58 protein-coding genes and 1 tRNA gene (1 of these 59 running past the window's edge) are annotated in these 57,671 nt (G+C 38.3%); 19 read left to right on the top strand and 40 right to left on the bottom strand.

Features of this window, described 5'->3' with window-relative positions; translation table 11 throughout:
- The 11 genes from pepB to trmJ all read right to left on the bottom strand — a co-directional run.
- A protein-coding gene (gene pepB / locus BTO22_RS02430) for an aminopeptidase PepB (protein WP_105054130.1) crosses the window boundary here: on the bottom strand, window positions 1-16 show its beginning. Its footprint begins 1,271 nt before the window's first position; 16 of the gene's 1,287 nt are visible here — the first part of the coding sequence; its start codon is at window positions 14-16; its stop codon lies beyond the left edge, outside the window.
- A gap of 62 nt (window positions 17-78) precedes the next feature.
- Complete coding sequence (locus BTO22_RS02425; protein WP_105054129.1) at window positions 79-261, bottom strand: hypothetical protein; 183 nt, start codon at window positions 259-261, stop codon at window positions 79-81.
- Window positions 248-442: a Fe-S cluster assembly protein IscX gene (iscX, locus tag BTO22_RS02420; protein ID WP_181044603.1), complete on the bottom strand. Its 195-nt coding sequence runs from the start codon at window positions 440-442 to the stop codon at window positions 248-250. The genes BTO22_RS02425 and iscX overlap by 14 nt, the downstream gene beginning before the upstream one ends.
- A gap of 130 nt (window positions 443-572) precedes the next feature.
- Window positions 573-911 carry an ISC system 2Fe-2S type ferredoxin gene (gene fdx / locus BTO22_RS02415; RefSeq protein ID WP_105054127.1) on the bottom strand — a complete coding sequence of 113 codons (339 nt, stop codon included), beginning with the start codon at window positions 909-911 and terminating at the stop codon, window positions 573-575.
- A gap of 2 nt (window positions 912-913) precedes the next feature.
- The gene (hscA, locus tag BTO22_RS02410; protein ID WP_105054126.1) at window positions 914-2,767 is read right to left on the bottom strand and encodes a Fe-S protein assembly chaperone HscA; all 1,854 of its coding nucleotides are present in this window, start codon (window positions 2,765-2,767) and stop codon (window positions 914-916) included.
- A gap of 35 nt (window positions 2,768-2,802) precedes the next feature.
- Window positions 2,803-3,318 carry a co-chaperone HscB gene (gene hscB / locus BTO22_RS02405; RefSeq protein WP_060993657.1) on the bottom strand — a complete coding sequence of 172 codons (516 nt, stop codon included), beginning with the start codon at window positions 3,316-3,318 and terminating at the stop codon, window positions 2,803-2,805.
- A gap of 15 nt (window positions 3,319-3,333) precedes the next feature.
- Window positions 3,334-3,657 carry an iron-sulfur cluster assembly protein IscA gene (gene iscA / locus BTO22_RS02400; protein ID WP_045101378.1) on the bottom strand — a complete coding sequence of 108 codons (324 nt, stop codon included), beginning with the start codon at window positions 3,655-3,657 and terminating at the stop codon, window positions 3,334-3,336.
- A gap of 128 nt (window positions 3,658-3,785) precedes the next feature.
- Window positions 3,786-4,163, bottom strand: a complete 378-nt coding sequence (iscU, locus tag BTO22_RS02395; RefSeq protein WP_045101377.1) for a Fe-S cluster assembly scaffold IscU — start codon at window positions 4,161-4,163, stop codon at window positions 3,786-3,788.
- A 32-nt stretch (window positions 4,164-4,195) separates the two neighbouring features.
- Window positions 4,196-5,410 (bottom strand): IscS subfamily cysteine desulfurase, encoded by a 1,215-nt coding sequence (locus tag BTO22_RS02390; RefSeq protein WP_105054125.1) that lies wholly within the window; start codon window positions 5,408-5,410, stop codon window positions 4,196-4,198.
- Window positions 5,411-5,441: 31 nt separating this feature from the next.
- A complete protein-coding gene (gene iscR, locus BTO22_RS02385) occupies window positions 5,442-5,948 on the bottom strand; it encodes a Fe-S cluster assembly transcriptional regulator IscR (RefSeq protein WP_060993659.1) in 507 nt (168 codons plus the stop codon).
- A gap of 110 nt (window positions 5,949-6,058) precedes the next feature.
- Window positions 6,059-6,781, bottom strand: a complete 723-nt coding sequence (gene trmJ, locus BTO22_RS02380) for a tRNA (cytosine(32)/uridine(32)-2'-O)-methyltransferase TrmJ (RefSeq protein WP_060993660.1) — start codon at window positions 6,779-6,781, stop codon at window positions 6,059-6,061.
- A 209-nt stretch (window positions 6,782-6,990) separates the two neighbouring features.
- Between trmJ and suhB the strand changes: the two genes are divergently transcribed.
- On the top strand, window positions 6,991-7,794 hold the full coding sequence (suhB, locus tag BTO22_RS02375; RefSeq protein ID WP_060993661.1) for an inositol-1-monophosphatase: 804 nt from the start codon (window positions 6,991-6,993) through the stop codon (window positions 7,792-7,794).
- A 98-nt stretch (window positions 7,795-7,892) separates the two neighbouring features.
- On the opposite strand, the gene truC is transcribed toward suhB, so the two are convergent.
- Both truC and BTO22_RS02365 read right to left on the bottom strand, forming a co-directional pair.
- The gene (truC, locus tag BTO22_RS02370) at window positions 7,893-8,678 is read right to left on the bottom strand and encodes a tRNA pseudouridine(65) synthase TruC (protein ID WP_060993662.1); all 786 of its coding nucleotides are present in this window, start codon (window positions 8,676-8,678) and stop codon (window positions 7,893-7,895) included.
- A 1-nt stretch (window position 8,679) separates the two neighbouring features.
- A complete protein-coding gene (locus tag BTO22_RS02365) occupies window positions 8,680-8,994 on the bottom strand; it encodes a YqcC family protein (protein ID WP_060993707.1) in 315 nt (104 codons plus the stop codon).
- A 102-nt stretch (window positions 8,995-9,096) separates the two neighbouring features.
- Here BTO22_RS02365 and BTO22_RS02360 point away from each other — a divergent pair, with 102 nt between their 5' ends.
- Window positions 9,097-10,134, top strand: coding sequence for a DUF3549 family protein (locus BTO22_RS02360; RefSeq protein WP_105054124.1), 1,038 nt, complete (start codon window positions 9,097-9,099; stop codon window positions 10,132-10,134).
- A 4-nt stretch (window positions 10,135-10,138) separates the two neighbouring features.
- Window positions 10,139-10,447: a DUF3301 domain-containing protein gene (locus BTO22_RS02355; protein WP_060993664.1), complete on the top strand. Its 309-nt coding sequence runs from the start codon at window positions 10,139-10,141 to the stop codon at window positions 10,445-10,447.
- Window positions 10,448-10,540: 93 nt separating this feature from the next.
- Here BTO22_RS02355 and BTO22_RS02350 read toward each other — a convergent pair whose 3' ends face one another.
- The 7 genes from BTO22_RS02350 to BTO22_RS02320 all read right to left on the bottom strand — a co-directional run bounded on the left by BTO22_RS02350 (window position 10,541) and on the right by BTO22_RS02320 (window position 17,663).
- Window positions 10,541-11,818, bottom strand: coding sequence for a carbohydrate porin (locus BTO22_RS02350; protein ID WP_105054123.1), 1,278 nt, complete (start codon window positions 11,816-11,818; stop codon window positions 10,541-10,543).
- 265 nt (window positions 11,819-12,083) lie between these two features.
- Window positions 12,084-13,091, bottom strand: coding sequence for a LacI family DNA-binding transcriptional regulator (locus tag BTO22_RS02345; RefSeq protein ID WP_060993666.1), 1,008 nt, complete (start codon window positions 13,089-13,091; stop codon window positions 12,084-12,086).
- A gap of 69 nt (window positions 13,092-13,160) precedes the next feature.
- Entirely contained in the window at window positions 13,161-13,484 is a 324-nt protein-coding gene (locus tag BTO22_RS02340) for a PTS lactose/cellobiose transporter subunit IIA (protein WP_105054122.1), read from the bottom strand.
- Between the two features lie 10 nt (window positions 13,485-13,494).
- On the bottom strand, window positions 13,495-14,430 hold the full coding sequence (locus BTO22_RS02335) for an ROK family protein (protein ID WP_105054121.1): 936 nt from the start codon (window positions 14,428-14,430) through the stop codon (window positions 13,495-13,497).
- A gap of 29 nt (window positions 14,431-14,459) precedes the next feature.
- Complete coding sequence (locus BTO22_RS02330) at window positions 14,460-15,869, bottom strand: glycoside hydrolase family 1 protein (RefSeq protein ID WP_105054120.1); 1,410 nt, start codon at window positions 15,867-15,869, stop codon at window positions 14,460-14,462.
- 97 nt (window positions 15,870-15,966) lie between these two features.
- Entirely contained in the window at window positions 15,967-16,272 is a 306-nt protein-coding gene (locus tag BTO22_RS02325) for a PTS sugar transporter subunit IIB (RefSeq protein ID WP_105054119.1), read from the bottom strand.
- Between the two features lie 32 nt (window positions 16,273-16,304).
- Window positions 16,305-17,663, bottom strand: coding sequence for a PTS sugar transporter subunit IIC (locus BTO22_RS02320; protein ID WP_105054118.1), 1,359 nt, complete (start codon window positions 17,661-17,663; stop codon window positions 16,305-16,307).
- Between the two features lie 1,096 nt (window positions 17,664-18,759).
- Between BTO22_RS02320 and BTO22_RS02315 the strand changes: the two genes are divergently transcribed.
- Both BTO22_RS02315 and BTO22_RS02310 read left to right on the top strand, forming a co-directional pair.
- Complete coding sequence (locus tag BTO22_RS02315) at window positions 18,760-19,029, top strand: hypothetical protein (protein WP_105054117.1); 270 nt, start codon at window positions 18,760-18,762, stop codon at window positions 19,027-19,029.
- Window positions 19,029-19,478 (top strand): YaiI/YqxD family protein, encoded by a 450-nt coding sequence (locus BTO22_RS02310; protein WP_061005246.1) that lies wholly within the window; start codon window positions 19,029-19,031, stop codon window positions 19,476-19,478. Before BTO22_RS02315 ends, BTO22_RS02310 begins: the two co-directional genes overlap by 1 nt.
- A gap of 68 nt (window positions 19,479-19,546) precedes the next feature.
- On the opposite strand, the gene BTO22_RS02305 is transcribed toward BTO22_RS02310, so the two are convergent.
- Both BTO22_RS02305 and syd read right to left on the bottom strand, forming a co-directional pair.
- Complete coding sequence (locus BTO22_RS02305) at window positions 19,547-20,320, bottom strand: Zn-ribbon-containing protein (RefSeq protein WP_105054116.1); 774 nt, start codon at window positions 20,318-20,320, stop codon at window positions 19,547-19,549.
- 104 nt (window positions 20,321-20,424) lie between these two features.
- Window positions 20,425-20,973: a SecY-interacting protein gene (gene syd, locus BTO22_RS02300; protein ID WP_105054115.1), complete on the bottom strand. Its 549-nt coding sequence runs from the start codon at window positions 20,971-20,973 to the stop codon at window positions 20,425-20,427.
- 108 nt (window positions 20,974-21,081) lie between these two features.
- Between syd and queF the strand changes: the two genes are divergently transcribed.
- The 5 genes from queF (at window position 21,082) to xni (ending at window position 28,384) form a co-directional block, all read left to right on the top strand.
- On the top strand, window positions 21,082-21,927 hold the full coding sequence (gene queF, locus BTO22_RS02295) for an NADPH-dependent 7-cyano-7-deazaguanine reductase QueF (RefSeq protein WP_105054114.1): 846 nt from the start codon (window positions 21,082-21,084) through the stop codon (window positions 21,925-21,927).
- 119 nt (window positions 21,928-22,046) lie between these two features.
- Window positions 22,047-24,266 carry a tetratricopeptide repeat protein gene (locus BTO22_RS02290; protein ID WP_105054113.1) on the top strand — a complete coding sequence of 740 codons (2,220 nt, stop codon included), beginning with the start codon at window positions 22,047-22,049 and terminating at the stop codon, window positions 24,264-24,266.
- Between the two features lie 176 nt (window positions 24,267-24,442).
- Window positions 24,443-26,005 (top strand): GGDEF domain-containing protein, encoded by a 1,563-nt coding sequence (locus BTO22_RS02285; protein ID WP_105054112.1) that lies wholly within the window; start codon window positions 24,443-24,445, stop codon window positions 26,003-26,005.
- 140 nt (window positions 26,006-26,145) lie between these two features.
- Window positions 26,146-27,504: a nucleotide 5'-monophosphate nucleosidase PpnN gene (gene ppnN, locus BTO22_RS02280; protein WP_105054111.1), complete on the top strand. Its 1,359-nt coding sequence runs from the start codon at window positions 26,146-26,148 to the stop codon at window positions 27,502-27,504.
- A gap of 91 nt (window positions 27,505-27,595) precedes the next feature.
- Window positions 27,596-28,384 carry a flap endonuclease Xni gene (gene xni / locus BTO22_RS02275; RefSeq protein WP_105054110.1) on the top strand — a complete coding sequence of 263 codons (789 nt, stop codon included), beginning with the start codon at window positions 27,596-27,598 and terminating at the stop codon, window positions 28,382-28,384.
- A 109-nt stretch (window positions 28,385-28,493) separates the two neighbouring features.
- Here xni and rlmM read toward each other — a convergent pair whose 3' ends face one another.
- From rlmM to BTO22_RS02260, 3 genes are read right to left on the bottom strand one after another with little or no spacing between them, the layout of a single operon-like run.
- Window positions 28,494-29,585 carry a 23S rRNA (cytidine(2498)-2'-O)-methyltransferase RlmM gene (rlmM, locus tag BTO22_RS02270; RefSeq protein ID WP_105054109.1) on the bottom strand — a complete coding sequence of 364 codons (1,092 nt, stop codon included), beginning with the start codon at window positions 29,583-29,585 and terminating at the stop codon, window positions 28,494-28,496.
- Complete coding sequence (locus BTO22_RS02265) at window positions 29,582-29,968, bottom strand: DUF423 domain-containing protein (RefSeq protein ID WP_105055542.1); 387 nt, start codon at window positions 29,966-29,968, stop codon at window positions 29,582-29,584. Before BTO22_RS02265 ends, rlmM begins: the two co-directional genes overlap by 4 nt.
- Window positions 29,961-30,869 (bottom strand): transcriptional regulator GcvA, encoded by a 909-nt coding sequence (locus tag BTO22_RS02260; RefSeq protein ID WP_105054108.1) that lies wholly within the window; start codon window positions 30,867-30,869, stop codon window positions 29,961-29,963. The genes BTO22_RS02265 and BTO22_RS02260 overlap by 8 nt, the downstream gene beginning before the upstream one ends.
- Before the next feature lie 371 nt (window positions 30,870-31,240).
- Here BTO22_RS02260 and BTO22_RS02255 point away from each other — a divergent pair, with 371 nt between their 5' ends.
- Both BTO22_RS02255 and csdE read left to right on the top strand, forming a co-directional pair.
- Window positions 31,241-32,458, top strand: a complete 1,218-nt coding sequence (locus BTO22_RS02255) for an aminotransferase class V-fold PLP-dependent enzyme (protein WP_181044538.1) — start codon at window positions 31,241-31,243, stop codon at window positions 32,456-32,458.
- Between the two features lie 24 nt (window positions 32,459-32,482).
- Window positions 32,483-32,920 carry a cysteine desulfurase sulfur acceptor subunit CsdE gene (csdE, locus tag BTO22_RS02250; protein WP_105054107.1) on the top strand — a complete coding sequence of 146 codons (438 nt, stop codon included), beginning with the start codon at window positions 32,483-32,485 and terminating at the stop codon, window positions 32,918-32,920.
- Between the two features lie 94 nt (window positions 32,921-33,014).
- On the opposite strand, the gene tcdA is transcribed toward csdE, so the two are convergent.
- From tcdA to BTO22_RS02235, 3 genes are all read right to left on the bottom strand, one after another.
- The gene (tcdA, locus tag BTO22_RS02245) at window positions 33,015-33,830 is read right to left on the bottom strand and encodes a tRNA cyclic N6-threonylcarbamoyladenosine(37) synthase TcdA (RefSeq protein WP_105054106.1); all 816 of its coding nucleotides are present in this window, start codon (window positions 33,828-33,830) and stop codon (window positions 33,015-33,017) included.
- Between the two features lie 94 nt (window positions 33,831-33,924).
- On the bottom strand, window positions 33,925-35,025 hold the full coding sequence (mltA, locus tag BTO22_RS02240) for a murein transglycosylase A (protein WP_060993686.1): 1,101 nt from the start codon (window positions 35,023-35,025) through the stop codon (window positions 33,925-33,927).
- A gap of 174 nt (window positions 35,026-35,199) precedes the next feature.
- Window positions 35,200-35,583, bottom strand: a complete 384-nt coding sequence (locus BTO22_RS02235; RefSeq protein WP_060993687.1) for a DUF2850 domain-containing protein — start codon at window positions 35,581-35,583, stop codon at window positions 35,200-35,202.
- Window positions 35,584-35,735: 152 nt separating this feature from the next.
- Between BTO22_RS02235 and argA the strand changes: the two genes are divergently transcribed.
- Window positions 35,736-37,076, top strand: coding sequence for an amino-acid N-acetyltransferase (argA, locus tag BTO22_RS02230; protein WP_105054105.1), 1,341 nt, complete (start codon window positions 35,736-35,738; stop codon window positions 37,074-37,076).
- Between the two features lie 59 nt (window positions 37,077-37,135).
- Here argA and BTO22_RS02225 read toward each other — a convergent pair whose 3' ends face one another.
- The 5 genes from BTO22_RS02225 to BTO22_RS02205 all read right to left on the bottom strand — a co-directional run bounded on the left by BTO22_RS02225 (window position 37,136) and on the right by BTO22_RS02205 (window position 48,155).
- Entirely contained in the window at window positions 37,136-37,468 is a 333-nt protein-coding gene (locus BTO22_RS02225) for a DMT family transporter (RefSeq protein WP_172794780.1), read from the bottom strand.
- Window positions 37,469-37,694: 226 nt separating this feature from the next.
- Window positions 37,695-39,713 carry an exodeoxyribonuclease V subunit alpha gene (gene recD, locus BTO22_RS02220; protein ID WP_105054104.1) on the bottom strand — a complete coding sequence of 673 codons (2,019 nt, stop codon included), beginning with the start codon at window positions 39,711-39,713 and terminating at the stop codon, window positions 37,695-37,697.
- Entirely contained in the window at window positions 39,706-43,332 is a 3,627-nt protein-coding gene (recB, locus tag BTO22_RS02215; protein ID WP_105054103.1) for an exodeoxyribonuclease V subunit beta, read from the bottom strand. The genes recD and recB overlap by 8 nt, the downstream gene beginning before the upstream one ends.
- A gap of 331 nt (window positions 43,333-43,663) precedes the next feature.
- Window positions 43,664-47,083 carry an exodeoxyribonuclease V subunit gamma gene (gene recC, locus BTO22_RS02210; RefSeq protein ID WP_105054102.1) on the bottom strand — a complete coding sequence of 1,140 codons (3,420 nt, stop codon included), beginning with the start codon at window positions 47,081-47,083 and terminating at the stop codon, window positions 43,664-43,666.
- 82 nt (window positions 47,084-47,165) lie between these two features.
- The gene (locus tag BTO22_RS02205) at window positions 47,166-48,155 is read right to left on the bottom strand and encodes a TDT family transporter (RefSeq protein WP_105054101.1); all 990 of its coding nucleotides are present in this window, start codon (window positions 48,153-48,155) and stop codon (window positions 47,166-47,168) included.
- Between the two features lie 133 nt (window positions 48,156-48,288).
- Here BTO22_RS02205 and BTO22_RS02200 point away from each other — a divergent pair, with 133 nt between their 5' ends.
- Window positions 48,289-49,167 (top strand): LysR substrate-binding domain-containing protein, encoded by an 879-nt coding sequence (locus BTO22_RS02200; protein WP_105054100.1) that lies wholly within the window; start codon window positions 48,289-48,291, stop codon window positions 49,165-49,167.
- Between the two features lie 31 nt (window positions 49,168-49,198).
- On the opposite strand, the gene BTO22_RS02195 is transcribed toward BTO22_RS02200, so the two are convergent.
- On the bottom strand, window positions 49,199-49,834 hold the full coding sequence (locus BTO22_RS02195; RefSeq protein WP_105054099.1) for an alternative oxidase: 636 nt from the start codon (window positions 49,832-49,834) through the stop codon (window positions 49,199-49,201).
- Between the two features lie 192 nt (window positions 49,835-50,026).
- Between BTO22_RS02195 and BTO22_RS02190 the strand changes: the two genes are divergently transcribed.
- The 3 genes from BTO22_RS02190 to BTO22_RS02180 all read left to right on the top strand — a co-directional run bounded on the left by BTO22_RS02190 (window position 50,027) and on the right by BTO22_RS02180 (window position 51,869).
- On the top strand, window positions 50,027-50,317 hold the full coding sequence (locus BTO22_RS02190) for a YebG family protein (protein WP_045101344.1): 291 nt from the start codon (window positions 50,027-50,029) through the stop codon (window positions 50,315-50,317).
- 219 nt (window positions 50,318-50,536) lie between these two features.
- Window positions 50,537-51,568, top strand: a complete 1,032-nt coding sequence (gene dapD, locus BTO22_RS02185; RefSeq protein WP_105054098.1) for a 2,3,4,5-tetrahydropyridine-2,6-dicarboxylate N-succinyltransferase — start codon at window positions 50,537-50,539, stop codon at window positions 51,566-51,568.
- A 112-nt stretch (window positions 51,569-51,680) separates the two neighbouring features.
- Window positions 51,681-51,869: a YqaE/Pmp3 family membrane protein gene (locus BTO22_RS02180; protein ID WP_105054097.1), complete on the top strand. Its 189-nt coding sequence runs from the start codon at window positions 51,681-51,683 to the stop codon at window positions 51,867-51,869.
- A 27-nt stretch (window positions 51,870-51,896) separates the two neighbouring features.
- Here the strand turns inward: BTO22_RS02180 and BTO22_RS02175 are convergent, their stop codons facing one another.
- On the bottom strand, window positions 51,897-52,829 hold the full coding sequence (locus BTO22_RS02175) for a LysR family transcriptional regulator (RefSeq protein ID WP_105054096.1): 933 nt from the start codon (window positions 52,827-52,829) through the stop codon (window positions 51,897-51,899).
- A 109-nt stretch (window positions 52,830-52,938) separates the two neighbouring features.
- Between BTO22_RS02175 and chrA the strand changes: the two genes are divergently transcribed.
- Window positions 52,939-54,090, top strand: a complete 1,152-nt coding sequence (chrA, locus tag BTO22_RS02170; protein ID WP_105054095.1) for a chromate efflux transporter — start codon at window positions 52,939-52,941, stop codon at window positions 54,088-54,090.
- 35 nt (window positions 54,091-54,125) lie between these two features.
- On the opposite strand, the gene BTO22_RS02165 is transcribed toward chrA, so the two are convergent.
- The 4 genes from BTO22_RS02165 to BTO22_RS02150 are packed head-to-tail and all read right to left on the bottom strand — an operon-like array spanning window position 54,126 to window position 56,832.
- Complete coding sequence (locus tag BTO22_RS02165) at window positions 54,126-54,551, bottom strand: type IV pilus modification PilV family protein (RefSeq protein ID WP_105054094.1); 426 nt, start codon at window positions 54,549-54,551, stop codon at window positions 54,126-54,128.
- A complete protein-coding gene (locus BTO22_RS02160) occupies window positions 54,541-55,752 on the bottom strand; it encodes a hypothetical protein (RefSeq protein WP_258132413.1) in 1,212 nt (403 codons plus the stop codon). The genes BTO22_RS02165 and BTO22_RS02160 overlap by 11 nt, the downstream gene beginning before the upstream one ends.
- Window positions 55,752-56,351 (bottom strand): PilW family protein, encoded by a 600-nt coding sequence (locus tag BTO22_RS02155; RefSeq protein ID WP_105054093.1) that lies wholly within the window; start codon window positions 56,349-56,351, stop codon window positions 55,752-55,754. The genes BTO22_RS02160 and BTO22_RS02155 overlap by 1 nt, the downstream gene beginning before the upstream one ends.
- Entirely contained in the window at window positions 56,332-56,832 is a 501-nt protein-coding gene (locus tag BTO22_RS02150; RefSeq protein WP_105054092.1) for a pilus assembly FimT family protein, read from the bottom strand. Before BTO22_RS02150 ends, BTO22_RS02155 begins: the two co-directional genes overlap by 20 nt.
- A gap of 102 nt (window positions 56,833-56,934) precedes the next feature.
- Here BTO22_RS02150 and BTO22_RS02145 point away from each other — a divergent pair, with 102 nt between their 5' ends.
- On the top strand, window positions 56,935-57,408 hold the full coding sequence (locus tag BTO22_RS02145; RefSeq protein WP_105054091.1) for a type IV pilin protein: 474 nt from the start codon (window positions 56,935-56,937) through the stop codon (window positions 57,406-57,408).
- Between the two features lie 151 nt (window positions 57,409-57,559).
- On the opposite strand, the gene BTO22_RS02140 is transcribed toward BTO22_RS02145, so the two are convergent.
- A tRNA-Trp gene (locus BTO22_RS02140) sits at window positions 57,560-57,636 on the bottom strand.
- Between the last annotated feature and the right edge of the window lie 35 nt (window positions 57,637-57,671).

The raw sequence follows: 57,671 nt of genomic DNA, 5'->3' as shown, positions 1-57,671 counted from the left end.
TCATCTTTTGTGACATGTGAATCTCCTTTAAATACGCAATAACGCCATACAACCACATAAACTGACACTGGTGGTTATTTATATTGCGCGACTATCCAATGGGAATAAGCGAACTGAACGTTCGTTTTTATCTAATTTGCCTACTTTACCAGGGTGATACAAGGTATTTACACAAAATGTAAGAGATGGATCCAACCAGTTGATGGGATTTTGTACGTTATCAACGGTATTCATTAATACGATTAAATTAATCTCGTTCATCCATCCAACAAAGCATTATCGCTTCTAATATTTTTTCACCAGAATGATTTGGATCATCATCAAATTCATCTAAAGCCATCACCCACTCTCTTAAATCAGTAAAGCGAACAGTTTGAGGGTCAATCTCTGGGTATTGCTCTGAGAGTTCAATTGCTATATCACGTGAGTCAATCCACTTCATGCTCATAATTTCATCCTTAATTATGTTGTATATAGTACAGGTATAAAAAAAGGTAAGTTCTGAAACGCAAGTTTTCACTTGTTTTCCATCTCTTACCTTTATCAAAAGTAGTTCAATTAATCAGGTAGGATTAATGGTCTTCTGATGCTAAGTTTAGTGTATATTTTGGAATTTCTACCACTAAATCTTGTTTTGCCATTCTTGCTTGGCAACCAAGACGAGATTCAGGTTCTAGACCCCACGCTTTATCTAGCATGTCGTCTTCTAGTTCATCACTCTCTTCAAGTGAATCAAACCCTTCACGAATAACAACATGACACGTTGTACACGCACATGATTTTTCACAAGCATGTTCAATTGCAATACCGTTTTTTAAAGCAACGTCTAAAACCGTATCACCTTCATTTGCTTCAAGTACTGCACCTTCTGGGCATAACTCATCGTGTGGTAGAACAATAATCTTTGGCATTTCTATACCTCATCAATAGATTGACCGGCTAATGCAGCGCGAATAGAAGCATCCATTCGGCGCGCAGCAAACTCTTGGCTTGCTTCATCAGCGTGTTTAATTCCATCTTCAATTGCTTGCGTATCTGTACTTTGACGTACTGTGATTAACGCTTCAATTGCTTGTAAAATTTCTGCTTGTTCTTCTTTGGATAGTAATGCATCGCCATCATTATTAAGCGCTACAACTAATCCTTCGATAACACGGTCTGCTTCAACTTGCTGCTCTGCTAATGCACGAGCTTGCATATCTTCTTTTGCAAATGTCATCGAGTCTTTCAGCATGTTTGCAACTTCATCATCGCTTAAACCATAAGAAGGCTTAACTTGGATATGGGACTGAACACCCGTACTTTTTTCCATTGCTGTTACTGATAAAAGTCCATCAGCATCTACTTGGTAAGTCACTCGGATATGCGCGGCACCCGCAGTCATCGGTGGAATGCCTTTTAATGAGAAGCGAGCAAGTGAGCGACCGTCTTCTACCATTTCACGCTCACCTTGAACAACGTGAACCATCATACCTGTTTGACCATCTTTAAAAGTGGTGAATTCTTGCGCTTTCGCTACAGGGATAGTGGTATTACGTGGAATGATTTTTTCAACCAAGCCACCCATGGTTTCAATACCTAAAGACAATGGGATAACATCAAGCAATAACATTTCAGCATCTGGTTTATTACCGACTAAAATATCCGCTTGAATGGCAGCACCAATAGCAACCACTTGATCAGGATCGATGCTGGTTAATGGTGTTTTGCCAAAATAGTCACCAACAGAGCTGCGAACAATAGGTGTTCTTGTTGAACCGCCAACCATAACCACTTCCATTACTTCTTCAGAGGTAATGTCCGCATCTTTTAGAGCACGGCGACAAGCCATTAGTGTTTTCTTTACTAATGATTGAATTAATTGATTAAAAATTTCAACCGTAATACTGCCTGACCATTCTTTAAAAGAAACCGTTACTGAATCTGCATCTGACAATGCCACTTTAGTTTCTGTTGCTAATGTTAAAAGCTCACGTTGTTCTTGATTAGAAAGTGCAGATGTAATGCCTGCTTGGTCTTTAACCCATTGAGCTAATGCATGATCGAAATCATCACCACCCAGTGCTGAATCACCACCTGTTGCTAATACTTCAAATACACCTTTTGATAAACGTAAGATTGAAATATCAAATGTACCACCACCAAGATCATAGACTGCAATAACCCCTTCCTGACCTGAATCTAAGCCATAAGCAATCGCTGCGGCTGTTGGTTCATTCAACAAACGTAAAACGTTTAAGCCTGCAAGTGTCGCGGCATCTTTGGTTCCTGCGCGCTGAGCATCATCAAAATAAGCCGGTACTGTAATTACAACACCTTCAAGATCACCACCTAACGTTGCTTGAGCACGGTTAGATAATGATTTAAGGATCTCTGCTGATACTTGAACTGGATTAACATCACCTTGAGGTGTACTAATCACAGGTAACCCATTATCACTTTCTGTAAATTGGTAAGGTAAATCAGGGTAACGCGCTTGAATGTCTTTCAATGAACGTCCCATTAAGCGTTTTACAGAAATAATGGTATTTTGAGGATCAGAAGCGGCTGATTGATAAGCGTTGGCACCCACACAAATTTTATCGTTTTGATATTGCACTACGGACGGAAGAATTACGTTACCTTTTGTATCAGGTAATGTATTTGCTTCACCACTTCGAACCGAAGCGACCAATGAGTTAGTTGTGCCTAAATCGATGCCGACTGCTAGTTTATGTTGATGTGGTGCAGCACTTTGTCCAGGCTCAGAAATTTGTAGAAATGCCATGGGTAATATCCTTCACTTAATTAATCTAACAAAGATTAATTTAATAATTTATCTTCTAACTTTTCGACTTCTTGATTGAGCTTATCAATAAACTTTAGTTTACGTACGCTTTGTGCCGCCTCTTGCCATGCATCCACGTCTAATTGCTGTTTCAATTCAGCTAATTGTGATTTACGCATTGCGGAAACATTTTCAGAAAAATCAAATAGTGCACTTTCAGGATCTGAACTTGATGAGATATCTTCTAGCTCTTCTCGCAGTTCCATTTGTTGCATTAAAAACATCGGGTCTTGCATCGTCGTTTGTTCACCACGAATGTCATGACCTTGTTCTGAAAGTAGGTATTCTGCACGGGAGACTGGATTTTTTAGCGTTTGATAAGCGTCGTTAATTTGTGCCGCTTTTTGAACGGAAAGTAAACGGTCACGTTCTGACGAAGTCGCGAAGTTATCAGGGTGGAATCGTTTCTGCAATTCACGGAATTGAGCAGAAAGAAGGCCACCATCCAGTTCAAACTGGTTTGGTAGCCCAAATAATTCAAAATGATTCATAGTTAACGTTATGCTCTATACGTTGAAGCTTTCACCACACCCACATTCACTTTTTACGTTTGGATTGTTGAATTGGAAACCTTCATTTAGACCTTCTTTGGCAAAATCTAATTCTGTTCCATCCATGTAAGCTAAGCTTTTTGGATCGATGATAATCTTAACCCCAAATTCTTCAAACACTTGGTCTTCTTCGTTTAGCTCATCAACAAATTCAAGAATATACGCCATACCAGAGCAACCAGAGGTTCTTACGCCTAAACGTAGACCAATGCCTTTTCCTCGGTTTTCAAGAAATGTTTGAACACGGCTTGCTGCTGCTTCAGTTACTGAAATGGCCATACTACAACCTTTACTATATTTGTTTTGTGGTCATGGGTGTCGTTAGTCAATAACGACCTATATTAGACAATAAAGCGCCTATTTACACGATATCACGTAAACAAGACGCTTTATAACGTTACTTAATCTTAGTGTTTATTGCGGTAGTCAGATACCGCTGCTTTAATCGCATCTTCCGCCAAGATTGAACAGTGAACTTTCACTGGTGGTAATTCTAGCTCTTCAGCGATTTCAGCATTTTTAAGTGCTGCTGCTTCGTCTAGAGTTTTACCTTTAACCCACTCAGTAACTAATGAGCTTGATGCGATTGCTGAACCACAACCGTATGTTTTAAATTTTGCGTCTTCAATAATACCTTCTGGAGATACTTTGATTTGCAACTTCATTACATCACCACACGCTGGTGCACCAACCATACCGCTACCAACGGATGGATCATCTTTTTCAAATGAACCAACATTACGTGGGTTTTCGTAGTGATCGATTACTTTTTCGCTATAAGCCATGATAAATACCTCTAAATTCTGGAACGTCCGTGTTAGTGGTGTGCCCACTCAACCGTGTTTAAGTCGATGCCTTCTTTATACATATCCCATAATGGAGACATATCACGCAGTTTATTTACTGCTTGGCTAATTTGTGTGATTGCATGATCAATCTCTTCTTCCGTCGTATAACGACCAAATGAGAAACGAATTGAACTGTGTGCTAGCTCATCATTCAGACCTAACGCACGCAATACATACGATGGTTCAAGACTTGCTGAAGTACATGCTGAACCTGAAGAAACCGCAAGATCTTTTAGTGCCATTAATAATGACTCACCTTCAACAAACTCAAAGCTGATGTTCAAGTTATGCGGTACACGCTGGTCTAAATCACCATTAATGTGTACAGCTTCCATATCCTTAACGCCATCAAGAAGACGATCGCGCATTGCTAAACAATGATCATAATCTTTTTGCATCTCTTCTTTTGCGATACGACACGCTTCACCCATACCAACGATTTGGTGGGTTGCTAACGTACCAGAACGGAAACCACGCTCATGACCACCGCCGTGCATTTGTGCTTCTAAACGAATACGAGGTTTACGGCGAACGTACAATGCACCAATGCCTTTAGGGCCATACATTTTATGAGCAGAAAGTGAAATTAAATCTACTTTCATTTCTTGTACATCAAGAGGAATTTTACCTGCAGATTGTGCTGCATCAACATGGAAAATAATTTTACGTGAGCGACAAAGCTCGCCCATTGCTGCGATGTCTTGAGTCACACCAATTTCATTGTTTACATGCATAATAGAAACAAGCACGGTATCTTCACGCATTGCTGCTTCTAATTTAGCTAGGTCAACTAAACCATTAGATTCAGGATCTAGGTAAGTAACCTCATAGCCTTCACGCTCAAGCTGACGGCATGGGTCAAGAACGGCTTTATGCTCAGTTTTACAAGTAATAACGTGCTTACCTTTCTTATGGTAGAAATGTGCAGCACCTTTAATTGCAAGGTTATCTGATTCTGTAGCGCCTGATGTAAATACGATCTCACGTGGGTCAGCATTTAATAAAGCGGCAATATTGTCACGAGCAGTATCTACTGCTTCTTCAGCCTGCCAGCCGTAGCGGTGTGAACGTGATGCAGGGTTACCAAAGCATCCGTCCATTGTCATATGTTGAACCATTTTATTCGCTACACGCTCATCAACAGGACAAGTCGCCGAATAATCAAAGTAAATTGGCAGTTTCATTTTCATCTCCGAGAATACAGACGTTTGACCGTCAAAGGCGGACATTAACACCCACAGAATTTGTTATTTTAGAACCCGTTGCTAACCCATTATTTAAGGCTGCATCGATATTTTGTCTATCTGATACTTGTTGAACTTCATTATCAATCATAAGCTCACCAAGAGTAATACCATCTAAGAAGCTACTAATTCGTGAACTTAAATCACGCCACAAGGTGTGCGTTAAACAACGTGTCCCACCTTGGCAGCCTTCTTTACCATGACATTTAGTTGCGTCAACTGATTCATCAACCGCTGAAATAACCATTCCAACCGCAATTTCATTCGGTTTTAAGCCTAAGCGGTAACCACCACCTGGACCTCTAACGCTAGCAACTAAACCGGCTTTACGTAATCTAGAGAATAATTGTTCAAGATAAGATAATGAAATCCCTTGTCTCTCCGAAATATCGGCAAGTGGCACAGGGCCTTCTTGTGCATGCAAGGCAACATCAAGCATTGCTGTTACTGCATACCTTCCCTTCGAAGTTAATTTCATAAGTTACCTCATATCCACACTATTCGTATGGAATGAAGTTTCCCATACCTGACTATTTTGGTCAAGTATTTATCCTACTATTTTGGTCAAGTATTATAACTTGATGATAATTATTCTTTTATGCTTCTTTCTACCGCAGTTAAAATACCGCGTAATGTACGTAATTCATGCGTTTCTGGACGAGCGCGATTAAACATGCGGCGCATTTTATTCATCACTTGTCCTGGATGAGCCTTATTAATAAAGTCAGTGTCTGTCATGACTTTTTCAAGGTGCTCATAAAATAATTCTAATTCGTGATTTAAAGGGTATTCCGCTTCTTTTGACTCCCCTTTATATGCTTGGCTATCTAACCAAGCAACACGAGCTTCATAACTGATTGTTTGTACTGCCATTGCTAGATTCAATGAGCTGTATTCTGGATTCGCCGGGATACATACATGGAAATGACATTTTTGTAATTCGTCATTTGTTAACCCAACTCTTTCTCGACCAAATACAAACGCAATTGGGTGAGATGGTGCTTCTTCTATTGCTTTAACCCCTGCTTCGCGAGGCTCTAGCATTGGCCATTCAAGCGTTCTCGAGCGAGCACTTGACCCAATCACTAAACCACAATCAGAAATCGCTTCATCTAAGGTATTAACAATACGCGCTCGATTCGCAATATCACTTGCACCTGCCGCTAATGCGATGGCTTGACCATCAACTTCACACTCTGGAGCAACTAATACCATATTAGTTAAGCCCATTACTTTCATTGCACGAGCCGCTGACCCAATGTTTCCTGAATGGCTAGTACCAACAAGAACAATACGAATTCTATCTAGCATGTTAATTTTTCCATATGATGAAAAGAGCCGCCGGATACTATCATAAAGCAATATCCCTTTCTTCTTTATATACCAGAGATTTTAACCCACAATCGCTTTTTTTATAATAAAGGCACCAACTGAACAAAAAATAAACGCTTCCTTTTGAACGTTAGTTTATGTATACTCGCGGCCGATTTCTGTTCTTTAACATCTTTTGGGATATAACTATGCATCCAATGCTAAATATTGCTATACGTACTGCGCGTAAAGCCGGTGACTTTGTTGCTAAATCTTTTGAGCAAACTGACAAAATTGAAACAACAAAAAAAGGCAATAACGAGTTTATTACGAACATCGAAAACGATGCTCAATACATGCTTGTTGACATGATCAAGAAATCTTACCCTGATCACAGCATCATTTCTGAAGAGTCTGGCCTAATCGAAGGCAAAGACGCTGACGTTCAATGGATCATTGACCCATTAGATGGCACGACTAACTTCGTTAAAGGTATCCCACACTTCTCTATCTCTATTGCGGTTCGCATTAAAGGCCGTACAGAAGTGGCTTGTGTATACGATCCAATCCGTAATGAATTATTCACAGCTCAACGTGGTGCTGGTGCTCAACGCAACAACCAACGTGTTCGTGTTCAAGAATTAAAAGACATGAACGAAACAATTCTTGCGACTGGCCTTCCATACCGTCAAAAACAACACGCTGAAAGCTACTCTAAAGTATTAAGCGCTATGTTTGTTGAATGTTCTGATATCCGTAGCTCTGGTTGTCCTTCTCTAGATTTATGTTACCTAGCTGCAGCTCGCATCGATGGTTTCTTCGCTCTTGGCCTTAAGCCTTGGGAAATGGCAGCAGCAGATCTAATCGCTCGTGAATCTGGCGTTATCTGTACTGACTTCACTGGCAACACTGACTACATGAAAACTGGTAGCCTAGTAGCTGGTAGCCCACGTATCGTTAAGTCTATGCTTAAGAAAATCCGTGAAAACGGCAGCGAAGCAATGGCTAAATAATCTTAATTGATTACCAAGATTTGAATTAAAAATCTTGATTAAAAAAAGGGAAGTGAGTGTATCTCACTTCCCTTTTTTATTATCTTTAACACTATTTTCTATAACTCTATATCCCAAGCAAACTCTGTCATTAATCTCTGCCACGTTTCATCAACGTTTGCTTTTATTACAATATTTTCATCCGTAATTGGATGAGTAAAGCTCAGCTCTGATGCATGTAATAACAAACGATGGCTGTCTAAATTTTCTTTAAATAATCGATTATGCTTACCATCACCATGACTGGTATCCCCTACGATTGGGTGACGCAAATGTGCCATGTGACGACGAAGCTGATGTTTTCTGCCGGTATGAGGTTTAAGTTCCATTAAGCAATAACGACTGGTTGGAAATTTACCGGTTGAATAAGGTAACTCTACCTTAGCTAATGGTTTGTATTCCGTAATAGCCTCTTTCGCTTCCACTTCTTTTGATGCTTTTTTATCAGCAATTTTATCCAGTTCTTTTTTCAACGGATAATCTAGTGTGTCAGCTTCTTCTATCCAACCACGCACTATCGCATGGTAAGTTTTCTTAATTTCTCGACTCGCAAATAGCGGTGAAACTTGAGCGGCAATCTCACTTGATAATGCAAAAAACAATATACCTGATGTAGGTCTATCTAAACGGTGCAATGGAAAAACATGCTGACCAATTTGATCTCGCAATGTCTGCATAGCAAAAACCGTTTCATGCTTATCTAACCACGAACGATGAACTAACATGCCTGCTGGTTTATTAATCGCAATTAAGTGCTCGTCACGATAAACGATCTCAAGCTCAATTGGCTCAACCTGCTCTTCCAATAACTCATCGTGAGTCACTGCGTTTTCTTCTGTATTCACTTTATTTACCTAATACATCAATGGCGTGACATAAACGAACTATTTCAATGTAACCATCAACATCTTTTAATGCTTCTTCAATATAAGGTGCAATCGAAAACCCTTTTGGTGTCGGTTGACCATGAGAAATTAGCTGATTCATTTTAGGAATGAAAATCCACTGTAGCCATTCAGTAGCAGATAAGGTGTCGATTGAAAAAGGTTCTGTACTTGATAAATCAGCTATCGATGGTGCTGTACTTTGCCAGTGCCCATGATATTCCAATTGTTGAGCTAGCTGCTCTAGTAACTCTGATAATACTAACGATGCTGTCATAACCGATTGAACTCGCACTCTCTGATACTTTTAATGACAAAGGATACCATCTTATCAAGGCTTGGGTATAATCACGATATTAACCATAGAATAAGACATATCATGGACCAGATTTATACGCTTAGCCAACTGATACAACAATCAGACTGTGAATACACAATTTATGATTTAGGTCGTCGTGTACAACCTATTTCAAATAAACAATTTGAATCCATAGAAGCAGCTCAGCAGCCTTATCCTTTTCCTCTTCAGCGCTATGCCCATCTAGCGATAGCTTACTGGAATAAAACTCAGCAACCTTGGATTTGGTTTTTAAAACTACCATTAGATGAACGCGGTTTATTACAACAAGGCGATATTGGTAACTTTATTAAATATGTTGTTGAAGCGATTGGTGTGTCATTAAGTGGCGATTTAAACGAAGAGCAACAACAAAAGCTGGCTAATAACCCTTATACTTTTAAGCCTAAAGACGACAAAATGGCTATGTTTCATAGCTTATTACGTTCTGATTTAAAGCAATCCATGAGTCAGTATTATGAACATGCCCAAACCTACCTTTCAGGTAAGAATGGTTGGGATAACTGGCAGTTTGTTGGTGTTCAGGGCTTAGCTGATGTATGCGCAAACCTAAATAAAGAAAACAATGGCACAGTATTACGCAAAGCATTATCTCATTTACCTACTACCGTTTTATACGCCACTCTTGGTTGTTTAGAGCATGTAGATCTACCAGAAAAATTAGCACAAAAGCAGCTAGATATTGTCACTGATCTTTGTGCTGATGATAATGCTGACCTATTTTTACTGTCGGCACATATCCGCGCCCTTTCAGGTGCTTCAAATCCTATCTTAACTCAGGCATTAACAAACGTTCTATCAAGCGAACGATTAAGTCACCCTGAAGTATTAGTGGCGGTAGCTGGCCGTTGTTGGGCTGGATTAGAAGATATAGTAACTGCAAATTTATTCTTACTACGTTTAGCTCAAACAGGCGATCAACAACTGTTCAATCAACTGTTTGCTGATTTAGTTATGCAACCTAAATTACGTATGTGTATGCTACAGATCCTTCATGGAGAAGCAGATCCTAAGTTAGCAGATGCACTATTAACTTTACAGCAAACGACTAAGAGCTAATGATATGGATAATCTTTTTGCGATACTTGGCTTAACCTTTTTCTGCTTTCTTTTTTGGCAGCAACGAAGACAATCAGAATATGCACACCAAGCAATTCAACATTATTGTAAAAAAATGGAATTGCAGCTATTAAGTGTCGCAAGAGGATCTTATGGGTTTACATTACCTAGTGGTAAAAAGCGTTTATATACGACTTATGAATTTGAATTTTCATCCATTGGTGATGATCATTATACAGGGAAATTAATCATGATCGGTTTTAAAGCTGCGAAGTTTAATTTACCTCCATATCGTATGGCTCAAGAATATTAGTCGCGTTTATTACTACATTAATAAATTTTGAAAATTGAGCAGGTACTAACTTAGCTACCCGCTCAACCCTCCCCTTATTTTATAAGCTTGAGATTACCACCACGCTTCCCACATAGCCCCTACAGCAAATGTATCTTGCTTACCCGTTTCTCCACGAGTTAAATCTACCTCTGTATTTGAATCACCAACCGTTGCATAGAATCTCAACATTGGGCGTGCTCCAGAGTCCATATCAAAGCTGATGTTTTGAGATAGCGTGACTTTCCATGCGTCGTTTTGTCCACTTTGATTATCAAAATCAACCACAGAATAACCCGCTTCTAACCAAGTGGAATGAATGCTGTTCCATGCATAAGTAGGTCGAACAATGGCACTGTAGTTCGCTCGATCATCTTTACTTGCATTCTTATCTTCTAGCGATTGATAACCCGCTAAGTATTCAATATTGGTTTGATTACTTATAACCAATTTACCTTCTAATTGCATAAGCAATGTAGTGAGGTCTTCTGTTTTATTAAAGATATTATTATCGACATTGTTGCCATAACGAGTAACAAACTGATTCGTCATTGCACCATAAGTATGATCAAGTTGAATTGCTAGTTGGTATGAATCGATATCATCCACATAGCACTGTTTATCCACCCCAGTACCTGTACATGTTTGTGTATCTTTATCTGTCTCTGTATTTTTAGAAGAGAAGCCATAGTTAGCATACAGCGATAAGGCTAATGCATCTGTCAGGTTAATATCATGCAATTTAGAGGTAATCGCGTAATTTCCGCTATCACCAGTACCGCCATTGTCATCAACTTGCGCTACTGCTGCCATATCAAATTTTACACTACCAAACTCAAGGTTTTTAATACCTGTACCTTGAGCATCATTCTGCATCCAGAAATAATCGTTCAATCCTGTTTGAGGACGGTTATGGAAATCTCTACCCGCCCAAATATAAGCATTAGGTTGTGATTCAAAAACATTCGTAGCCCCCGCATAGAATTTTTTCAAACCAACTTCATCTCCCCAATGCTCTAACATTAAAACGACATCCCAAATAGTGCCATTATCAGAGACAAATCCTTTCGCAAATTGAAATTCTCCCCCATTGCTTTCGTTACCTAAACGACCGGTAGCATTCCCAATCAATTGACCGTCAGCAGAAACGTATTTCTCTGTGTCATCTGAAAAGTGAAAACCATAACGAGCGTAGCCTGAAAATACAATTCCATCAGGTATATCAGTTTCAGGCGAAATAACTAAGGGTTGTTGATCATCTAATTGGATATTATCGAGCAATTCTGTTTCAGCCAAAATAATTGGTGAAGAAAGTGCAGCTGTAACAGCAAAAGCAACAGGTAATAACTTCATTTTATATTCCTTTAAATATTTAGACAGCAAAATTCAAATCAATGCAAAAACGCACTAATTAAAGTTATTTATTTATTCTCTATTTAATTATTAAGCACTTAATTAAATACATTCAAATACATTCAAATACAGGAAGTATTAACTATTAAGTTAATCACATGACTTTTATATTTATATATATTTTATTCAGTATAATTTAAGGAAGATATTTAAAAACACCCGAATTTATTATAAATTTACTCAGGTATTTATATTAGTTAATTTATTATTTATTATTTTCCATACTAGAATCACGAATAATAAGATCCCCAGTTAATACTTCGGTAGTTGGTTTTATTTCTTTATCCGAGATTAACGCTAATGCTTTATTCATTGCTAGTTGTGTTATTTCTTGTATTGGTACATTAATTGTTGTTAATGCAGGAGATAAGAACGCTGATATCTCATCATTATCAATACCTACAATTGAAATGTCTTCAGGTACTCGCAAGTTCATTTCTTTTAATGCCTTTATTGCCCCTAGCGCTAAATGATCATTAAAACAAAATATAGCGGTAATTTTATCTGATTTACTCAGTAGTTCTTTACACGCTTGATAACCATCTTCCAACTTACCGTGCTTCACGATTGTTAAGCTCTCATCGTAATATACACCATGCTTTTCTAGTGTTTCTTTCGCACCTTGCAATCTTATTTGTCCTGTACTTGAAGCTAGACTAAGAGTGATAATTGCAATGTTTTTATGTTTCAATTCAATAAGGTGTTCTATTGCCATTCGGCTTGCATCATATTGATCAAAAGCAACGGCATGCCCTAACCCATCAGGTAATGTTCTATTTATAACAACTAAAGGAATAGGTAGTGTTTCTTGAATCTTACAGTAATCAGTCGCAGTCATGGTTCGGCTATAAATTAAAATAGCATCACACTTTCTAGCGACTAATGAATTAATGGCTTCTATTTCGGTTTCAAGTTGGTTGTGACCATCAGTAACAATTAACTGCTTACCTGATTCTTCTGCAATTCTTGTCGCTTCTTTGAGTAAAATACCAAAATAATAACCATCAAAGAAAGAGACTATAAGACCAATGCTATTTGAACTATTTGTTGCCAATGCTTGAGCGACAAGGCTCGGTTTATAGTTCAATGTTTCCATTGCATCAAAAATCAGTTTTTTGGTTTCTTCTTTTACCGGCCCTTTCCCATTCATTACACGAGAAACAGTCGCTTTAGAAACACCAGCAAGCTTACACACATCATTAATTGTTGCCATTCACTCACCAAATACACCCAAAAAGAATTAGCGTAATAATAGCTAAGTTATTACGCTAAATACACTTTATTATTTATTCTGCAAAGCTCGATGGATCTCTATCAACTCTTGAATCATTTCTTTTGCAAGCATAGAAGTCATTATATGATCTTGAGCATGCACCATAATTAAATTTACCGGGACTTTACCTTCCCCTTCATCAAGACCAATTAATTGCGTTTGCACATCATGCGCTCTTTTTGATGCTTCTGCTGATTGCTTTAATAACTCATCAACTTTATCCCATTCACCCGATTTTGCAGCTCGAAGTGCTTCCATTGCGCATGATTTTGATTCACCCGCATTAATGATCAGTTCCATTACTGTAGTTTCTAGTTCTTCACCAACTAACATCGCTTTATTCCTATTTAATTTGATTGGTCATTGATAAAAAGTGATAAACAGATCCAATTAATCCGCTGTCATTATTAAACGTACTTTGTTCAATAGTGACTAACTCTTTAACATTAAATTTATTTATTGATGATTGCGTTTGTATAATCTCTTCAATTTTATCTTCTATATTTAAAATCAAATCATCCCGATTGCTTATTGCGCCACCAATAATAATTTTCTCTGGATTTAAAATAAACGTTAAATTATATATACCAATGGCTATATTTTTATAGAAATCGTCAATAACATTAATTGCAATATTATCTCCAGACTCTGCTAATTTAAATATATCTTTACCTGATAGATTTTCAATACTATTAATATTCTTTAATTTAGAATATCGACGTCTAAGTCCTTCTCTTACTGATGCGGTAAAACTCATTGTTGCTGTCGCTTTATCTTCGATATCAAATATATTCTTTGTGAACATATAACCAAATTCACCCGCCATGAAACCATGACCTCGAACCATTTGATTATTGATATAGATAGCACCACCAATACCAGTACCTATCGTAATGCAGATAAAATTATCCACTGATTGTGCTTTACCAAGCCATTTTTCAGCTAAAGCCACACAATTAACGTCATTTTCTAATTCAACTGGTAATGACAATTTTTCAATCATTACCTCTTTAAATTGAAACCCGTAAAAATCATCAATGGCTCCACCGGTTTTTAAATATCCCGTATTTACATCAACAAAACCAGGTAATGAAAAAGCCGCACCATCAAACGTGTATCGTGTAGACCATTGCTCTTTTATATCAACAATGGTTTGAATGATTTGCTCCCCACGTGGCTCAGTTTGCACCTTGCCTTGTTCTAGAATGTGGCCGTGTTCATTCAGCACGCCAAACTTAATGTCTGTTCCACCAATATCAAACGATAAATACGTTGCCATAATTCGACTTTCCCACTTCTAATCTAACACTAGATATCTTCACCACGAGTCGCAATAACATCTTTAAACCAGTGGAAAGATGCTTTTTTCTTACGCTCTAATCCATTTTGATGGTCAACATAAATGAAACCATATTGCTTTTTATAGCCATTTAACCAGCTTAATAAGTCAATCGCTGACCAAGCGTAGTAGCCTTTAATATGTACTCCACGACGAACCGCTTCTTTTACTGCACCTAAATGCTCTTTAATGAAATTGATTCTTGGAATATCACACACTTCACCTTCAATGATTGGATCTTCATCACCTAACCCATTTTCGGTAATATAAAGTTTAATTTGACCGTAATGCTCTTTCAGCATTTCAAGCCCGCCAACAAACCCTTCTGGTGAAATTTCCCAGTCCCATTTCGTGTATTTTTTATCTTCCATTTTGACTGTGCGGTACACATTGTCATAACTTGGGTTACCAGGAGATCCTGTCGAATTTTCACGAGTGATAACACGAGCTTCAACATCACCTTGAATTTTTTCAACACGCTGTGGTTGATAGTAATTCAGTCCCATAAAGTCATTCAAAGGCGCGGCTTCAAAAATAGTTTGTAGCTCTTCATCTGTCCAATCAGGTAAGTTCCCTTCTTCTTGTAGTTGCTTAACTACGTATTCAGGATATTTACCAAGCAGAATAGGATCATAGAACCAGTTCATACTAAATTGATTCGCATGCATTGCAGCAAAATGACTCGCCTCTGACTCATCGACTCCAAACGCTGGGCTAAACACATGGCTCAAACCAATTTCACCAAATTGGTTTAATTTTTTGTATTCAATAACCGCTTTAGCATGGGCATAAAATACGTTGTGTGTTGCTTGGAAATATTTTTTTGGATCATTTTTAATACCTGGAGGATGCGCGCCCGCCATATAACCTAGAGCACAAAATACAACCGTTTCATTGAAAGTAATGAAGTGTTTAACTCGATCACCAAATTCATTAAAGCATAGTTTGGCAAACTCAATGTATGCATCACCAGTTGCTTTATTTAACCATGCGCCCTCTTTTTCAAGAGGCAATGGTAGATCCCAATGATAAAGCGTTACAAATGGAACGATGCCGTACTTCAAACATTCATCAATCAGGTTGTTATAAAAATCAATGCCTTTCTGATTAATCTTGCCTGTTCCATTCGGAAATATACGAGCCCAAGAAATAGAAAAACGGTAAGACTCTAAGCCCATTTCAGCCATTAATGCGATGTCTTCTTTGTAGCGATTGTAGTGATCAACCGCAACATCCCCATTTGTCCCTTCAAAGGTTTTTCCTGGGATTTTAGTAAATTCATCCCAGTTAGTAAGCCCTTTACCGTCTTGATCCCATGCTCCTTCAACCTGATAAGAAGCGGTCGCGGCACCAAATAAAAAGTCATTTGCAAATTTCATATCGAATTCCTGTTTTACTTCAACAGTAGTGTAAATATAGCCAACTGAAGTATTAATTTAATACGGCCTAAGTAACGGCCTAGGCCTGTAGATATTGTTAAGCTAAAAGAACAAGCGCATCATCTAAGATTTTTTCACCTTTCATCATGCCGTAATCCATCATGTCGATAACTTCTACTTTCTTATTAACATCGTCAGCTAACTTCTGAAGTTCATCTTTCTTAAAACGAATTTGAGGACCTAATAAAAACAAATCGTACTCAGCTAAATAATCTTGAATCGTCTCAACACCATGGGCCTCAATATGAACCTTAATGCCTTTTTTCTCTGCCGACTCGCGCATCTTTTTAACGACCATTGATGTAGACATACCCGCTGCACATAATAATAAAATCTTTTTCATAATAACCTCGATAATAATCTAATCTGTTTTAATTAAGCTGTTGTTGTTTCTGTTTCTGGCGCCGCTGATTTAGCTTCTTCTTGCGCTGTTAATTTGTCTAAATATTTAAAGAATGGGAAATACACACACACTGTCATACAAAATACTGCTACCTGTAATACAGCGGCACTCCATCCTCCAACAATAAATCCACTTAATACCATAGGTGTCGTCCAAGGCACTTGAACTGCCGTGAATGGTCCAACAAACCCCATGTTAATTGAGGTGTAAACCATGACAGCTGACAGCACAGGTGCAGTAACAAATGGAATAAACATAATTGGGTTAAAGATGATTGGTGTTGCGAAAATTACAGGCTCATTGATATTAAAGATTCCAGGAATAAAAGAGAGGCGGCCTAGCTGCTTAAACTGAACAGAGCGAGCAAATAAAACCATGCAACACACCAAGCCAAAAGTAAGACCTGAACCACCGACTGTGATAAATTGGTCAACAAATTGGTTAGTTACTATCTTGCCATTTTCACCCGCAATTAGAACGTCACCGGCATTAACAATTGATTGGTTATGAAGCGCATTCGCCGTTACGATTGGTCCCATAATTCCCATAACAATGACTGGACCATGAACACCACACCACCAAAGTAGAGAAATAAGCAAAGCGATACCTACTGCACCAAAGAAAGAGTCAGACATGCTTTGCAGCGGTGTTTGAATAATATGGTAAATAGTTTCAATAAACGTTCTTTCAAAAACCACCTCAAAAAAGATATACGTCAAGAAAGCAAGTGTGATAATTAGAAAGCCAGGAATAAGAGATTTAAAGGCATTTGATACCCCTTCAGGCACACTATCAGGTAGCTTGATAACCCAGTTACGGTTAAAGGCCATTGAGTAAATCATACCGACAACTAAACCAATAACGATAGCTGCAATCATGCCTTTACCACCAAGGAAGGCTTTCGGTATCACTCCACCGATATGCGTCACACCGTCTGGCGCAACCACAAAAGCGTTCATTACGATAAGTAGAGAAACAATGGCTAATACCCCCGCATTTACGCCGTTGTGTCCTTCATACTTCACGTAGGTATACGCAATACCAAAAGCACCAATCAGTGCCAAAATATCAAACGTTGCACCAACCACTTGAAATAACGGTGTTGACCATTCGGCACCAAAAATTCCCGCCATAAATTGGTCATAGCCGTCAATCGGAACAAAAGCCAGTAATAAAAATACTGAACCAATGATGGTCAATGGCATGGTTAGCATGAAGCCTTCTTTAATAGCTACAATTGGTTTTGAATTAACTACCTTTAAAAGCTTAGGAAGGATTTTATTTACCTTCTCCATTATTGTGCTTTGTATCGTTGCCGCTTGCGTACTCATTTTTCACCCCTGAATTGAATTTTAAACATGCGAAATCATAAACTGAAAGCAATGTAACCGGTTTCAGTAACCGGTTACATTGCATGTTTGAGCAAATTTGATTCAACTCACGCTTATTAATTAAACGCATAATAAAAATGTGATCTATGTAATTTATTACTTATAGGTATTAGGTAAATGTATTTTTGAAGGAGGGGAAAAAAGAAAAACCCCACTAAGCTTTCGCCTAATGGGGTTATAACCTTACTTGCAGCAATCCGGCTACCCGTATGCTCCATGCATCAAATCCTTGATAGTATGCTGAATCCGTCAGCCTATTCCTTTCGCGCTATCCTAGCGGTGTCCATAATCCAATCCTGATCCGTTAACAATCCTTCGCTAACTCTCTTCACTTAATCCTTAAGCGGTGTCCTTTACATCATCCTGATGTCTAATCCTTCCTCTATCCTAGAGCTGTCCATTGTCTTTCCTTAGTAGTAACCATCCTAGCTACTATTGAATCCATTCAATGTCCAATTTTGCTTTCCATGCCGATTACTCATCCTAAGTAACCGAGAGCCTCATCCTGAAGCGTACCAAATCCTTGGTGAGTTCCTGTTCCGTGTCAGCACCCTTCCGACACCAATAAGATTACGCTTTTCACTTTTTTGAACAATACCCTAACTCTTCTTTCATTAAATAAATACGAGACACGTCATAACAACATTTAATAAAACTCATTACAAACAACAAATTAAGATGCACAACACTGATTAACACTATAAATAAAACGACATATCTCAGATTACAGTGAGAGATCTCTTACAAGGTTTCTCTGTTATTTCTACCCTATTTTCTACTAGGTCGATAAACGTTAGTCAAACCTAAGTAATACCAATGTAACTAATTAGATGATTTATTATGTAGGAAAATAACTTAGAGTAAGACAATAATTCTTATAAGTAGTTATTCTACAATAATAATTTTTAACGTAGCTATTGAGTGATTTAACCAGTAATAATGACCAGATAATTATTAGAATTGGTATAATTTACCTCTATGGTGCATTGAGGCAGTATTCGATATCATGGCTTTAGATGATATATAGGAAGTTAGAATGAAAAATGTAACGGAAGAGCTGCAAACAATAATGCAAGATTTAATTAATGAAGGGAAAAAACCAACAACAGCCTTAGTTAAATCTCGCCTAAGTACTCAAGTTCCTATGCCAGCAATTATTACTGCAATTAAATCCTTTCAGGCCAGTGCTCATGTTCCTAAAATTGAAGTACTTGAAAATACATTAACTGCCGATGAGCGTATCATTCAGCTTGAACAACAAGTAAAAGAATTAACCCAGCGTTTAAACGCTTTGGAGAATAAATAATGCAAATTTGGGTAGATGCTGATGCATGTCCAAAAGTCGTAAAAGAAGTGCTTTGCCGTGCTGCGACGCGTACTGGTATCCAACTGACTTTTGTCGCAAACCACTATATTCCGGTACCAACCGCTTTTAATATTAAATCAATACAGGTTGAATCTGGTTTTGATGTTGCAGATGATGAAATCGTAAGGCGCTCAGAAGCTGGTGATTTAGTGATCAGCGGGGATATTCCATTGGCTGCAGAATTAATTGCCAAAAAAGTGCAAGTTCTGAATCCTCGTGGAGAGCTTTATACAGAAGCAACCATTAAAGCTCGTCTAAATATCCGAGATTTTATGGAAACAATGCGTGCCAGTGGAATTCAAACCGGAGGTCCTGCTGCATTATCACAAACCGATCGACGTGAATTTGCTAATCAACTGGATCGCATTCTTGCTAAATTCAAGAAATAGAAAGTTAAAAATAAATCAAAATGGGAGCTCATTATGAGCTCCCATTGGTTTATCTGTATACAAGTTAATTAATCTTTAAAATCCCAAGACAGGTTACTCACTAACCTACATTCATCGCATTTAAAATCAAACACTTCATGAATTGGTTCTTCTAATGCCCAATCACCGTCACACACAGGGCATTTACGCGCTAACTCTTTTTCTTTACTCTCGCCAGCCACACGATAAATATACAAATACGTTGGAATCCCACTGACTACCGCCATACGACGACATAAATCCCAACCACGTTTAAATAAATGACTCTTACTTGAGCTTATCTCGTGTAATGATGGATGCTCAACCACAGAGCCATTCATCTGCAACTGGTCACACGCACTCCAATCTTCTTGCCATTTAATAAATTGTTTTTGATCGCCATTAGCAACGGGAGGTAAGCGATAAAGAGGAATGGGTTGAAATGTCTCACCATGACGAATTGGAGAACAAGTATGTAAATGGCTGGTATACAATATCTGCCAACTCACTTTATCACTCTCATCACTTGGATCAGAATTCATATCTTGGCCTACCACTTTTACTTTTGGTTGTAATAAACCAAAATCACTTAATTGTTTAAACGCTAAATTCACTTGTGGGCTGTGATTATCAGGATGAAGAGAGTCTTCTTCAGGACAAATCACACGAGCAACAAAGTTTGTGCCTTTCATTACAACAGGTAATTCACGACCAATCACTTGTCCGTTATAACGTAAACAATCCAAACAATAATTAATCGCCTTCTCTACTGCAGCCATTGAAGTATCGCAGTAAATTTCAAAATCTAACTCAGTGACAAACATTAACGCTTATTTCCTACTACAACGTGTAAATAAAAATTCCGATAAGCATACCTTTATCGGAATTCATTTAATTATGATCTTTCTAGGGCATACCAACCGGTGGATTAAGCAACAACCGGTTCAAGCTTCTCTAAAAACTCAGCCATATTCTCAGCCAATACTTTGCGTTTCTTTGTACCCACTGTATCTAAAATTACTTCACCAGACTGGTTACAAATAGAAATGACTTCCATTTCATCATCAGTCACCGCAATAAATAATGTTGGCACTAACTTTAATCGACGTTGCATCACAAGATGACCAAGCATATTACCTTGTAAATTTTCTAAGTCTTCATCACTCCAAACTTGAAGTAATTCAATATTCATATCCTCAAATTTAGCGGCCATATCTGCGCTAAATTGAGCACCATAAAACGCATGAAAATCATCATGAAGATCCAACTCAATACCTTTTTCAATATTAACTAATCGAATACTTTCTTCACGAGTAATAGGTTGCCATAAGATCTCTAAATCACGAGTTTCATCTATACAAGGAGAAGCTAATCCCACTAATTCTTCATTTATCGGAAGGCTATCATGTTTGACTTTCCATGCTTCCACATAACGTTGACTAAAGTTAGCAAGCGCTTGCTCTACCGAAAGTGGCATTCGATTCTCCTAATAAGACAAAAATTCAAGTAAACTAGCGCTAATTGTATCAAATAGCGCTAATTTATTAAGCGATCTCTATTCTAATCTACTTTTGGCATTTTCAATATGACTAAATACACTAACGCTGATGAGCTAAAATCACTGACTCTTGGCCAGAAAACTGAATACAAACATAGCTATGAGCCAGAATTATTGCAGGCCGTTCCTCGCAGTTTAAATCGTGATGATCTTGAACTTGGTGATGAATTACCTTTTGTTGGTTGTGATGTATGGACACTGTATGAACTGTCTTGGTTAAACCAAAATGGATTACCTCAAGTTGCGGTTGGCGATGTCACCTTACCAGCGACAAGTCCTAATCTTGTTGAGTCAAAATCATTTAAATTATATTTGAATAGTTTTAACCAAACTAAATTCTCTTCATGGAATGAAGTAACTCGTACACTAATACAAGATTTAAGTGCATGTGCGGGTGGCGAAGTCACCGTTGAAATGCACCCAGTACAAGCGTACTCACAGCAACCTATTGTCGATATGCAAGGCGAGTGCATTGATAACCAAGACATCGTTATTGATGATTATGAGTTTGATGCTGAGTATTTACAATCAAGCACACTAGAAGAAATGGTAAGTGAGACATTACACAGCCACTTACTAAAATCAAATTGCCTTATTACTAATCAGCCCGACTGGGGCAGTGTTGAAATTAATTACGAAGGTAAAAAAATTGATCGTGAAAAGCTACTTCGTTACTTAATTTCTTTCCGTCAACATAATGAGTTTCATGAACAGTGTGTTGAACGTATCTACACCGACATTATGAAATACTGTAAACCAAACTCATTAACAGTATTTGCTCGTTACACCCGTCGTGGCGGACTTGATATTAATCCATTCCGTAGTTCATATTTAGCAAAACCAGAACATAACCTACGTTTAGCTCGACAATAAGAACTCAAGAATTAAAAGCGTTTAAAATGATGAGTTTTGTCTACTTGGAACCGTATTCTTAGTAGACAAATTTCACTATATCGCTAGTATGTAATGGTTGTCTTTTAGTGGATCATTACATGTCTTTGCGCCAGTGCCTTCTTATTCTTTTTGTTTTTTTCCCGCTTTCTGCGTGGGCTAAATTTTTCTCTGCGCCTATTTTAAACGACGCTTATCAATTATTGGATACTAACCCAGAACAAGCACGATCTATTGCTCAACAATACTTAGAGCAACGCCAAATCTCGCCAGAGCAAGATCCGAATCGTATTCATATTAACAATGATTCAGAACGAACCATCCGCACACCTATCAGCACAGTTGAAGCTTTTCAAATTAAAGCATTAGCAAACAAACGTCTTGATCGTAACCGTGAATCAATCGAAGCAATTAAACAAGCAATTACTCTTGCTAAAGATTTTAATTTAAAGTCAGGTTACCTAGAATCAAAGCTCATCTATTCAAGTTTATGGTGGAACTTAACTCAAGATGTCGATGAGACAAATACTATTTTGAAAGAAATTTCCGCCGAATTAAATGAATACAATAAACACATACCATTGAATCAAAAGATCTACTTTGGATTAGCTTTAGTTCATGCTGAAGTTGAATCATTTCAAGGAAACAACAGCCATGCGCAACAATATTATAAACAGGCTATGTCTCATGGAAGCGCCCTTAATGATCCGACTAGTATGATTTATTATCACATTTCTTATGGTAAGTATTTTTTAAAAAATAAACAGTTTGACCAAGCGCTAACTGAGCTATTAAGTGCTTACTGGCAGTCAATTGAAGCAGATAGAAGTGGGCAGTTAGCAACGACTAACTATTTACTTGGCCAATTATTTTTCCAAAGACAGGTATTAGATAAAGCATTAGAACATGCCTCACAATCTGCCGAATTTTATGGCCGATACAATAACAGCGAACAGCTCTCTAATGTCCTAACTTTAATTGCTCAAATACACTTAAAACAGGGACGATTTAACTTAGCCTTAGTGCAATATTTCAATGCTCTTGACCAAGAAAAAGAAAAAAACAACGTCGATAAGTTAATCTCATTACGTTTAGACATCGCAAATACCTATTTCTTACTTTACAACTATGCTCTCAGTGAGCACTACCTTAAACAAGCAAACAACCTTAATGAATATGTGAATTTACCTGAACAAAAAGCGTGTTCGTCCCTATTGCAGGCGAAGCTTTATCTCGTAAATAATAAAGCCGACCTTGCTGTTCAACAAATACAGCAAGCGATAAAATACAGTAAAAAAGATAATGACTTGCGCTTAAAATTACAGTCACAAAAACTGTTATCAAAAACTTACGAAAAAATGGGGCAATACCAACTCGCGTTAAAAGCTCAAAGAGAATATGAAACACTGAATTCATCAATCCAAGCAGTACAGAATGAAATCAACGAAGACGTATTTAGACAACAAAAAAGCATCATTGAGCAATCACTGCATTATCAAGGCTTAGAAGAACAACTGAAAGAGAACCACCTACAAACTCGAAAAATACAAAAAATAGCCGGATTCTTATTGGTTCTATTAACGTTAATTTCTATCTATGCCTTTAGACAACAACAAGTTAATCGTTTTCTTAAAAAGCGTCTGCACCTACTATTGAATAAATATTACACTCATCCACGAAGTGGATTACGCAATTTTCGTCTATTAACGGAAAGACTGCCCTCCTCTTTACAGCAAAGCAGTTCAAACATAGAACAATGGCATTTAGGTGAATTAATAAATGAACCACTGAGTGACCGTCTTCGATTTACTCTGTTTCACGTACCTATGTTGCAAGAGTTATACTTTACTCATGGCTACCAAGAAGGGTTATCAATCGAGAAGGCATTTGGGGATTACTTATCAACAGTAGTTACTCTGCCAAGTCGAATCTATCATTTTTCTGATGCTAGTTTTCTATACATTGAGCATAAATCCGATTCAACATCAAATGCCCAAGAAATGGCAGAAACCGTTCAATCTTGGATAAACAATTTTGAATCCCAAACAATGACAGATAGAACCGTTAATATAGGTATGGTGGAATATCCATTCTTACCACGAGCTTATACCGCTATTAATGATCGTGAATTAATTGATATTTTACTTATGGCAACCAACACAGCTTGCGATATTAGTTCTGAAGATTCTGGCAGTCAATGGGTTCATTATCGAGCCATTGATAATGCGCCTGCAGCGAGTTTTGCTAGCAATAATATTATTTCAGCGTGCAAGCAAGCAATTAACCAAGGCTTAATTAAAGTCATGACATCCAAACAATAAACTTCGGATTTGGCTTATGCATCACAAATTTAATAATAATCATTAGTGAATGATTATCAATTAAACAAACGGCATACTTTTTTTAGTCTGTTAATTATAAATTTGTTATTATGCCCAACTGGCCTTATCAATAATTTTATATTTTTTATAACATATGAATTACTCTCTAAACTATTATGATTGAAGTCTCTATCGTTGCCTCTGAATTAAGTCAGTTAAAGCAACAACTAGATCAAACACGCTTATCGCATCGTGATACCACTTTGAAATCACGTCGTGAAATACTACTTTTAAAACGTATTATTTTACGCTTTTGTGCTGCGTGTAAACATCATGATGGTGAGTTAGACAAAGAGATTGTAGAACTTGCTACAAGTATTGAACAGGTCGAAAATACATCTGAATTAACAGTACGAATTGCAACTTTTGAGCGCCTAATTAACCGTTACAAAATGAATGTTCAAAGAGAGCATTCTGTTATGGAAGAACATATTTCCTATTGTGGTGAAACTCTTCAACGCGTTGTCGGTTTGCCTGCTGGTCTAAAAAGAGATCTTCGAACTCTTTTACAATACCCTTCCCAAGATGGCAGTAAGCATATTCAACGTATTGTTCGTTTAGTAGAGCTTTACGAACGAGCCATTAAATTTATCTCTGTCGGTAAAATTTCATCTGAAATAAACACCAATGAAATTATTGATGTTGATACTCAAGAGCAACTAAGTCACGAGTTACAGCATTTAATATCTGAACTAGATTTTGATAATACTTCTGGCAATAAACTACTTGGGATTCGTAATAAATTATTAACGGGGGTTGACGCCGTTTCTCTGATTGATTTAGCACTACAAACACTTCAACTAGTATTAGAAGGTACAAATAACGAACGTAAAGCTTCTCAAGCTTTTGTTGGTGATATGAATACTCAGGTAGCACAGATCATCAAAACCAACGAGCAGAATCAAAACCAAGGACAATCTTATTTAGAACAGCGCTCTTTACTAAATGAAGAATACTCTCTTCTAATTAAACAAGCAGAAAGCGTACTAGAAAGCAAAAGTAGTGAACAAGAATACAAAACAAAAATGGCAATGCTGTTAAATGAGATGAATGACTTATCAGAACGCAATAAAGCAATGCAGTCTCGTGAAGCGGCATTAATTGAGCGTCATGAATACACAACAAAAAAACTAAATAATTTATATGAAGAGACATTGGAGTATCGCCGTCAGCTTAGTGACCAACAACAGCGTATCTTTAAAGACCCTCTAACCAAAGTATATAACCGTGCAGCTATGCATGAACGTTTAGATTTAGAATATAAACGCTGGGTTCGTCATCAACACTCTCTTGTTCTTACTATGATAGATATCGACCAATTCAAACGTATTAATGAAAGGTTTGGACATTTAGCTGGAGATAAAGCATTATCTATTATCGCAAAAACCATTGAAAACAAGGTGTCAGATACCGATTTCGTTGCGCGTTTTAGTGGTGAAGAGTTCTTAATTTTATTTACCGAAACCGAGAAAGAAGAAAGAGATAAAGCACTTAAAGCCATTCAGCTCGCTATTGCAAAACTGCCTTTCAAATTCAAAGATGATCATGTCCAAATAACCGTATCTATTTGCAGTTCAGAATTTACCAATAGTGATATACCTGAAAAAGTAATTAAACGTTCAGTTGATGCCCTTTATAAAGAAAAATCAAAAGGCACTGGACAGTTTATCAATCTGTAATCTCTTACTACTGTGCTATAAATATAAATTCATAAATGGTTATAAACTTCTCAATTTTTTTGTTTTTTCCTCGCTAAATCTCCCATTGCTGTGTAAGTTAAATATCTGAACAATAATAAAAACAGCTAGGGAGGCACTGTATGATCACTCATATTAGTCCCGCAGGTAGCATGGATTTGCTATCACAATTGGAAGTCGACCAACTAAAAAAAACTGCTTCTAGTGACGTCTATAGGATGTATCGAAACTGTACATTAGCCGTCTTAAACTCAGGCAGTCACACCGATAGCTCTAAAGAGCTTCTAGAAAAATACGAATCTTTTGATGTGTCCGTAACACGTCGAGATCGCGGTATTAAACTCGAACTAAGTAACCCACCAGAACATGCTTTTGTTGATGGAACCATTATAAAAGGGATCCAAGAACATCTATTTTCGGTATTACGTGACATGGTGTATGTGAATATGCAAATTGCAGATCACAACCGTCTAAATCTAACAAAAGACACCCACCTAACTAATCTTGTCTTTAGTATTTTACGTAATGCAAAAGCGCTTCATACCGGAATTGAGCCTAACCTTGTTGTATGTTGGGGCGGGCACTCTATTAATCCTATCGAATATCAATACACGCGTGAAGTTGGCCACGAATTAGGGTTAAGAGAATTAAATATTTGTACGGGTTGTGGACCAGGCGCAATGGAAGGACCGATGAAGGGAGCTGCTATTGGCCATGCTAAGCAACGTTATTCTGATAGCCGCTTTGTTGGATTAACAGAACCTTCGATTATCGCAGCTGAGCCACCAAACCCTATCGTAAATGAATTAATTATCATGCCTGACATCGAAAAGCGATTAGAAGCATTTGTTCGTATGGCTCATGGCATTGTCATTTTCCCTGGCGGTCCGGGAACAGCAGAAGAGTTACTGTATATCCTGGGGATCATGATGAACCCAGCCAATCGTCAGCAACCAATGCCGATAGTATTAACTGGGCCAAAAGAGAGTGAAGCTTACTTCCTTTCAATCGACACATTTATCCGAGAAACATTAGGTGAAGAGGCAACTCATTATTATGAAATCGTTGTCGATGATCCAGAAAAAGCAGCAGTGATGATTAATCATGGCATCAAGAAAGTGAAAGAATACCGTAAAGCAACAGATGATTCTTATAGCTTTAACTGGGCGTTAAAAATTGAATCAGAATTCCAGCAGCCATTCGAACCAACACACGAGGCTATGTCTGCACTTGATTTACATTTAGATCAACCAACAGAAAACCTCGCAGCAAGTTTACGCCAAGCATTCTCTGGAATAGTCGCGGGAAATGTAAAAGCAGAAGGCATTGCTGAAATAGAAAAACACGGTGTGTTTAAACTTCATGGAGATCCTAAGTTAATGAAGAAAATGGATCGTCTTTTACAAGATTTTGTCAAACAAGGTCGAATGAAGCTTCCCGGCTCTAAATACGAGCCTTGTTATGAAATCGTCGTAGATTAGGCTGGAATCCCTCCCCTTCAGTAACGTACAATAGAAAGCCTATGCTAAATACATAGGCTTTTTCTTTTTTCTATATAGGAATGAATACGTTATGGCAATTCATCTGGTTATTATTGACGCATTAAACCTTATTCGTCGCGTTCATTCCGCCCAACCTAATCAAGACGATATCCAAGCGGTCATCACTACAACGAGTCGCACAATAAATCGTATTTTAAAAGAAACCGAACCCACTCATATCATTGCCGTCTTCGATCATCACTTACAAGATAGAGGATGGCGAGCAGAAGTATTACCTAAATACAAAGAAGACAGAAAACCAATGCCTGAAGCACTGCAAAAAGGCATGGACAGCATTCAAGATGCATGGTGGAAACTCGGCATTGACTCCTTGTTATCTGATGGTGATGAAGCCGATGATTTAGTGGCCACTTTGGCAAATAAGGTGGCGGCTCATAATGAACAAGTAACCATCATTTCGACAGATAAAGGTTATTGCCAATTACTTTCCCCTACGCTTCGTATACGAGATTATTTTCAACATCGTTGGTTAGATGCTCCGTTTATTGAAAAGGAATTTGGTTTAAAACCAGAGCAATTAGCTGATTATTGGGGACTAGCTGGAATTAGCTCAAGTAAAATTACGGGGATCCCGGGCATTGGACCTAAAGCTGCATTAGAAATTTTAACTCAATTCCCAACGATTGAAGCAGCAAACGAATCTGAAGAGTTACAAAAAAAATATCGTAAGAAGTTTGATGAGCATTATGACACCGCTATTTTGTGCCGTAAGGTTGCAGGACTAAGAACTGATATTAAACTTGGGTTTAATTTGCAAGATATACGATATGAGAAGCCAGAATCAGGGACTAGGGACTAGCATGTTAGCTTCTATGTTCTTAATTTATCTTAAATAAAAACGCCCGCAGATTAAATGACCTGCGGGCGTTTATTTTTATCTCTCAATAATTGGTATTACACCAATATTATTAGTGAGGAGAAATATTAGAAATCGCTTGGATATGAACCGTAATTTCTTCACGGTCATGATACAAGTGCTTAGCTTGAAGCTTGTATTGGAAGTTATTCTTCTTCAAAAACTCTTTTAAGTTTTCAATATCTTGAAGTACTTCATCGTAACGGCCTTTCATTGGTAATTTAAGGTTAAATAGTGCTTCTTTAGCCCAACCTTTAATTAGCCATTCACCCATAAGGTGCGCAACTCGTGCAGGTTTTTCAATCATGTCACACACGATCCACGTTACGTTCTTTCTTGCTGGCTCAAATTTAAAGCCATCAACCATGTGGTGTTTAACTTGGCCTGTATCCATTAAGCTCTGTGCCATCATGCCGTTATCAATTGCATGAACAAACATAGAACGCTTAACTAATTGGTAAGTCCAACCACCAGGGCACGCACCTAAATCCACACCCCACATGCCAGAAGCTAAGCGAGTATCCCACTCATCTCGTGGAATAAATACGTGAAACGCCTCTTCCAACTTAAGCGTTGAACGGCTTGGTGCATCTGATGGGAATTTCAAACGAGGAATACCCATGAAGAATTTTGAGTTATTGTTGGTGTAAGAATAACCAACATAACACTGACCCGGTGCAATAAAACAAATATGCATAACAGGGATTCGATCTGAATCTCTTGGTGTTAGCATCTCTTTACCACGTAATGCAATACGCATTGGTACTGTAAATTTACGGCAGAATTTCAATAATTCTTTTGCTTCATTCGTATCAGGCGTTTCAATACGAATATCACCACAACATGGTAAATTTTCAACATCAACTAATGCATTCAAAATTGGTGAGATACGATCTTCAGAAGGTAAATCACTTAATTCAGTTGCTACCGCAAACATTTGACGAGCAAAAATCAGCTCATTAAATTTAATCTCACGGATCAATTTATCTGCATCGCCTTCCTGGTAGCATTCAAATAGCACATAGCCTGTATTATTTTTTAGGCGAGGAAAACCAAACACTTCAAGTTGAGTGGCTTTATCTTGGATCTCACCTGCACACTCTTTCTCAAAACCAGAGCGACAATAGAACATTACTTGTTTCACTTTGAAACCTCAGTCAAACGATAAGTTGAAACAGCCAGCATTAGCCAACCGATAATAAAACAGAGTCCACCTAATGGAGTAATTGGCCCAAACCATTTTATTCCTGTGAACACTAATGCATATAGACTACCACTGAAAAACAACATCCCAATGGTAAATAGCAAGGCGGCGTATGATACCCCTTTTGAAAATGAATTTCTCAACAAAATTCCACATCCAAATAGAGCAAGGGTATGCCACATTTGGTATTGCACCGCAGTCTCATACACATCAAGTAGATACGGAGATAAAACAGACTTTAGACCGTGGGCACCAAAAGCGCCTAAACCGACAGTTATTGCACCGCTAATACTAGCAATAAGTAAACATAAGCGACTATTCATCATCGGTTATCTCTTGTTCACTGCGCGCTTTACTTAATATCCACTCTCTAAACGTTGCAATACGCCCTGTGTCAGCTTGCTTTTCACTGCATACTAAATAGAACGCGTTCTTACTTATTAATAACTCTTCAAAGGGAGCAACTAATCGACCTGCATCCAACTCTGGTTGAGCAAGAACATTATTTCCTAGTGCAATGCCCTGCCCATGTGCCGCAGCTTGTAATACCATGGTTGAGTGACTAAAGATCGGCCCTTGATTCACATTCATGCCTTGTAAATCAAACTGCTTTACAAACAACTTCCAATCTTTGCGTGACGTATCGTGCAATAACGTATGAAAACGTAAATCATCAATTGTTGCTAAGGGCTTTTCATTTAACAACACTTGCGGTGAACATAATGGCAATAACTGTTCTTGGTATAACAAATCAACTCGTAAACCCGGCCAATTACCTCGGCCATAGTAGATGGCAACATCAACATCTTCAGTTAACGAACCTTCATCCATATCAACCGCTTTAATGCGCACATCAATATCTGGTTCTTGATTATTAAAATCAGACAATCGAGGCACAAGCCATTGAATTGCAAAACTTGGTGGTAAACTGATGGTTAGAGCACCTTTCGCACTTCTTTCCAATACTTTATCTGTTGCTTCTGATAAAGAAGAGAAGATTTCTTTAATATCCAAAAAGTAACTTTGCCCCTCTTCAGTTAGAAGTAAAGAGCGGTTACGACGACGAAATAACTTCAAGCCTAGAAATTCTTCTAATGCTTTGATTTGGTGGCTAACTGCCGCTTGTGTAACAAATAATTCTTCAGCAGCACGAGTAAAGCTTAAGTGTCTAGCTGCCGCTTCAAACACACGCAAAGAATTTAAAGGTGGTAATCTACGAGACATAAGAACTCACATTCTGAACCATTAGTTTTTTTAATGCTAAGTATTATAAATTGTCCATTGCCGAACTACCAGATAAAACCTAATATTGGCTCCGTTGTTTAGAGGAAAGACATATATTCCTCCCTGAGTATCTTTTTCTACCCTCTAGACTCCAATGTTGTGTTTGCATATTGGCTCGACTGTTAGAGCCCCGAGTATTGATTTCAAACTATTTGTTAGCAATACCCAATTATTTACTACATTTTGACCTTTTGGTTAAAAAATATTCTAGCACCGTTTAATACGGTGCTTTTTTTTGCCTGTAATTTTGACTTACAAGCCAGAAATCCGCATCATTGTCGCTGCCCGCTTACCCTATAAAGAAAATCATTATGACTGCATTTACTGTTGACGCTGTTCGCTCTCAATTTCCAGCTTTAACCCAAGACGTTAATGACCAACCTATTGCCTACTTTGATAGCGCAGCAACGACACAAAAACCATTGTCGGTATTAAATGCGCTTCAAGATTACTATCAAAAAAGTAATGCTAATGTGCATCGCGGTAGTCATAGCCTAACCGCCTCAGCAACACTGCAATTTGAGCAAGCTCGTGAAACCGTTCAACACTTTATTAATGCTAAAAGCAGTAAAGAAATTATTTGGACTCGCGGTGCAACCGAAGCAATTAATTTAATAGCTCAAACCTACGCTCGTAGTACATTAAAGGTCGGTGATGAAATCCTAATCAGTGAATTAGAGCATCACGCTAATATTGTGCCTTGGCAAATTGTGGCGGAACAAACGGGAGCTACTGTTGTAAAAATCCCAATGAAAACCGATTGCACATTAGACATGGATGCATTTGAGTCATTGGTAACCAAACGCACTAAAATTGTTGCCGTTGCTCAAGTCACCAACGTAACGGGAACCTTAAATCCAATTGATGACATTATTACAGCGGCACATCTGGTTGGTGCTATTGTGGTTATTGATGGCGCTCAAGGAATTGTTCATCATGATATTGATGTGCAAGCAATGAATGCCGATTTTTATGCCTTCTCTGGTCATAAATTATTTGCTCCTGCTGGCATTGGAGCTCTCTATGGCAAGCAGCATTTATTAGAATCTATGCCAGTGTGGCATGGTGGTGGTAAAATGGTTGAGAAAGTATCGTTTGAAAAAACTACGTTTGCAGAACTACCAGGAAAATTTGAAGCCGGCACACCAAACGTTGCTGGTGCGATTGCTTTTGCTACAGCGATTAACTGGGTTAAGCAATTCGCCCATGATGATCTAAATGCTCATATTAGCGAATTACGCCACATGGCAATCGAAGGAATTAAAGATATTGAAGACTTACGTTTTGTCGGTTTACAAGATAACGCGAGCCTATTTTCTTTTGTTATTGATGGCGTCCACCACCAAGATATAGCGACCCTACTTGATCAGCAAGGCATTGCTGTTCGCTCTGGTAACCATTGTGCTCACCCTATGTTGGATGCATTAGGGTTAACGGGGACTGTACGCGTTTCATTTGCCTTGTATAATACAAAGCAAGATGTTCAACGTTTTATCGACGCGCTAAATAAAGCCGCAGATATGCTATAAGCTCAAATTTAAGGTATTTTATTTATGTCTACATTCCCATCGTCACCTTTTGGTTTTGACATCACTCACACGACAGTTCTTGATTTAATGAGTGAAGCGAAAGGTTGGGAGGATCGTTACCGTAACGTGATTCAATTAGGTAAAAAACTGCCTAAAATGCTAGAAGAACTGCAACAAGATAACGTGACCATTTCAGGCTGTGAAAGCAAAGTGTGGCTACAACATGACGTTGTTGATGGGATTTATTTTTTCTGTGCTGATTCTGATGCAAGAATTGTTCGTGGGCTTATCGCGTTAGTAATGGCCGCTGTTAATAATAAAACCGCACAAGAGATTAGCACGTTTGATATGGATGGGTACTTTGCTCAGTTAGGGCTAATTGAGCATTTAAGCCCATCACGTGGTAATGGACTTAAGGCGATCATTGAAACTATTAACGAAACTATACGCTCCGCTAGCTAGAAACTAGAACGCTTCGCTTCTATAAGAGCAAAAGAGCGGATATGAGCAGTTAAACAATCAACACTGACATACACGCTCTTATAGTCTCTAGTCTCTAGTCTCTAGAAGAATGCTTTTCAATCAACTTCTCTACAATTCTCGACACCGCAACAAATCCAAACGTCGCAGTTACCACCGTAGCAGCCCCAAAACCACTCGCACAATCCATACGTTTAGGGCCTTCCGCAGTTGCTTTAGTTGCACACACAGACCCATCGGCTTGTGGGTATTTCAAATGCTCTGTTGAGTACACACAATCAATACCAAATTTACGCTTTGGATTTTTCGTAAAATTATGGTGACGACGCAGCGTATCACGTAATTTCTTAGCCAGTGGATCTTGAATTGTCTTAGTTAAATCTGTGATTTGAATTTGAGTCGGATCTGTTTGACCACCCGCACCACCAGTCGTGATCACTTTAATCTTATTGCTCTTACAATATGCCAGTAATGCTGCTTTAGGCTTCATACTGTCGATAGCATCAAGCACGTAATCAAAGTCTTTAGAAATATACTCAGAGAGATTTTCAGAGGTAATAAAATCATCGATTAAATTAATCTTACACTCAGGGTTAATTAATTTAATGCGTTCCGCCATGACTTCAATTTTACTTTGGCCAATCGTACCCGTCATCGCATGGATTTGACGGTTAATATTAGTAACACATACGTCATCCATATCGATTAACGTAATTTCACCTAGGCCAGTACGCACGAGCGCCTCTACAGCCCAAGAGCCCACACCACCAATACCAACGACACATACATGAGCTGCACGCATGATTTCTACTTCACTATTACCATACAAACGGCGAGTGCCACCAAAACGTTGGTCATAACTTTCAGAAGCAGGAGTGGTTAATTCGCGCATGGGGTTACCTTACTCAAAAACAAAAAAAGAGCACGATTTATACGCACTCTTTTTTAGAAGATCAAGCTTTAAGAAAATCAGAATTATTTCTGTTCTATTTCTTTTTTGGCATTTCCCATGGATTTTCAGTTTCAGAATCTTTTAAACCAAGTTTCCATACTCGACCAAAATGTTTAAAGTGACCAGCAGCAATACCAGCCTCTGGACCCATGCCGTAGTATTGGTCTAAATGATTTTCTTTTACCGCACCACCAGTATCTAATGCCAATAATACTTTAAGTACATGCTTACCTGTCCACTTACCGTCTTTATCTAATTGAGGCACCTCTGCAAGTATAGGGGTTCCCATAGGCAATAAAGTACGATCAGCTGCAACCGCCGCGCCAGCAAGTAAAGGGATCCCAGCCGTACCTAACACATGGTTAGCGTCTCGTGGTGAAAAGAACACATAAGATGGATTGGTTTCTAACAGTTCACGAACCGTCGCTTCATCATTTTTAGCAACCCACTCTTTAATCGCTTTAAGTGACATATCTTTACGTTCAACTTCGCCACGCTCAATCAGCACCTTACCAATACTTACGTAAGGGTGATTATTTTTACCACCGTAGGCAAAATACTGAAGCTTGTCATCATCACCAAAATGAATAAAGCCACTACCCTGAACTTCCATAATAAACGGATCAATCATATTATCTGAATATCCAAGTTCTAGACCCAAGCCAGATAAAGCACCTGCATTAATTTCTGCTCTTGTAGGGCAATTAGAACCACAGTCTGGTTTATCATAAACTGGGTATTTAAACGTTTCGTTTGGCGTATGGCGCATTTCAATCACTGGTGAAAAGTAGCCAGTGAACATTACATTACCTTGTTTGTCGCCACCACCCATTTGAGCAAATTGAATACCATAAGCTGAAAGCTCTGCTGGATTTGAGCTTTCATCAATCCACTTTTGTAATTGTACATACAGCTCTTCATAACGTAATGACATTGATTCCGAACGATTAACAACTTCTGCGCTTTGTTTTTTGAAGGCACTAAAATCAGAAGGGTTATCTGAGTGAATCTCACTGACTTCATTTAAGTTACTGCTGAATCCGCCATCAAGATATTGCTGAGCACGATCCGTAGGACGATCGGCACAACCAGCTAAAGCCAAAAGAACACACACAAGAGAAAATTTACGAAACACAATAAAGCCTTATTGATAAATAGTGAGGGAAGAATGACAAACAAATAGAGGGAGAGCAATTCCTTACACTAGAATAAATGTAAGAAAAGGAGAATTTTGACAAAACTTGACACAAAGTTACTGCCACCCGCCAAGTAAGTACAATGAAAAATAATTACTTGGAAGGTTTAGTTATTATTTTTTGCTAAAACTAGACTTATAATGCGTTGGTTGAACACGTAGTAATTCCGCCCCATCCTTATCTTCAACCATATAAACATACAGCGTCTCACCATGTTTATAACTTAACTTAGTGCCATCAAATTCGAATTTAGTACTAATTAAGCGACCATGAGTATAAATACCTCCTTCACTAATCGTGAAGCTGTCTTGAGCATAACTAGGAACGCCTAACTCAACCCAATTACCATACAATTGAGATGCTGGCATCTGAGCAAACGCACCCGATTTATACATAGCGGCAATAACAGAAGCAACCAATCCAATAGCAACAAAACTAATTAAAACTAACAATCGAATTTTTCTTCTTTTTAACTCTTTTTCTTGAGCACGACTCATTATGTTGCCTACTAAAAATAACTTATATATAAGGATATCGGCAATTATTAAAAATATTAAGAAAAACTTATGTGACCTTCTACTAAACACTTGTACAACAAGAAATAATTAGTCACTATATATGAATAGATAACCACTCATGGATGAATAATGTGAAGTTTCGTAGTACTGCTTTAGTTAAAGGCTTTCGTCAGTCCGCACCTTATGTAAATGCTCACCGCGATAAAACGGTGGTTATTATGCTAGGAGGAGAAGCGATTGCTGACCCAAACTTTGCCAATATTGTTAATGATATTGCTCTCTTAAATTCCCTTGGATTACGAATTGTCATTGTTTACGGCACTCGACCTCAAATGCGTGCTCAACTTGAATCAACATCACATGAGGCGCCTTTTCATAAAGGGATCAGAGTTACAGATGAACAAACCTTAGAGCTTGTTAAACAAATTGCAGGGCAATTACAACTCGATATTACCGCTCGCCTCTCGATGAGCTTAAACAATACCCCCATGGCTGGCGCTCAGATTAATGTCATCAGTGGCAACTTTATTATTGCTCAACCTCTTGGTGTCGATGACGGTGTTGATTACTGTCATAGTGGCCGTGTTAGAAGAATTGATACTAATGGTATTAATCGAATGCTCGACCAACAATCCATCGTTTTACTCGGTCCTGTTGCAAGCTCAGTAACTGGCGAGTGCTTTAACCTTTTATCTGAAGATGTTGCCACACAATTAGCGATTCGACTAAACGCAGATAAACTCATTGGCTTTTGTTCTGAACAAGGCGTACTTAATAACAATGGTCAAATATTAGCAGAACTTTTTCCTAGTGAAGCCGAAGAGATCCTTCAACGACTAGAAAAAGACGTATCACCTAACGATGGTAACTCCACCGGAACCATTCGATTCTTGAAAGGATCGATTACTGCGTGCAAAGCTGGTGTACCACGAAGTCATTTAATTAGCTACAAAGAAGATGGCGCATTAATTCAAGAGCTATTTTCTTTTGATGGCATTGGAACTCAAGTGGTTATGGCAAGCTCAGAACAAGTACGAGATGCTGAAATTGATGATATCGGTGGCATCATGGATTTGATCCACCCATTAGAAGAGGAAGGGATTTTAGTTCGTCGTTCTCGTGAACAATTAGAACAAGAAATAGCTCAATTTACGATTATCGAAAAAGATGGTTTAGTCATCGCTTGTGCTGCTCTTTATCCATTCCCTGAAGACAAAATGGCTGAGATGGGTTGTGTTGCTGTTCATCCTGATTACCGAGATGGTGACCGTGGCGTTACCTTACTTAACCGCTTACGAGTTAAAGCCAAACAATTTAAACTGTCACAACTATTTGTTCTTACGACTCGCAGCCTTCATTGGTTTAGAGAGCAAGGTTTCGTCGAGGTCGATGTTTTACATCTACCAATGAAAAAACAGAAATTATACAACTATCAGCGGAAATCGAAGATCTTAGTATTAAAAGAACTATAAATAAAAAAGGCCGCATTGGTGCTATCCAATGCGGCCTTCTAAAATATATTCGCTTCTCTTTAGTGAGCAGCAGTGTTCGAAAACAGATTAACGACTAATACACCAGATAGAATAAGACCTATTCCCGCTACAGCAGGTAAATCTAGTTTTTGCCCATAAGCAAAATATCCAATACCTGCAACCAAGACAATTCCAGCCCCGCTCCATATCGCATAAACAATTCCTACTGGCATACTTTTAACTGTTATTGAAAGTAAAAAGAATGCAATAGCATAACCCACACCAACGATAAGGCTTGGTGTTAATTTCGTGAATTGTTCTGTTTTGGGAATGTAAGAGGTCGCTATTACTTCGGAAATAATAGCAATAATAAGCGCCATTGCTGGTGGCATTGAAACAAGTAGTTTAAACATATAACGGAACAGCCATATTAATACCAACTATATCAATCATCTAATTAATGATATTGGTAGAAAAAAAGATCCGGTATTCCTTCCGAATTTTAGAGGCGCAATTATAATCATTTATTCCATATTTACTAGAGTAAAAAAAGAAAATGACTATTACGTATATGAAATAATACAGTGGTTAATCTTTTTTATTAACCACTGTATTTATTTAACTCATCAATGATGCTAACCCACTGTTCCTCTGAGTTTTAATCATTACACCTCGCGCCACCACTTTCTCTGTTGCAAACAGATCGAGTTTTTTCTTCGCTCGAGTAACACCCGTATAAATTAACTCACGCGTTAAGATTGGGCTGAACTCAGCAGGTAAAGCTAATACGGTATGCTCAAATTCAGACCCTTGAGATTTATGAATCGTCATCGCATACACAGTTTCATGCTCTGGTAATTGGCTTGGTAATACTCCACGAATCGAACCATCCGGCATATCAAAATAAACACGTAAACGTTGATCAACAGGATCTGGCATCGCAATACCAATATCACCATTATAAAGACCTACACCATAATCATTTTGAGTCACCATCACCGGGCGGCCTGAGTACCATACTTCATCACCATGAGGAATCAAATCAGATTTTCTTAATCCTTTTTCAATTCGTTGATTAAGCCCTACAACCCCAAAGTCGCCTTCGCGCATTGCACACAATAATTGAATATGGCTAAAGGCTTTTAGCGCCACTTCTGGTTTATCGCCCGCATGGATATGGCCTAAATAACTGCGATAGCCATTCACCATCATGGTGATCATTGCGTTATAGCTGTCATTACTTAAATCATGAAACCGAATATCAGAGAACCCTTTCGCCCATACTGCTTCTACTTTAAATTTACTGCCTTCATTAATGGCTTTGGCAAGTTGTCCAATTCCTGAGCGCGCATCAAAACGGTAACTCTTTTGCAGCATACACAAGCTATCGGCTACCGCGTTATTGTGCGATTGCACAGGCAAAGCATAGCCTGTTAATTGAGATAATTGTTGTGCTTGATTCTGGCTGTAACCCATTTTAGTAAACTGACAGATATCACCTAACACCGCTCCCGCTTCAACCGAGGCTAACTGATCTTTATCGCCCAATAAAATAACACGCGCGTGTTCTGCTACCGCATCGAGTAGTCGGGCCATCATAGGTAAATCGACCATCGAGGCTTCATCCACCACCAATACATCAAGGTGTAATGGATTGCTTTTGTTATGACGAAAATCCACTTGGTTTGGAATATAACCAAGCAAGCGATGCAGCGTACTTGCGTCTGTCGGGATCGCTTCTTTTACTTCTGGTGCTAAACCAATAGATTGCACCGCTTGACCAATGGATTCAGTCAAACGCGCCGCGGCTTTACCGGTTGGCGCAACCAGTTTAATCGCTATGTTTTTATTATCCTGCTGAGCTTGTGTCACTAAGGAGGCCAAAAGCTTGGTTACTGTGGTTGTTTTACCCGTTCCTGGACCACCAGAAATAACTGAGAATCGACGAGTTAGCGCCACAGCTGCCGCGACTTTTTGCCAATTAACACAGTGTTTAGTTGGGATTAAATTATCCAGCGCCTCTAATTCTGAAGACTTAGTGGCTGCAAGTAAAACAGCATCAATCGCTTGCCAATCTAAATCACTAGATCCCACAACATCGAGCATATCGCACACTAATTGCTGACGAGATACTTGATTATTATTCTCTAATTTTTTAAGCCCACTGAATAAAAAATGGTATTGGCGAGCAAATAGCTCATCCAATGTATTCGATAACTGAGGGTTTACCGCCACGCTTTGCGCCGCTTTAGTTATACGGTTGGCAACACGCTGCTCAAACGACCAATAACGTTGTAAATATAAACGAGTTCCATCAAAGGCTAGTGGCGTTGCTTCTGTGCCATTAGATATTGTCGATGCCGCTGACAATTCACTAATCCACTGATTTTTCTCTGGTACTAACGCTAACAATGCATCACGATATTTTGCAGGCAACGTAAACAGATCACCTTGCTCTACTTGCTCGATATCAATACACACATGGCCTTTACCTAACTCATGGCTAGTCATTGCTGCGAGCAACATGATTAAGTTTTTATCGCTGTTCTTTTCCTGTTGACCTAAAAACTTAGCAAACTGTAGATCCAATGGGCGAAGTACACCGTGATCCATTAAGTGTTGTAATTGCTTAAGCATCGACTTCTACTCCATCTACCAATAACTCTAATTCTTCTAATAACACTTCACTTGGTTTTGAATAAAAGACCCCATTTGAATTGCTATCATGCCCCTCATGACTTTCTTCAATACCACGCAAGAAAATATAATACGCTCCACCAAAATGAGTGTCGTAATTATAATCTGCAATGCGGCTTTTCAAGAATCGATGCAACGCTAAAGCATACAGCTGATATTGGAAGTCATAACGATGATCTCGCATTGCTTCAATTAAAGCGTCACCGCCGTAGCATTCTGGGGAATCTCCCAAATGATTTGATTTCCAATCGAGAACGTAATATTTGCCTTCATGCTCAAACACTAAATCGATAAAGCCTTTCAACATTCCACTCACGGTAGAAAAGCCTAACTCACCCGCACGTGCAGATACTTCATCGTGTTTAGCGATGGTTTTATTGACCAAGCTTGAGTTCAATAGCGTTATCGGCAATAAAAATTCCATTTCGACCAAGCGTTGAGTTGGGCCTTTATTTGATAAACATAAATTTTGGCCATCCAACGGGCAATCTAACACTCTCTGCATCATGGTTTGAACTACATCTAACCACTCTACATCGTAGTTTTCTTTCTCTAACAACTTAATGATGATTTGTGTATTGTCTTCGCTATTGATTGGCTGAGTAAATTCAACCTCTTCAAATAACGAGTGTAAAAAGGTACCCGCTCTCGCACCGCGAGGGAAAGTGAATATCGTACGTTCAGGCTCTAAATCTAATTCTTTTTCGTCTTTATCTTCTGCTGAATCTAAATCCAAATTAATGAGTTCTAACGAGGCATCGTTATGATGATTACCTTGTTTCACCAAACCTGAATAACTGGTCATCCACCAATTACTTTTGACAGGTTCAATTAATTTATTGGCATGCAACTCAATGTGCTCATCCTGAGTTTCTTGATATAACACGTCTGTTACCGTTTGAGGTGATTGGATCACCATAGGCGAATTGCCTGCAATCAACTTTTCAAGACACGCTTGTAACTCTTCAACATTACATTCATCTGCTTGTTGAATTAGATAACCTAACCCCGATAAATGCACACCTGTTGGTGGTTTTTTAGAGATACCTTTAGTGATAGGAGCCATGCCGATATAACAGGCATAAACCGCACGAGTCAGGGCTACATAAATCAAGCGTAAATCTTCAGCTAAACGTTCTTTCTCTGCTTTCTCGACCGAATCATCTTCTTTTAATAAATCCAACACCGAGTAATGGTTAACTTCATCATAAAAACTGACTTCACCTTTTTTATCTATCGCTCGATAAGAACAAACAAACGGTAAAAAGACTAAATCATATTCCAAACCTTTGGACTTATGGATAGTGACAATTTGCACCAAGTTACGTTCTGACTCTAAACGCACTGTCTGCTCTTCTGAATCCCCATTAGGCTCTGAAATAGACTCAGATAACCAACGTAATAAACCATAATCACTGTCTAACGTTTGGCTGGTTTGTTGCAGTAACTCACCGATATGCAGTAAATCAGTCAGTTGACGCTCACCGCCATTTTCAGCTAATAAACGCTCTGAAATACCTTGCTGGGTTATGATTTGATGCAACATCGGCATGATACCGCGCTGTAGCCAATGCTTACGGTAGGCGCGAAACTCATTAACCGCTTGCTCCCATTGCATTTCATCGATATTAAATTGATGCAGTTGATCGGCAGTATAAGCAAATAATGACGATGCCAATGCAGAACGCACTGCTCGCGCATCAGTCGGTGTCATTGCAGCTTGTAATAAACGCAATACATCTTTCGCTAATGGAGAAGAAAATACACTGTCGCGGTTAGATAAATAAACACTGGCGATACCTTGTTTTGATAAGGCTTCACGAACCAATTTACCTTCTTTACCAGTACGAACCAGAACCGCAATATCACCCGCTTTGATGGCTTGTTTTTTCTCGCCATTTTGTAAATACGCCGAGCCCTGTTGCGCTCCAGTCAAAATAGTTTGAATTTGTGCCGCGGTTGATTCTGCCATCACACGCTGATAGGTAGTTTTATTTACCGGATTGCCATCTTTACTCTCTTGCAACCAAAAGGTCATTGCTGGCTGGGTTTGATTATCCAACGCCCATGATTTTTGCTCGGCATTAACAGGGTTATATTTAACCGGATAAAACGGGATATCGTCATCGTATAAAAAAGGTTGCTTGCCATGTTCAAAAATACGGTTTACTGACAAAACCATATCTGCCGTCGAGCGCCAGTTAGTATCCAAGGTGTAATGATCCGCAACTTGGCGACGTGCTTGAATATAAGTAAAGATATCCGCGCCACGGAAAGCATAAATCGCTTGTTTTGGATCGCCGATCATAAATAAACCACACTGTGGCTGATCTTGATAAAGCGTACTAAAAATCGAATATTGCAGCGGATCGGTATCTTGGAATTCATCGATCAAAGCGACAGGGTATTGTTCTCTGATTTTTTCTAACAACAAGGCGTTTTCTTTATTTTCTGTGGCTTCAGATAACTGAGTCAGCAAATCATCAAACGATAACCAATTCTTTTGCTCTTTGGCTTGCTGTAAAGTTTTACGACATTGATGAATCGCTAATGATAATAATGGCTGTTTGATCTCTAATGGCTGAGCAAGAAAATCATCAATGAGTTTAAATACTGCGTGCTCTGGCGCTTCGCCTTTTTTGGTTTTTTCAATCAATAATTCTTGAGAAAACTTTTCTAATTTGTCATGAATTTGCAGCGAAGTCGTTGGGTTATTGGCCCACGATGACACTTGTTCTAACCAGTTTGGTAAATTCTTTTTAGTGTAACTGCGTTTATCCACGCCCGAACCTGAGATCAAGGCTTCAAAATCAGCGCAATGTGCTGACCACTGTTTTTTTAATTCATCAATACGAGCAATGCCTTGCTGACAGAATTCTTCCAATGAACTCTCTAGCGGCTCTACGGTTAAATGCTTTGGTACACCGGTAAGACTATTGCCCATATCACCTAATAAGGCTGATGGATTTGGCCAGCAATCATAAACACTTTCAGCCACCATTTTTGGCAGATGATAAAAACTTCGACGCCAAAAATCCGCAGCCACTTGATGCATTAATTTGGCTTGGTCGGTAACAAATTCACTCTCAAACTGCGCACCCGATTCAAAGGCATTTTGGGTTAGCATACGCTGACAAAAACCATGAATGGTGAAGATAGAGGCTTCATCCATGCTTCGTTCAGCATTCAATAATATGTGTGCTGCCGATTTATGATCAGAAATAGCCGCTAATAACGGGTCAATAACGGGATCGCCACTCTTATAATCATTGTTATGCACAGCACGAGCAAACGCTAAACGAGCATCATGAATTTTTGCTCGAATACGCTCTCTCAACTCAGCCGTTGCTGCCTCAGTAAAAGTCACTACCAATATTCTGTCTACGGTTAATTCTTCACTATGACGGCTATTTTCCTCGCCATGTCCCAGTAATAAACGTAAATATAAACTGGCAATGGTAAACGTTTTACCTGTACCGGCTGAAGCTTCAATTAAACGTGTTCCATGCAAAGGAAACGTCATTGCATTCAATTGATTTGGAGCTGCGATTGTCGTCATCGAACATCACCGTTTTAAACATCAACACCCTGTTTTTACAAGATATTTGTGTGATCCATATCGTAATTCATTGGGAACAACGATAATAAAATTAATAAAGCTATCAATGTGAGATCTTTCTCACGGTTCACTTTTTATGCTTTGTTACACTCAGCGCCACTTACAAAGAGCTCATTAAATGTGCATTTGTAATCAGGATTCGGTCAACCTCTGACCTGTGGCCGTACAGCGAACGCCCTACACTAAAAATGATTTACTGGCGGCCACCCTACTCTTTTCTTCCGTGCTTTTTCTTCAATACCTTCTTTCTTAAGCATTACTTTGTTTTAAACTACAGCTTTTCTTTCTCACTGTGTAACAAGGCATCATGTAATACGTTTTTCGCGTTATCAAAAATAGTCTGACCTAATTCGTCATTCCACTCGGGCCACATACGCATTACGTAGTCATTGCTGTTTTCACCCGCGTAACGAGTTCCATTATATTCATCAGCCATTTTTTTCAGTGCTTTTTCATGAGTTTCTTCATCGTCATTCCACACGCCTTTTTTATCAAAATGCGCTTCAAGCCCTGCTAATGCTGCTTTAGGTAAATAAGATAATGGTGCGCAATTACCCGAAATATAAAGACTTAATATAGTCTCTAGTTCTTGGTATGCTTTTTCTTTCTCGATGGTTTCAAAGTGATAAATCGCATCCGTACCAAATAGATGAGTCAATTGCTGCTGGCCCATTGCACACAAACACAGGTGATCAATCCAGGTTGCTAAAATTTCATGTGAGCGAATTTTACCGCCACGATAACGCAGCATTCCAGCCTGATAACGCTGTTTTAACCAACCTTGCAGTTCCATTTCACCATGAGGGAAACTAAAGCGTAAACGTACTTCTTGATCGTCTAATGGTAACGTCGTTAATGGTTGAATATGGGTCACTAAATCTTTAACGGTGTTCACTTCTTTGTCGGCGGCTATTTCGCCAAAGCTACCAATCGGTAATTTACCTTGGGCTTTTTGCTGCTGATAAAAATCACGAGAGATTTGAGATATATGGTTAGGATCATCATAGGCCAATAACTCCTCAAGCAAGTCTGATTTCATGCCATAACCTGTGCGACCATCAATAGTAAACGGTTCGTCATCTTCAACTCTACTCTCTACTGTTTCAAAAAAGACTTTCAAGCCACGATTAAAGAAATACGCAACAGGTAGACGCCAAAAACGTTGTAGCTCTGTAAGATCTAATTCTTTTGTTTCTGGTGCATAAATTAACGGTGCAGTCTGAAATTCAGGAGCCGCTGCCCCTTCTAATTTTGCGGTTGGTAACCACTCATTGGCATAACTGGTATTGTCACCAATAAAACTTTGTTGGCTATACGGGACTAATGGATGAACAATGGTTAATTGCTTAACTAAACGCTCTGCTGATTCTTCAGGGTTTAATGATTCATCGCCCTCTAGGCAGTAACCTTGTTGGCAATATTCAAGTAACTCACTGACTAATACTGAAGGTGCTTTTTCTGTGTTATCTCGAATTGAACGGCCGATATAACTTAAATAAAAGGCTTTATTTGCCGATTGCAGCGCTTCTAAGAATAGATATCTATCATCATCTCGACGTGAACGGTCACCGGGTTTCATGCGTTTTTGCATTAAATCGAAACCTTCCACTGGCATGGTTCGTGGGTAAGACCCATCCGTCATTCCAAGCAGACATACCACATCAAATGGAATTGAACGCATTGGCATTAAGGTACAGAAATTCACTTGCCCGGCTAAGAATCGTTGGCTTGCTTTACCGCCTGATAAATTATTTTTCAGATAATTATTAATAATTGGAGCAGAGATTGGTGCATCAAAACCAGCATCTTCTAAATTTTCTTCCAGTTTTTGCAGTTGATCTCGAATGCTTTTAACCACCAACTCACCTTCTAATTCAACATCTAAAAAATCATCCATTAATTGGTTAATAATGGTGCGCCATGCATCGATAGTTTGCGCTTGGCCTAGGGTGATCTGATAAGTCAAAAGCTGATCAATAAAGTGCGCCAAGTTACCAGCGATTTCGGCATTCATGCCTTGCACTTGCTCGTAACTCGCTATGCCTTCAAATAAGCCTGCGTCTTGTTCCATTGCATAGCCAAGCAGCATGCGTTGAATACCAAACAACCATGAATTTTGATTGTGTTCAGGAAGATCAAACTGTGCAGATGTGCTGTTATCTAATCCCCAGCGAATACCGGTTTCTTCAGCCCAGCGTTTCACAATTTCAAATTGCTCGGCATTGAATTTAAAACGAGACATTACCGCAGGAACTTCAAGTAAAGTGAGCAATTCAGAAAGACCACAACGATTCTCAGGCAGCGCCATCAAGCTCATGAAAGCCAATAACACTGGATTTTCTTGATCAGCACTTTGGTCTGAAATAGCAAAAGGAATATAACGGTCAAAAGCTGCATTACCAAAGACAGCTTGAATCGCCGCACTGTAAACATTGATATCTGCCACCATCACGATAATATCGCGTGGTTTTAGTTTTGGGTCATTAGCGAACATATCCAATAATTGATCGTGTAAAACTTCTACTTCACGCATTGGGCTATGACAAGAATGCAAAAGAATAGAGCGATCATTAGAGTTGATTGATTGTTTATGCTTGCTGTGATCAAGCACGTCATCACGACTATGCTCTTCAAGATTTAAAATATCCGATTGGATAGAATGCAGGAGGTTATCGTTATCTACATCAACAAAAGCATCAATTTCTTGGGCTTCCATTTCTGATAACAAACAAAGATTGTCTCGGCCTAATTTCCCCCAAGATGCGAGCAGTGAATTACCTACTTCTGAAGTGTGTAACTCATCTTCAAAATTCGCATCCAATGATCCTTTTAATTGTTCCGTATCACCAATTTGCTCACTGTGATCATCTAACCATTTTACTTGTAGGCGATTACGGGCTTCTAGGCGGGCGAGATACTTTCTGTCTCGAATTTCACCCCAGTAATAACGGCAAGGATTGGTAAACATTAAATGCACATCAATGTGTTGCCCAAGAGCCGCAAGTGCATCTAAATAACGTGGAGGAAGCGAAGTAATGCCCACCACAAATAAACGCTTAGGCATGCCTTTTGGCAAGGTGCCCGTTTGTAAATAGTTATCTAGGGTTTCAATAAAGTGCTCAAACATATTGGCACGATGGTAAGGAGAATGACCAAGCGCTAAGGTTTGATCATATAACGCTCGCCATAAAATAGATTGCCAAGGGTGTTCACCTTCGAGATCTACGACCTCTTCACCCGCTTCCCACTTTTGGATCCATTCAGGGCGAAATACTAAATATTGGTCAAAGATATCGGCAATTTTTGCAGCCAATTGGTAGCACTTAAGTTGGTTTTCATCATTTTCTAAATAGCGCTGTAGAGGTGCAAATTCATCTTGTTTTAATAACTCAGGTAATAATGTCACTATCTTCCAAGTCATGGCTTCTTTATGGAAAGCACTGCGCTTTGGCACATCATCAAGAACCTGAGTAAACAGATCCCAAATAAAAGTAGCAGGAAGAGGAAAAGTAAGATTAGCGGCAATGCCTAACTCTTTTGCGAGTTCGATTTTAAGCCATTGTGACATGCCCGGACTTTGAACGAGGATTTGCTCATGCTCAAATGGGTTATCTAGGGGGTTAAGACGAATTAATTCAACGACAAGTGATTTAAGAACATCAAGTTGATTTGAATGATAAACAGTAAACACACCCAGCTCGCTTATAAAGAAAATTAAAGTCTCTATAGCTTAACGTAACTGGATGTGTTTTAAGAGAAAAAAAGCGTATTAATTAGTGCGCGTGTTTAAGGTTTACTAAACGATTTGTCATACGACTTATTGGACGATAATGTGCTAAATAATGTGCAGCAACATAACTCACGACACAAGTAGCAACCACCAACTCAACAACCGCTAATGTTCTCACTTGATAAACATAATCTGCGACTACACCTTGAGATAACATCCAATTAGCCGTTTTAAATAATGCCGTTGCACCAATCACCATAGGGAAGGTGAATGCTGCATAACCTGGGCTAAATGGAAGTCTCATGAGTTTAAAGAAAGCCATATAAATCACGCTTGTCATTAATACTGCAATACCAAATAAAAGCGCGATAATCACTGGTGATGGAGAAGCAGTCACTGTTAAGTAACCCGCCAATGATAAGCTTGCTGGTGCCGCCATGATTGCGATGGTTGGTTTTGCTGCATCTGGTACTTCATGGCAAAAAATCAAACGATAAATCATAACTGGTAGCATGATTGCATAGATAACCAAGCCAAACATAAGAACCCAATTTGCAACAGGTGCTAATGCTGGATTACCTGAAAAAGAAACATCAGCAACCACTAAACCTACTGGTGGAACAAACCAACTAGGCACCATATGATGCAATTCAAAATCTTTTGCTCGATGATAAATAAAAGAGGCTAAGAAAATAATATGAAGTGCGATTGCTGCAAGCCATAACGCATCGCCTGCTGCTGGATAAAAATGACCAATCGAACTTGATACAACCATTGTGCCCATAGCAAAGGTTGGAGCGACACTACCGACAACGGGATGAGCAAGTTCGCTCCATAATACCGTTGGATGCAATAAAAATTTAATCGCTAATACCAGTAATAATACTGAAGCGATTGCTGCTGAGATCCATTGCGCATAACCATTGAGCGGCAATGCGTTTTCCCAGCACCAACCTAAACTTGCAATCCCAAGAGCTAACCCTGCCATTGGCGTTGGAGCACCTGCTACTTTTTGTTTTGTGTAATTAAGCATGACATTGTTCTCTTTGCTATTTAACGATGAAGCTATTTTACTTCTTGCTTGCCATTAATAAAATTTGAATAAACTTAAAGTTGCGTTAATATTAACTAAACGATTTAAAGTTTATTTATTAGGACTTCCTGTCATGAGAATTTCACTAAAGCAACTGAATGTATTTACCGCTATTGCTCAAGAAAAAACAATGACTAAAGCAGCAGAGCGACTTTTTATCACTAAGCCTGCTGTGAGCCTTTCACTTTCTGAGCTTGAGAAAAACCTTGGTTACAAAGTCTTTGATCGGGTAAATAATCGACTAGTATTGAATAGTGAAGGCCGTCAACTCCTTCCTTTAGCAGACGAATTACTAGAACGAGCAGAGGCTATCGAGCACCAATTTACGGCGGATAGTCAATTAACGGGTTCATTAAACATTGGTGCTAGTGACACCATTGGTAATCACATTGCGCCGGTATTACTCAGTCAATTTCAGCAACAACACCCTTGCGATATTCAACAACTGTTTATTTCAAATACAGCACAAATTATTAATCGGCTGCTAGAGTTTCAGCTTGATATCGGTTTGGTTGAGGGTAAAGCACACCATCCAAAACTAAATATGATTGAGTGGCAATGTGACGATATGTACATAGTGTGCGCCCCTTCTCACCCTTTGGCAACTAAGAGCCAGTTGACTCTGGATGATTTAGAACATTCAACTTGGTTGCTGCGAGAAGAAGGTTCCGGCAGCCGTGAATATTTTATTAATCATATAGCAGCGAATCTAAGTGATTGGCATGAATCATTACAACTTCATACCACTGAGGCTATCATTAATTGTTGTGCTGAAAATATGGGGTTGGCCTGTATTTCTCAACTCGCAGCGCAAAACGCTATTAATGATGGTCGTTTAGTTAAACTCGCTTATAACAAAGTACTGGCCAGACAATACTGGTTATTAGTACACAAAGAAAAATACCAAACACCATTACTGCAATATTTTATGAATTTCATCCAACAAAAATGAGGCTCTATTTAGCCTCATTTTAAATTAGCCTTTAGCGTTGATGAGCAGGAAGATCGTGAGTTTCATAAGCATCTGCAAATGAATGGTTACGATCTCGATGCTTTGCTTCATCATCGCGGATCTTAAGAATCACATCTCGTAGCATCGCATCTTGTGGCAGCTGATAATAATCTATCGCGATTTGTGGAGCTGCTTCATTCTCTACCTCTCCCTCGTCAATCTTAGTTAAATATTCTGTGTAGCTTTTACATGCTTCTTCTTCAAAATACCCAACCACTCGGTGCGCTATTTTTGATGAAAGTAGATAAATAAAGCTATAAACCACCATAAAAACACCTTGCCCTAATAAGACTAACGTTCGTTCTATCCAACGTGGCTTAGCTATATCTAGAAATATCATTAAGTGCATTCTTTCATTTTCAGCTTCACTCAATAATTCACGGATCCAACCTTCGTCATCTTTCATTCGACGTAACGCTTTCAAATGATTGAACATACCAGCAACCATACCCGGAACAGCGGCTATTGTTTCTAAAATTACGGCTCTCTTCGCGTACTGAGAACCATAAAAAATATTTAAAAGAAATTTTAAGCACTGTGTGATTTTATAAGCAATACGCTCTGAAATTTTTGTTGTCGCTTTATGTTTCAATTCAAAATCTAACATAGATGAGCACCTTTAATTTAAAGTTGCATTTAAAATGCAACTTTAAATTTCATTACTCAACTCTTTTTTAAACTAATTAATAATAGATTCTATTTATTAAACGTTAACTCTATCTGACTTTACCCCGCTAAAGTGGACAAAAAAAACTATTTACTGTATAAAACACCAGTTAATTTTAAAGGAGAGACGACCATGGCTGTTATCGTCAAATATGTAGTTGAGCGCAACGGAGAAGAGAAGATGACTTTTACCTCTAAAACTGAAGCCGATGCTTATGACAAAATGCTGGATGTTGCAGATGAACTTTTTACTCTGCTAAATGAAAGCAATTTAATTGAAGATGAAGAGAAGCAAGAAGAGTTGTCTCTTTACCTAGCAAAACATAAAGAAGATGTATTAGTTGCTCTTGGTGCTAAACGTAAACCAGCACCAAAAAAAGCAAAGATTGAAGCGGTAAAAGACGAAGAATCTGACGCGGCTTAATTCTAAAAAGAATGCACATTAAAATACAAATAGCAGCCTAATGAGCTGCTATTTTATTTTCTACTTCTTATCTATTAATTTCCTTTTCTTACACTCTTTCTTCATTCTTAGTAAATATTTCTTACTTTCGCCCTTCTATATCACAGCAACTCTCTTTATGATGTGAAGTAAGATTTATTTTTAAATACTAATATTTATATGGAAATGGAGAATCATTACATGGCTCATTTTGCTCTTGCCTTTGGTACCGCAACAAAAAACCGCGACAATAAAATCATTGAAGCATTTTTCCCACACCCAGTATTAAACCCTTCTGAAGCGCTAGTTAATTCTATTGCTCAAGCAAGTGGTTATACTGAAGGCAACCAAGCTATCGAAGTTTCTTCTGAAGTTTGCACTGAACTTGCTAATGCATTTGCAGCAAACGGCGATATTGCAAACGCTGCATTTGCTGAAAAAGCAGTTCAATCTAAACAACCTCTTGTTCTTGTTGTTCTAGCGACTGATGAGCAATCTCAATCTGTTGCTGAAGGTTTCTTAAAGCTTCAACTTATCTCTAATCGTTTAGTTAAGCCACATGGCACTGTGTTAGATGGTATCTTTGGCCTTCTTCATAACATTGCTTGGACTAATCAAGGTCCTATCGATCTTCCAGAACTTGCTGATCGTCAAATCGAAGCTCGTCTAGCTGGCGAAACACTGACTGTCGATTGTGTTGATAAATTCCCTAAAATGGTTGATTACGTTGTTCCTACAGGTATCCGTATTGCTGATACTTCACGTGTTCGTTTAGGCGCTCATGTAGGTGAAGGCACAACTGTTATGCATGAAGGTTTCATCAACTTTAACGCAGGTACTACTGGCGTGAGCATGGTTGAGGGTCGTATTTCTGCGGGTGTTGTTGTTGGTAATGGCTCTGATATCGGCGGTGGTGCTTCTATCATGGGTACACTTTCTGGTGGCGGTAAGATGGTTATCTCTATTGGTGAGAACTGTCTACTTGGTGCTAATGCAGGCCTTGGTTTCCCAATGGGTGATCGCTGTACGATTGAATCTGGTCTATACGTTACCGCTGGCACAAAAGTAAGCATGCTAGATAACCAAGGCAAAGAAGTTGAAGTTGCGAAAGCTCGTGATCTTGCTGGCAAAACAGATCTTCTGTTCCGTCGTAACTCTATCACTGGTCAAATCGAATGTTTAACGAATAAATCTGCCGTTGAACTAAACAGCGAATTACACAGCAATAACTAATTTTTCGTTGCATGATTTGAGTATATTCATGCTCCATTCATGAAGATCAAGATAATATTATGGCCAGTAACTAAATTGTTACTGGCCATTTTTTATTTATAAAGGAAACTCAATGAGACTATTACTTGCTTTATTACTGCCTTGGTTACAGTTTTTTACTATAGGTTGTCCATTTAGCGGCATCATTTGTCTTATCTTACAAATAACCTTAATCGGTTGGATCCCTGTCGCTATTTGGTCGGTTTATGCGCTAAGCCAATATAGAACAGATGAAAAAATTAAAGACGCTTTTGGGCGATAAACATTAAATCCAAATAATAATCGAACATTAAGTTCTATAAGTAGAAACACTTTTTTCAATGGTTTGAATGAGTAGTTCTTTGAGCCATTGATAGCGTTTATTTTCTTTATTTCTTGTCTGCCAAATCAATTGAATATCAAACTCACCTACATTAATTGGAGGCTCGGAGTGTACAAGTTTTTCAGAAAAAAGATCGAGCTGAGCCATAAGTTCTGGAACCACACAGATCAAATCTCTTTTTTTCATTAAATGTCTGATTGTTAAAAAATGTTTAGATGCAACGCTAACAGCACGATTCACACCTAACGCTTTTAACTCTTTATCTACCCCTGTTTTTAATGCGCCATCAGGGCTTACTAACGCGTGAGGTAAAGATATGTAATCACCAAGTGTTATCGGCGTTTTAAACTGATGTCGCTGTCCATCCCACATACATACATGTTTTTCTGTATATAATGTTTGATATTGAAATTCTTTTTGCTCAGGCTTCATGCTACCAATCACTAAATCAAGTGGCTCAGAATCAAACCTATCTTGATAATTGGCTTTATCTACTGTGGTAAAACATAGCTGTGCATTTGGTGCTAATTGATGAATGGCATCAAATATATCAGCGGCAAAAAGAAGCTCTGCGTAATCCGTCATTCCAATTTTAAACATACCTGTAAATTCACTCGCTTCAAATGTATCTACTTTTAAAATATCCCCTGAGATTGTCTGTAATACCTGAGTAATCATTGGATAGAGCTGATTAGCTTTAGCGGTTGGGAGCATTTTATGCCCTTGTCGCTCAAACAAAGGATCATTTAATAATTCACGTAAACGAGCAAGGCTATGGCTCATCGCTGATTGCCCAACAAATAATTTATTTGCCGCTAATGACACACTTTTTGTGTCCATTAATGCGCTAAAAACGACCAATAAATTGAGATCTACCGCCTTCCAATTAATTTCATTCATAGTTAGTAGTAATTTAATCGATTTGAATAATTGGATAGTAACTCGTAATCTTTATCCCATCAAAATGGAATGTCCGAATTTGGATGATACGTCAAAAGTTGAGTAGATTATGTTTGAAATATTTAAGCGATTTTTTTTATTAGGTTGGGTTAGCTTCGGTGGGCCTGCCGCTCATATCGGTTACTTCCGCAATGAATTTGTTCAAAAGCGAGGTTGGATAAGTGAAGAAGAGTACGCGCAACTGATCGCTTTAAGCCAGTTCTTACCTGGTCCAGGTTCAAGCCAAGTAGGCTTTGCTTTGGGTTATCATCGTAAGGGACTCTTTGGCGCTCTACTCGCATCAATTGGTTTTACATTGCCCTCTATTCTTATCATGGTCTTATTAGCAAACATAAGCCATTCATTCTTTGGCAATGACATCTTTGAAGGCATTATTCATGGATTAAAATTATTAGCGGTTGTTGTCGTTGCAGATGCAATCATGGGAATGTATAAGAGTTTTTGTAAGGACAAAATCACCGTACTTTTATGTATTATGACGGCGAGCTTGTTATTAATTCTTCCTTCAATAAGCACTCAATTAATTGCCTTATTAATTGCCGCTATCGTTGGTCGAGTTTATCTAAAATCAGACCAAACAACAGAAATTAAAAAGGAATCAAAAGGTATTAATTGGATACCGCTTGTTATCTTTGGACTTTGTTTCTTTGCTTTGCCTGCTATCGTTAATCATTCGCCTTTGCTTGTTCTTTTTTCTGATTTTTTCCAAGCCGGTAGTTTAGTCTTTGGCGGCGGTCACGTAGTACTTCCATTACTGCAAAATATTGTTGGCGACCAAATTAGTACTGATAGTTTTTTAACTGGCTATGCTGCTGCACAGGCGGTTCCAGGTCCAATGTTTACCTTTGCTACTTTCTTAGGTTATGAACTATGGAATGATCAACCTATCCTTGGAGCGTTAATTGCTACGGTAGCTATTTTCTTACCGGGTTTCTTATTGGTTCTTGGGGTATTTAGTCACTGGCAGGTTCTAGCTCAAAAACCAGCATTAGCAGGGGCTATAACGGGAATTAATGCTTCTGTCGTCGGTTTACTAATCGCAGCACTGTATGACCCTGTATTTACAAGTGCTGTAGGCTCAGGGCTAGATATGGCATTAGTTATTATTGGCTTTGCATTATTGAAAGTACTTAAACTACCGATTGTAGGTTTGGTGAGTTTCTTTATTACGATAGGTGCTGCACTGCCATTTATTGGATGATTTATAATAAATTAGGTTCAAGCAAATGTTTGAACCTAATAAAATTCACTGTATCTTGATATCATTGTTTGCAAAGTAACTTCTTGAACCTCATTCCATCTGTCACTCCACTCTGCTTTAATATTAATTTCTTTTAATGTAGTTACATTTGCACCCGAAACAACAATTGGCATGCTATCAATCACATCCCAACTAACTTTATAGCCATTAATAACCTCTGGTGTAGCTTGAGTAACTATCGTCTTAAACTTAATTGTCCCATCTTCACCATCTATTGAACGAGTCCTAAAATATTCAAGTTTAGATTCCGCCGCATACAATGCTTGAATACTATTTGCTGCATATTCTGATTTTTTATCAACGTAAACTTGTAGTTTAATCAGCCCCATAACACCGACAACCAGCAATACAAATGAAATAAGGACTTCAAGTAAACTAAATCCATTTTGTTTAGAAATCATGCCAAGATCCTTTTACCCACTGAGGTTGCACTAACTCTTCAAAAACTGAATCCATAACATCTTTATTATATTTAAAATTTACAGCATTAAAAAATAATGCAGATTGACCTAAAGAGTCAAAAATTTGCCCTCCATTGAAAGTGAAAGAACCATCCTGGTAGTACGACGATGACGTTAGATAACTACTTGGAAATACGCTTGGTTCATAAGAAAGTTGAGTATATGCTTCAGTCCCTTCCCAACTTGATAAATTAGGCCCTAAAGCAAATTCAGTATTAAAATGAAACAACAAACCTTTAATCGGAGAGCTGCCAGAAGGAGATCCTATTAATGACAACACACCATCATGAATTAGTATAAAAACTCCATCGGTGTCATTTGATGCAGTAGCAAGATTTGCATAATCAGATGATACTATCTCACACCCACCCTCAACCCAAATATGGTATTTCCCTGAATTTATAATATCCGTTATTTTTGAACCACATTGACTTTTTTTTTGACCATTCATATCAATAATCTGGAAAATACCATTATCTCTAACTTTATTATGATCTTCTTTCTTTACTCCAAATAAACTCTCAAATGGATTTACAGTTTCATCTTTTAAAAAGTCATTCCCTGTACCATAAGTCATATGACTGGGAGCACAATCTAGACCTTTACTATCAAATTCCAAGAATGGCTTATCACCATGAATTACTCCTTGATTAATTGGAGCAGAGGCAGATTCAAATCGATTTCGATAACGCAATGCAACACACTCCCAACCATCATCCGTCAGCTCTCCAGGATCTGGAGTTGAAAATGTTGTGCTTGCATAAAAATAAATATCAGCAGCAGATTTCATAGCTCCAGAGCTCCTTTTCCCTCCTATTGAGAAATCTTTTTTTACGACTTGTGATAATTTATCTGCTTTAATTTGATAATTCACCTCTTGTGTAATCTGCAAATCAGTTAGCTCTAAAGAGGCACACTCAGGAATTGGTGTGCTAGGAACAGATCCTATCGTCGATACCTTTGTAAATGCACATTCAACACCGCCTTCTGCTGCCCAATATCCTTTTCTCGCCTCTACTTCATTCTGAGCCCGTTTCACTTGATAAAAAATATGTTTATAACTACCTAAAGAAAAAATAAGTGATGCCATTAAAATGAAACTAGAAACAAGAAGGGTTATTGCACCTTTTTGGTTTTTCATTATTTCCAATTCCTTTGCTTAATGTTGATCTCAGAAGAATACTGATGAGTTGTATTCTTTAATTCTGCGGTTGTTAATATAGATATATATGCAGAACTTACAGAACTACCAAGTGCTGTATAGTTCAATGTAAAATCAGTTACTTTAATAAGATTATTATCAACAAGTGACAAGCATTGTGGTGAAAAATATATATCAGGGATAAATGATATATTTTTCCTTGAGCATATTTTTAATGTTTCAGATTCATATTTAAAACGAGCAAAGCGCCACTCAGAAGGTGAACCTGATTCAGATTGATAAATAAAACTTAGCTGAGCTCCTGATATATGAATAACATCATTCGCTCCTGACAATATTTCAGAATAAGAACCGGAACGACTATAACCAGCCCTCTGACTCTCTTCTTTTATAAAACGTAATGCATCATTTAAGTCTTGAATTAATAATAACTTTTGACTTCTATTTGCTGATATTTTTTGTCCCTCAACAAAAACATTACCAATTAACATTAAAGCAATTAAACCAAGACTTGATGCAACAAGAAGTTCAATTAAAGATGCACCTGATTGTTTATGATTAACACTCCTTGTAACCATAAAAAGTACCTCCATTTCCACATAATTTAATACGCCCTGTAATATTATGAGTTGATAGCTTTAATTGCTTACCATTATCTTTATAAAAATAGAAACTTCTTGATAAGTTAGGAGTTGCCCTAACTGAATCAAAAATAATTGATGACACACTCGAGGAGATTTTTATATTAGGATGATTTATTGAATCAATATAAGATAAAGAGGTTAATTTTATGCCTGAAATTGTTGTTGCGGTACTATCTACGGGGTTTAAAGATATAATCCAATCTGTAGATTCATTAAGATAAAATAATTTTAATTCTTTATTTTGTAATACAGCCTCTGATTTTGCTTGAATAAAAAAACCTTCAACTTCACCTGCAAACCTCTTCATACTTTGATTTTCTAACAGATGTGAAAAACTAGGCCCTGCTGCTACCAATAAAGTAGAAAGCACAGCAATAGCTATAACCAATTCAAACAGAGTAAACCCGCGAGACATTTCGCAATTTCCTTTGCAACATTCCATAATGGAAATTTCATCTTGCTACAGAGAGTAACACCGATTAAAAGTAGGTATATTTTATTTCAATAAGTTATCGGAATGATTCGAATTTTTAGCCAAGTAAAGACATACAAGTTTCATCACGGCGTGACATTAGTCGAATTACTAATTGTTACTTCAATCATTGCAGTCCTAAGTACAATAGCTTACCCAAGTTATACTTCCTATGTATTAAAAAGCTATAGAACTGAAGCTCTTGAAGCACTCACTAAAACTCAACTTCATATAGAGAGCCTCTACTCAACCAGAACTGAAAGTACTTCAAAGGAAAAATATCAAGCGCTACTAGAACTGACCATCAATAAAAGTAATGGTTCTTGTCTACAAGAACATATCTGTAAAGTTGATGATAATAGATATCTTCTTTCTTACAATTTAACTAACTCTGGTATGAATATTTATACTTTAACAGCAACTCCACAACCTGATCTTGGCCAGAATAATGATAGATGTGGCATTTTAACTTTAAATGCTGGTGGTGTAGGTTTAGGTAATAGTTCAGGGTGTTGGTAATATTATAGGACGTAGGTGACATATAAAGTCGCCCATACCTTTCACGAACTCCCAACACAAGCGTTTTTATGGGAGGGGGAATCAGCTGCTCTTTTCTCAATTTACAGATAGCAAAAAGGCTCATATCTTTCGATATGAGCCTTCTTAAGTATGGCAGGGGTGGAGAGATTCGAACTCCCAACACGCGGATTTGGAATCCGCTGCTCTGCCAGTTGGAGCTACACCCCTGTAGTTATTTTAAAGACTTAACTCTGTCTATAAAT

The organism is Aliivibrio sifiae (assembly GCF_002954705.1).
Classification (GTDB): domain Bacteria; phylum Pseudomonadota; class Gammaproteobacteria; order Enterobacterales; family Vibrionaceae; genus Aliivibrio; species Aliivibrio sifiae_A.
The sequence above is the reverse complement of the archived record's forward strand: the minus strand, read 5'-3'. Positions and strand labels throughout refer to the sequence as shown.

What these genes read in the sequence shown, in the direction of transcription:
- BTO22_RS02425 (WP_105054129.1), bottom strand. Translation starts at nt 261, where the DNA reads ATGAACGAGATTAATTTAATCGTATTAATGAATACCGTTGATAACGTA.
- iscX (WP_181044603.1), bottom strand. Translation starts at nt 442, where the DNA reads ATGAAGTGGATTGACTCACGTGATATAGCAATTGAACTCTCAGAGCAA.
- fdx (WP_105054127.1), bottom strand. Translation starts at nt 911, where the DNA reads ATGCCAAAGATTATTGTTCTACCACACGATGAGTTATGCCCAGAAGGT.
- hscA (WP_105054126.1), bottom strand. Translation starts at nt 2,767, where the DNA reads ATGGCATTTCTACAAATTTCTGAGCCTGGACAAAGTGCTGCACCACAT.
- hscB (WP_060993657.1), bottom strand. Translation starts at nt 3,318, where the DNA reads ATGAATCATTTTGAATTATTTGGGCTACCAAACCAGTTTGAACTGGAT.
- iscA (WP_045101378.1), bottom strand. Translation starts at nt 3,657, where the DNA reads ATGGCCATTTCAGTAACTGAAGCAGCAGCAAGCCGTGTTCAAACATTT.
- iscU (WP_045101377.1), bottom strand. Translation starts at nt 4,163, where the DNA reads ATGGCTTATAGCGAAAAAGTAATCGATCACTACGAAAACCCACGTAAT.
- BTO22_RS02390 (WP_105054125.1), bottom strand. Translation starts at nt 5,410, where the DNA reads ATGAAACTGCCAATTTACTTTGATTATTCGGCGACTTGTCCTGTTGAT.
- iscR (WP_060993659.1), bottom strand. Translation starts at nt 5,948, where the DNA reads ATGAAATTAACTTCGAAGGGAAGGTATGCAGTAACAGCAATGCTTGAT.
- trmJ (WP_060993660.1), bottom strand. Translation starts at nt 6,781, where the DNA reads ATGCTAGATAGAATTCGTATTGTTCTTGTTGGTACTAGCCATTCAGGA.
- suhB (WP_060993661.1), top strand. Translation starts at nt 6,991, where the DNA reads ATGCATCCAATGCTAAATATTGCTATACGTACTGCGCGTAAAGCCGGT.
- BTO22_RS02365 (WP_060993707.1), bottom strand. Translation starts at nt 8,994, where the DNA reads ATGACAGCATCGTTAGTATTATCAGAGTTACTAGAGCAGCTAGCTCAA.
- BTO22_RS02360 (WP_105054124.1), top strand. Translation starts at nt 9,097, where the DNA reads ATGGACCAGATTTATACGCTTAGCCAACTGATACAACAATCAGACTGT.
- BTO22_RS02355 (WP_060993664.1), top strand. Translation starts at nt 10,139, where the DNA reads ATGGATAATCTTTTTGCGATACTTGGCTTAACCTTTTTCTGCTTTCTT.
- BTO22_RS02350 (WP_105054123.1), bottom strand. Translation starts at nt 11,818, where the DNA reads ATGAAGTTATTACCTGTTGCTTTTGCTGTTACAGCTGCACTTTCTTCA.
- BTO22_RS02345 (WP_060993666.1), bottom strand. Translation starts at nt 13,091, where the DNA reads ATGGCAACAATTAATGATGTGTGTAAGCTTGCTGGTGTTTCTAAAGCG.
- BTO22_RS02340 (WP_105054122.1), bottom strand. Translation starts at nt 13,484, where the DNA reads ATGTTAGTTGGTGAAGAACTAGAAACTACAGTAATGGAACTGATCATT.
- BTO22_RS02335 (WP_105054121.1), bottom strand. Translation starts at nt 14,430, where the DNA reads ATGGCAACGTATTTATCGTTTGATATTGGTGGAACAGACATTAAGTTT.
- BTO22_RS02330 (WP_105054120.1), bottom strand. Translation starts at nt 15,869, where the DNA reads ATGAAATTTGCAAATGACTTTTTATTTGGTGCCGCGACCGCTTCTTAT.
- BTO22_RS02325 (WP_105054119.1), bottom strand. Translation starts at nt 16,272, where the DNA reads ATGAAAAAGATTTTATTATTATGTGCAGCGGGTATGTCTACATCAATG.
- BTO22_RS02320 (WP_105054118.1), bottom strand. Translation starts at nt 17,663, where the DNA reads ATGAGTACGCAAGCGGCAACGATACAAAGCACAATAATGGAGAAGGTA.
- BTO22_RS02315 (WP_105054117.1), top strand. Translation starts at nt 18,760, where the DNA reads ATGAAAAATGTAACGGAAGAGCTGCAAACAATAATGCAAGATTTAATT.
- BTO22_RS02310 (WP_061005246.1), top strand. Translation starts at nt 19,029, where the DNA reads ATGCAAATTTGGGTAGATGCTGATGCATGTCCAAAAGTCGTAAAAGAA.
- BTO22_RS02305 (WP_105054116.1), bottom strand. Translation starts at nt 20,320, where the DNA reads ATGTTTGTCACTGAGTTAGATTTTGAAATTTACTGCGATACTTCAATG.
- syd (WP_105054115.1), bottom strand. Translation starts at nt 20,973, where the DNA reads ATGCCACTTTCGGTAGAGCAAGCGCTTGCTAACTTTAGTCAACGTTAT.
- queF (WP_105054114.1), top strand. Translation starts at nt 21,082, where the DNA reads ATGACTAAATACACTAACGCTGATGAGCTAAAATCACTGACTCTTGGC.
- BTO22_RS02290 (WP_105054113.1), top strand. Translation starts at nt 22,047, where the DNA reads ATGTCTTTGCGCCAGTGCCTTCTTATTCTTTTTGTTTTTTTCCCGCTT.
- BTO22_RS02285 (WP_105054112.1), top strand. Translation starts at nt 24,443, where the DNA reads ATGATTGAAGTCTCTATCGTTGCCTCTGAATTAAGTCAGTTAAAGCAA.
- ppnN (WP_105054111.1), top strand. Translation starts at nt 26,146, where the DNA reads ATGATCACTCATATTAGTCCCGCAGGTAGCATGGATTTGCTATCACAA.
- xni (WP_105054110.1), top strand. Translation starts at nt 27,596, where the DNA reads ATGGCAATTCATCTGGTTATTATTGACGCATTAAACCTTATTCGTCGC.
- BTO22_RS02265 (WP_105055542.1), bottom strand. Translation starts at nt 29,968, where the DNA reads ATGAATAGTCGCTTATGTTTACTTATTGCTAGTATTAGCGGTGCAATA.
- BTO22_RS02260 (WP_105054108.1), bottom strand. Translation starts at nt 30,869, where the DNA reads ATGTCTCGTAGATTACCACCTTTAAATTCTTTGCGTGTGTTTGAAGCG.
- BTO22_RS02255 (WP_181044538.1), top strand. Translation starts at nt 31,241, where the DNA reads ATGACTGCATTTACTGTTGACGCTGTTCGCTCTCAATTTCCAGCTTTA.
- csdE (WP_105054107.1), top strand. Translation starts at nt 32,483, where the DNA reads ATGTCTACATTCCCATCGTCACCTTTTGGTTTTGACATCACTCACACG.
- tcdA (WP_105054106.1), bottom strand. Translation starts at nt 33,830, where the DNA reads ATGCGCGAATTAACCACTCCTGCTTCTGAAAGTTATGACCAACGTTTT.
- BTO22_RS02235 (WP_060993687.1), bottom strand. Translation starts at nt 35,583, where the DNA reads ATGAGTCGTGCTCAAGAAAAAGAGTTAAAAAGAAGAAAAATTCGATTG.
- BTO22_RS02225 (WP_172794780.1), bottom strand. Translation starts at nt 37,468, where the DNA reads ATGCCACCAGCAATGGCGCTTATTATTGCTATTATTTCCGAAGTAATA.
- recD (WP_105054104.1), bottom strand. Translation starts at nt 39,713, where the DNA reads ATGCTTAAGCAATTACAACACTTAATGGATCACGGTGTACTTCGCCCA.
- recB (WP_105054103.1), bottom strand. Translation starts at nt 43,332, where the DNA reads ATGACGACAATCGCAGCTCCAAATCAATTGAATGCAATGACGTTTCCT.
- BTO22_RS02205 (WP_105054101.1), bottom strand. Translation starts at nt 48,155, where the DNA reads ATGCTTAATTACACAAAACAAAAAGTAGCAGGTGCTCCAACGCCAATG.
- BTO22_RS02200 (WP_105054100.1), top strand. Translation starts at nt 48,289, where the DNA reads ATGAGAATTTCACTAAAGCAACTGAATGTATTTACCGCTATTGCTCAA.
- BTO22_RS02195 (WP_105054099.1), bottom strand. Translation starts at nt 49,834, where the DNA reads ATGTTAGATTTTGAATTGAAACATAAAGCGACAACAAAAATTTCAGAG.
- BTO22_RS02190 (WP_045101344.1), top strand. Translation starts at nt 50,027, where the DNA reads ATGGCTGTTATCGTCAAATATGTAGTTGAGCGCAACGGAGAAGAGAAG.
- dapD (WP_105054098.1), top strand. Translation starts at nt 50,537, where the DNA reads ATGGCTCATTTTGCTCTTGCCTTTGGTACCGCAACAAAAAACCGCGAC.
- BTO22_RS02180 (WP_105054097.1), top strand. Translation starts at nt 51,681, where the DNA reads ATGAGACTATTACTTGCTTTATTACTGCCTTGGTTACAGTTTTTTACT.
- BTO22_RS02175 (WP_105054096.1), bottom strand. Translation starts at nt 52,829, where the DNA reads ATGAATGAAATTAATTGGAAGGCGGTAGATCTCAATTTATTGGTCGTT.
- chrA (WP_105054095.1), top strand. Translation starts at nt 52,939, where the DNA reads ATGTTTGAAATATTTAAGCGATTTTTTTTATTAGGTTGGGTTAGCTTC.
- BTO22_RS02165 (WP_105054094.1), bottom strand. Translation starts at nt 54,551, where the DNA reads ATGATTTCTAAACAAAATGGATTTAGTTTACTTGAAGTCCTTATTTCA.
- BTO22_RS02160 (WP_258132413.1), bottom strand. Translation starts at nt 55,752, where the DNA reads ATGAAAAACCAAAAAGGTGCAATAACCCTTCTTGTTTCTAGTTTCATT.
- BTO22_RS02155 (WP_105054093.1), bottom strand. Translation starts at nt 56,351, where the DNA reads ATGGTTACAAGGAGTGTTAATCATAAACAATCAGGTGCATCTTTAATT.
- BTO22_RS02150 (WP_105054092.1), bottom strand. Translation starts at nt 56,832, where the DNA reads ATGTCTCGCGGGTTTACTCTGTTTGAATTGGTTATAGCTATTGCTGTG.
- BTO22_RS02145 (WP_105054091.1), top strand. Translation starts at nt 56,935, where the DNA reads ATGATTCGAATTTTTAGCCAAGTAAAGACATACAAGTTTCATCACGGC.